The following is a 57,671-nucleotide window of genomic DNA, read 5'->3' on the forward strand; positions in this document are numbered from 1 at the left end:
TCGATAACGTAGGGAATGTAGTGCTCGCCCTTCTCCTGATCGAAGTATTCCAGGCTCTTGCCGGAGGCCTCCTGATGGCGGCCCAGGTCGTAGTTGGTGCGGTCGGCAATGCCCCACAGCTCGCCCCAGCCGGAGCCGAAGGGGAACTGGTATTCGATGTCGGTGGTGGCACGGGAATAGAAGGCCAGCTCGGCAGGCTCATGATCCCGCAGCCGCAGGGACTCTTCCTTGATGCCCAGGGAGGTCAGCCAGTTCTTGCAGAAGTCCTTCCAGTAGGCGAACCACTCCAGATCCGTGCCGGGCTTGCAGAAGAACTCGCACTCCATCTGTTCAAACTCCCGGGTACGGAAGGTGAAATTTCCCGGTGTGATCTCGTTCCGGAAGGATTTTCCGATCTGACAGATTCCAAACGGGATCTTCTTTCTGGAGGTTCTCTGCACATTTTTAAAGTTGACAAAAATGCCCTGTGCGGTTTCCGGCCTTAAATAAACCACATTCTTAGCGTCCTCCGTCACTCCCTGGAAGGTCTTGAACATCAGGTTAAATTCCCGGATCTCCGTAAAATTATGGCTTTTACAGGATGGACAGGGAATCTTATGCTCCGCGATATAAGCCTCCATCTGCTCGTGGCTCCATCCGTCAATGCTCTCCCCGATATCCAGCCCCGCTTCCTTTGCGTAGTCTTCGATCATCTTGTCGGCACGAAAACGCTCATGGCACTCCTTGCAGTCCATCAGAGGATCACTGAACCCGCCCAGATGTCCGCTGGCAACCCAGGTCTGCGGATTCATTAGAATGGCACAATCCACTCCCACGTTGTAGGGAGATTCCTGGACAAATTTCTGCCACCAGGCTTTTTTCACGTTATTTTTCAATTCTACACCCAGATTTCCATAATCCCATGTATTGGCAAGACCTCCGTAGATCTCTGATCCCGGATATACAAATCCTCTGGATTTTGCCAACGCTACAATTTTTTCCATCGTCTTTTCTGCCATACTTCTACCTCTCTTCCTTGTCCCTGTGTTCTTCGTTTATGTTTTATCATTATAGCCTGTCCCCCGTGCTTTTTCAAGGATTCCTTTCCTTCTCCGCGGCTTCCCCGGCTTTTCAGACTTCCGTCTTTCCTCTTTTTTCAGATCCCTGCTTTCACGGCAGAGAGTTCTCTTTTTGATCTGTCACTCTCCTGCGATCTGCTTTAGGATCTCCAATGTCTGAAACGTTTTGTCGATGTGGATCCTGCTATAATCTTTCCATAATGTTTCCAACTCTTCCTGAACCTGCCGGCTGACTACAAACTGATATAGCTGTTCCACCGGAGCGCTCAGGATATACTGCAGTGTGTAAACGGTAGAAGGGTGCAGCTTCCTCCCTTCCTCCTGACACTTTCCGCAGACCAGTCCTCCCCGTCTCATGCTAAATCGTTCCAGTCCTTCCTTTTTGCCGCAGAATACACAGCTAAATGCCTGCGGTCCTTCTCCGTTGATGGCAATGGCTTTCCATTCAAAAATCACCTGTACCAGAGAATCGGGAATGCTTTTTGCCGTCAAAGCCCGCAGTGACTGATACAAAAGCTTTAAAAGAAGGGTCTCATCCGTTCCTTCCCGCGCATAATAATCTGCCATTTCCAGGAAATACAGCCCGCGGCAGACCCATTTCGTATCGCCTCTCAGCTCCGAAAAATAATTGATGACTTCTGCCTGGACCAGCGTGTAGGAGCTTTTTCCTTCATATACTGTAAATTTTCCAAAGGTAAAGGCTCCTGTTGCCCCCAAAAGAGAACTCCCCTGCCTTCTTGCTCCTCTGGCAAATCCGGATATCTTTCCTCTTTCCTTCGTCAGCAGAACTACTCTTCTGTCATATTCTCCCACAGGCGTACTGGAAAGGATCATGCCGGTTACTTTGATTTGATTTACCACCTGTTTTCCCGCCTATCTTTCGTCTTTGTGATAGCCGAAATTCTTCATGAGAAATTCACTGTCACGCCATCCTTTTTTTACCTTGACCCACAGTTTCAGATTGACCTTTTCGCCCAAAAGCCTTTCTATTTCAAACCGGGCCGTGCTTCCGATCTTTTTCAGCATGGCTCCCTGCTTCCCTATGATGATCCCCTTGTGGGACTCTCTTTCACAGATAATGGCAGCGTCAATGTGCACGACCTTTTTCTGCTTCTGCATCCTTTCTATCACAACCGCTATTCCGTGGGGAATCTCCTCCTGCAGTGCATGGAGGGCCTTCTCCCGGATCAGTTCTGCCACGATCTGCCGTTCCGGCTGATCCGTGATGGTATCCTCCTCATAAAACCTGGGACCTTCCGGAAGGCAGCCAAAGGTTACCTTTAACAATTCTTTTGTGTTTTCTCCGTTTCTGGCTGAGACCGGAACGATGGCCGTGAAGTCGCACAGCTCCTTATAGGCATTGATGCAGGGAAACACCTCTTCTTTTTTGACGCTGTCGATCTTGTTGATCACCAGAATGACCGGTGTCCTCACTTCTCTTAATCGGGATGCGATCTGCCTTTCTCCTTCCCCGATAAAGGTAGACGGCTCCACCAGCCACAGGATCACGTCCACTTCTCCCAGTGTCTGCTTTGCGGTCTGTACCATATATTCTCCCAGCCTGTTTTTTGCCTTGTGGATCCCTGGGGTATCTACAAATACGATCTGCCCGGCTTCTGTTGTCAATACCGTCTGGATACGATTTCTCGTAGTCTGCGGTTTGTTAGAGGTGATCGCGATCTTTTGTCCGATCAGATAATTCATCAGCGTGGACTTCCCCACATTGGGACGTCCGATCAGGGTCACAAACCCTGACTTATATCCTGTCTCCATCTTCTTCTCCTTCTTTTCCTTTATCGAAAGAATCTCTCCTAAAATCCTGTGATCACATCAAACAGCTCTCTGTCTTCCCGGAGCTTTTCTTCACTTCCCACTACGCAGATCTGACCGGCTTCCAGCACCGCTTCCACAATATCCGCCAGCTTCCGGATATCCTCCTGACCAGCCTCCAGTATCTGCCTTCTTTCCTCACGGATCCGATCCAGCGTCAGTCCGCACATATGCAGGTTCATGGATCGATCCCCTGCTGCCGCCGGCGTCATAGGCTGATCCAGATTGCTGATGGTCCCAATGATGTATTTGGTCATGTCTCGTTCCGTCACCTGAAAAGTGCGGAGATACTCCACCACTCCCCGATATACTTCCAGGGTTTTTCTGAGATTGGGATCCCGGTAGGAGGCAAAATACCCCTCCCCTGTTCGACTGAATCCGCTCATACAGCCATAGGCTCCGCCCTTTACCCTTACATTCTGCCACAGATAGTCGTAGCTTAAAATCACCCGCAAGATCTGCAGGGTTCCCACATAGTCAAATCCTTTCTCCCGAAAATTTCCTGCCTGCACCACATACTGTACCTTGGACGCCGTTTGAAATCCTTCTTTTTCTTTTTTACAGGACACCGGACGGATCTTTGTCTGCGCCTGTCCCTTCCACAGCTTCTGTTCCAGGGTTTTGATACAGCTTTCTATCTCTGACAGCCGTTTCTTTGGCGCTGTGTAGCTGATACACAGATTTTCCCGGCAAAACAGTCTTTTCGCCAGCTCCCGCAACTGCCTCTTCAGTCCTTCCTTTTCTTCTTCAAAGTGTTCTTCCAGTCGTTTTACCACCTCATAGAAGGCAATGCCGCCGGTCAGCTCCTTGACCCTGGATGCCGGAGATGCATAGGACGCTGCCCGCCGGATCGCTGTGGCATGCCCTGCCGACTGGAATTTCATCAGCAGCCTGGATTTCACCATGGACAGGATCTCTTTCAGTCGTTTTTCATCCTCCAGTTTGGAACGAAGCAGCATTTCTTCTGTCATGCGAAATGCCACCGGAAGCTTGGGGAACAAAGCCTTTGCTTTCACTTCAAAGGTGCACTGGTACTCTTTCCCGGAAGAGTCGCCCAGATCCGGATACAGCTCCAAGGATGTTTCGATCCCTCCTGTATGTACGTTGATCTCGTCAAAAAATTCTCCGTACTCAAAATTCTCCGTATCAATGATTCCGAGAACCGCCTGCAAAATCCCCACATATGGCAGCAACTCTTCTTCTATTCCGGTAAAATAAAACAGAAAATCCACATATCCGATGCCGTTGGTCTCAATGTCATGGAGGATCACCGGCGTCTCGGAAACCATGATCTTTTCATTGTATACCGGCTCTACCTCCCGGGAAATATCCGTCCGCTTCAGCACCGGAATCTTTTGGATGTCTTCTTCTCTTTCTTCGGAGGACTGGTATTCCAGAAGTCTCTGTGTCTGCCGTACCAGGGCTTCCCTCTCTTCTTGGGCCAGGCTCTCTTTGTAGGTCTGCAGCTTCTCTTCCAGTTCCTTATCCAGCCTGAGCGTCCTTCCTTTTTCCGGCAGGACCGTCACCACCGCTCCATGTGGATTTTCCAGCAGATAGGTTCGGATCAGGTCTTCATAATATCCTGTGCCCACCCTTTCCCGCAGCAGCGGAAACAACGCCTCTGCTTCCAGGTGGAGAAACGGACTATTATCATCATACAGCCAGCTGTCCATCATCTGAAGTCCGTACATCAGCCCTTTGGGATAGTTCCCAAAATCCGCCTCCTTGCTCCGGAATTCATGATAGTTGATCCCTGCCTCCAGCGCTCTTTTGTCGATCCCCTTTTCCACCAGGTGGCGCAGGGTGTCCTCCACCGTCTGCACAAAAGCTTCCTTTTCCTCCGGATTGGCATTCTTTGCCACTACGGAAAAGACAGGCTGGTAGGTGCTGTTATCATAGGATCCCATAATATCTTTCCCGATCTGTTGTTCCAGCAGTGCTTTCTTCAAAACGGCTCCCGGCGCAGAAAGAAGGACATAATCCAGGATCTGAAATGCCAGATACAGCTCCCGATCCAGATTGGTTCCGATCACCTTATTGTAGGACAGGTAGGTGTTGTCTTCCTCCCCTTCTTCGTTGGTAATAGAATAAAAGATCTCTTTTTCTTTCATTTCTGAAAACGGTTTTTGGAGAGAAATAGCAGAATCCACCTCCAGCTTCTGAAAATGCTGCAGGTATTCCGCATCCAGCCATCTCAGTTTTTCTTCCATGTCCATCTTCCCGTACAGATAAATGTAGCTGTTGGAGGGATGATAGTAGGTTCGGTGAAATTCCAGAAATTCCTCATAGGTCAGATCCGGGATACACTCCGGATCCCCTCCCGATTCGTTGGCGTAAGAAGTATCCGGAAACAGCGTATTCAGCACCACCCGGTCCAGCACTCCCTCCGGCGAGGAAAACGCTCCTTTCATCTCATTGTAGACCACTCCGTTGTATTCCAGCTTTCCCTCTATATCCTCCAGCTTGTAGCTCCAGCCCTCCTGCAGGAAGATCTCCTTTTTCTGGTAGATATTAGGATAAAATACTGCGTCCATATATACATGCATCAGATTCTGAAAATCCTTGTCGTTGCAGCTTGCCACCGGATAAACCGTCTTGTCCGGATAGGTCATGGCATTCAAAAAGGTGTTCAAAGAGCCCTTCACCAGCTCCACAAAGGGATCCTTTACCGGAAAATTCCGGGATCCGCACAGCACAGAATGCTCCATGATATGGGGAACGCCTGTACTGTCTTTTACCGGCGTCCGAAACCCGATCTGAAACACCTTGTTTTTGTCTTCGTTCTCCAGCAGAACCACTCTGGCTCCCGTCTTTTTATGCTCCAGAAGGGTAGCTTTGGCGGAAATTCCCTCCAACACACTCTCTCCTTTGACTCTGTATGCATCCACTCTTTCTATACTCATGAACAGATAAATCTCCTCTCTTTTTTCTGTAAAATATCTCTTTAAGTATAGCATCCCCCCCTCAAAGGTGCAATAACGGAGCCTTCCCTTTTTCATGTCAAAAAGCGGCAAATCTTCCGATCTGCCGCTTTCCATGCTTCTGTATTTTTTATTTCCTAAGCCTCTTTTTCCTTCGAGATTTTCCGAATCACCAGCAGAGTTCCCAGCATTAAAAGGATTCCTACCGGAAGTCCGATGTAAGGATTCTGAACGAAGCCTACGATCACATAATTAACGAAGGATACTCCTGCCACCGTCAGTGCATACGGCAGCTGAGTGGTTACATGGTTGACATGGTTGCACTGTGCCCCTGCCGACGCCATGATGGTCGTATCGGAAATGGGAGAACAGTGATCCCCACATACGGCTCCCGCCATACATGCTGAAATGGAGATGATCATCATAGTCTCATTGGTTCCTGAGAATACTGCCACTACAATAGGGATCAGGATCCCAAAGGTCCCCCAGGAGGTTCCTGTCGCAAAGGCCAGGAAGCATCCTACCAGGAAGATAATGGCCGGAAGCAGATTGATCAGACCGCCTGCTGCCGAATCCATGACGCCTGCCACATATTTTGCTGCGCCCAGGCTGTCTGTCATGGCTTTCAAGGTCCAGGCAAAGGTCAGGATCAAAATCGCAGGTACCATCGCCTTAAAGCCTTCCGGAACACATTCCATGGATTCTTTAAACTTCAAGACCTTACGAGCCGCATAGAACACAATGGTGATCACCAGTGCAAAAAAGCTTCCCAGCACCAGCCCTACAGATGCGTCACTGCCCGAAAAGGCTTCTACAAAACTTGCGCCGGAGAAAAATCCACCGGTGTAGATCATACCGATCACACAGCACACAATCAGCATCAGGATAGGCAGGATCAGGTCGATCACGCCGCCCTTGCTTTCATCCACTTCCACCTCTGCATTGGCATAAGGTCTGTCCGGTGTCGTGTAGATATCCCCGTTGATGGCGTTCTTTTCGTGTACCCGCATCGTACCGTAATCCATCTTGAGATAAACGATGGCCAGCATCATCACAATGGTAAGAATAGCGTAATAGTTATAGGGGATGGCACGGATAAAGATGGAAAATCCATCCTCTCCCTTTACAAACCCCGTAACGGCCGCCGCCCAGGAGGAGATAGGTGCGATAATGCAGACCGGAGCCGCCGTAGCGTCGATCAGATAGGACAGCTTCGCTCTGGAAACGTTGTGCTTGTCCGTAACCGGACGCATGACGCTTCCTACCGTCAGGCAGTTAAAATAATCGTCTATAAAGATCAGTACGCCCAGAATGATGGTTGCCAGCTGTGCGCCTGTTCTGGTCTTGATCCGCTTGCCGGCCCAGCGTCCAAAGGCTGCAGAGCCGCCTGCCCGGTTCATCATAGATACCATAACTCCCAGGATCACCAGGAATACTAAAATTCCCACATTGTAGCTGTCAGACAGCACACCTATGATCCCGTCCTGGAATACATGGGTAACTGTTTTTTCAAAGGTAAATCCCGAGTAAAACAAACCTCCCATTAAGATCCCCACAAAGAGGGAGCTATAAACCTCCTTTGTGATCAACGCCAGCGCGATCGCCACCACCGGCGGGATCAGCGCCCAAAAGCTTGCATACATTTTAGGGACGTACTCCGCCTTTTCTGCTGCAAACGTTGTCATACAGCTACATACCAGAAGCATTGTCAGCGCAAATGCTCCCCCTAACCATCTTCTCTTGTTCCTCATCGTAAAAACTTCCTTTCTGTATCATGATAATTCCGGGAATTTTCCACGAATCGTAAAATGCCATGAGCGCACGCGCAGGCACACTCATGGCATAAACTTCTCTTACTTGAAATCTTATACTCTGATAGCGCTCCACGATTAGTGACAGTCCACGATATCTTCTACCGTAAACCAGAGAAAGGATGCGGGTCATCCCATCTCTTCGGCGATCTCCCCTTTCTCCAAAAAGCAGCTTCCCACGCTGTGGCTTTCCGGTTACTGATGAATCTCGCGCCTCTACCAAATTCCCTTTTAATACTTATAGCACAAAGAGGCCATAAAGTCACGCTTTATTTTTCTTTGGCTATAAGTTTTTTACTTTTTTACTTTTGTCTTGGTTCCGTCTTTTTTGCTTACTCTGCATCCGGCTTGTAAAGCTCTACCAGTTTCTTCAGATGTGTGTACTGGCTCTTAGCTTCTGCCTCGTTCTTTGCAAAGAGTCTTGCAGCCTTTTCCGGATTTGCTCTCTTCAGTGCATTGTAACGAACTTCTCCGTCCAAGAATGCCTGGTAGTCACCCTTAGGCTCCTTGCTGTCCAGAGAGAACTTGCCGCCTTCTGCTGCCGGATTGAACCGGAAGTTATACCAGTATCCGCACTCTACCGCCAGCTGCTCTTCTGTCTGCGCCTTGCCCATACCGGCCTTGATTCCATGGTTGATACAAGGAGCGTATGCAATGATGATAGATGGTCCCGGATAAGCCTCTGCCTCGGCGATCGCTTTTACCGTCTGGTTAAAGTCTGCTCCCATCGCGATCTGTGCCACGTATACATATCCGTAGCTCATTGCGATAGCTGCCAGATCTTTCTTCTTCGTCTCTTTTCCGCCTGCTGCAAACTGAGCGGTAGCACCTGTCTTGGTTGCCTTGGAGGACTGTCCTCCGGTGTTGGAATATACTTCCGTATCAAATACCATGATATTGATATCTTCTCCGCTGGCGATCACATGATCCAGACCACCGAATCCGATGTCGTAAGCCCATCCGTCTCCACCGAAGATCCACTGGGATTTCTTTGCCAGGAAGTCTTTGTTCTTTACCACTTCCTTGCATACGTCACAGTCAATGCCTTCCAGTGCTGCTACCAGTTTATCTGCTGCATCGCCGTTGGTCACGCCGCTGGCGAAGGTATCCAAATATTCCTGACAAGCTGCCTTTACTGCTTCCGATGCCTGATCGGATGCCAGGATGGTTTCCACATTTTCTTTTAGTCTCTTACGGATGGCTTTCTGTGCCAGCAGCATACCGTAACCGAACTCTGCATTGTCCTCAAACAGAGAGTTGGACCATGCCGGTCCCTTTCCTTCCGGAGTCACTGTGTAAGGAGTGGACGGTGAGGAATTTCCCCAGATAGAGGAGCATCCGGTTGCATTTGCAATGTACATCCTGTCTCCAAACAGCTGGGTGATCAGCTTGGCATACGGTGTTTCTCCGCAGCCTGCACAAGCGCCTGAGAACTCAAGCAGCGGCTGTTTGAACTGACTTCCCTTTACTGTTTCCGGTTTGAATTTGGCAACGATCTCCGGCTTTACAGGAATCTCTCTTCCGAAATCAAAGATCTTCTGTGCCTCGTCTGCGTTTGCTTCCATATTTTCAAGCACCAGTGCCTTTTCGCCCTTCTTTCCGGGACAAACGTTTGCACAAGAGCCACATCCGGTACAGTCATATCCGGAAACGCTGATCACAAACTTCATTCCCGGCATACCGATCATGTCGATAGCTTTTGTGCCTTCCGGTGCATTTGCAAACTCTTCTTCTGTCAGAGCCACCGGGCGGATTACCGCATGCGGACATACATAAGCGCAGCGGTTACACTGGATACAGTTTTCTTCTTTCCAGCACGGGATATCCACAGCGATTCCACGCTTCTCATAAGCTGCTGTTCCGGACGGCGTAGATCCGTCTGCGTATTCTGTAAAGGCAGATACCGGAAGATTGTTTCCTTCCTGTGCATTTACCTTTGCCTGCACATTCTTTACGAAGTTTACAACATCATCTGCTCCGCCTTTGATGCTGGGAGAGTGAAGGCCTTCGTCTTCGCAGTTCTTCCAGGAATCCGGAACGGTGATCTCCACTACCTGCTTTGCTCCCGCATCGATAGCGTCGTAGTTCATCTGAACGATCTTGTCGCCCTTTCTTCCGTAGGTTGCTTTTGCAGCCTTTTTCATCAGATCAATAGCTTCTTCTTCCGGAATGATGGACGCCAGCTTGAAGAAGGCAGACTGCAGCACGGTATTGATACGTCCTCCCAGTCCGATCTCTTTTCCGATCTTGATTCCGTCGATGGTGTACAGCTTGATGCCGTGGTTTGCGATAAATGCCTTCACCTGTCCCGGAAGGTGCTTCTCCAGTCCTTCCATATCCCATGGACAGTTCAAAAGGAAGGTACCTCCGTCTACCAACTCCTGTACCATGTTATACTTATCTACATAGGACGGGTTGTGGCAGGCCACAAAGTTTGCCTTGCGGATCAGGTAGGTGGACTTGATGGGTTCTTTTCCAAAACGCAGGTGAGACATGGTCACACCACCGGATTTTTTGGAATCGTAATCAAAGTATGCCTGTGCATACATATCTGTGTTGTCACCAATGATCTTGATGGAGTTTTTATTTGCTCCTACCGTACCGTCGGCACCCAGTCCCCAGAACTTACAGTTGATGGTTCCCTTCGGTGTGGTAACCAGATGTCCTGCCGTCTCCAGAGACAGGTTGGTCACATCATCCACGATACCGATAGTAAATCTTTCTTTTGCTTCGTTGTTAAACACAGCTACGATCTGAGCCGGAGTCGTATCCTTGGATCCCAGACCATAACGTCCGCAGTTGATCTTTACCTGATCGAATTTAGTTCCCTTCAGTGCAGAAACCACATCCAGGTACAGAGGCTCTCCCTGTGCTCCCGGCTCTTTGGTCCTGTCCAGAACGTTGATCACTTTAACGGTCTCCGGAATCACATCCAGCAGTGCCGGTGTGTAGAACGGTCTGTACAGACGCACTTTTACAACACCCACTTTTTCTCCTGCTTCCATCAGGTAATCAATCGTCTCCTCTATCGTATCACAGACAGATCCCATGGCGATGATCACCTTTTCTGCATCCGGCGCCCCGTAGTAGTTAAAGAGCTTGTAGTCTGTTCCGATCTTAGCATTTACCTTGTCCATATACTCTGTTACGATCGCCGGCATAGCATCGTAGTAGGAGTTGCTTGCTTCTCTTGCCTGGAAGAAAATGTCAGGATTCTGAGCAGATCCTCTGTGGCACGGATGATTCGGGTTCAGTGCGTGATTTCTGAAAGCATCGATGGCATCCAGATCTACCAGGTCCTTCAGATCCTCGTAATCCCATGTTTCAATCTTCTGGATCTCGTGAGAAGTACGGAATCCGTCAAAGAAATTGATAAAAGGAAGCTTTCCCTTCAGAGCTGCACAGTGTGCTACCGGAGTCAGGTCCATTACTTCCTGTACGCTGGATGCGCAAAGCATGGCAGCACCTGTCTGACGACAAGCATATACGTCGGAATGGTCCCCAAAAATAGACAGTGCATGGCTTGCAATCGCTCTTGCAGATACGTTGAACACTCCCGGAAGCTGTTCTCCTGCCACTTTATAAATATTGGGAATCATAAGCAGCAGCCCCTGTGACGCTGTAAAGGTAGTGGTCAAAGCTCCCGCTGCCAGCGAGCCGTGTACCGCTCCTGCCGCGCCTGCCTCTGACTGCATCTCTGTTACCTGGACTGTCTGTCCGAAAATGTTCTGTCTCCCTTCCGTTGCCCACTCATCGATGTGCTCAGGCATAACTGAGGATGGAGTGATCGGATAGATCGCCGCAACTTCGGTATACGCATAGGATACGTGAGCCGCAGCCTGATTACCGTCCATAGTCTTCATTTTTCTTGCCATTTCTATTGTTCCTCCTTATAAAATATGATACTTATAGTACAACATACCGTATGGATTCATTATATCCTTAAGATTGACAAAAGTCTAGCTATTATTCCGATTCCTTTTGTTCATTTTCCCATACAAAAAGGTTTCTTTCCACCTTTTTTGCCGCCCGCTCTGCCAAGAAGAAAGGACCTCCCGATCCGCCGTAAAACGGTTTGGGGGAGATCCCTTTTTCTTTCTGTCAGCCTCTTTCTCTTCTGCTGTGGCAGAAGTGTCGTATCTTATCCTTCTGTCGGAACGTCCATGTAATCGAAACCGGCGAACACAGATGCTCTGTCTGCCTTTCCGCTACACCTCTACTCCCTCCTGTGTCAGTCTCTCTGTCACAAATTCCCGGGATTCCCTGATCTCTTCCATGATGAAGGCAATGTCTTCCTCGCTGGCTTTGGTCATCTGGTAATGCTTTACACAATTGTGGATATAAGAAGTTTTTGCCCGTTTCAGGTCATAGGGCCTTGCCTTGATCATTCCCGGATGCTCCGGAAATACCAGACTTTTCCCTGCTACCTCTTCCTCCGGATCCCCAAACTGTACCTGGATGCCGTTTTTCTTCGCAAAGGTCAACTGGGGAAGGGTATGTTTCCCTGCTCCGGTGTACTCTGTTTCCTGCACGATAATGATCTCGTCCTGATCCATCTCCTGTGCCAGCGCAAAGGCTGCCGTCAGGGAAGTATTTCCTGCCGGGCCTCTCTCGTATCCTTCCAGGACTGCCAGAGCCTGCGTCATGTAAAATACTTCTCCCTGCTTCACCAGCACATTCTCATCCATGTATCGAAGCGTTCTGGCCGCATTTCTCGGACAATCCGACCGGTCCGGCCAGGTAATGAAAGGAATGGCAAAGCCTGTATGCCCGGTAGTGCAGGATTTTTTATTGAAATCGTCGTTGGAGGCCATGTGCAGTCCTTTCAGGTCGATGCTTGCCCCTACGATCTTTGTTTTCTCTGCGCCCGCCTTCTTCAATCCTCTTGCCGTGCCTGTCAGATTGCCGCCTCCTGCATTGGTGCAAACCACCACGTCCGGATCTTTTCCATAGCGTTCCCGGCATTGCATAGCCAGTTCGTATCCCAGCGTCTCCACTCCGGCGATTCCAAAAGGCGTATACAAGGAAGCGTTAAAATATCCGGTATCCTCCAGAAGTCCCAGGAAGGTGGTAAACAACTCCGGCCCCACCGTCAGCTGCACCACTTCCGCTCCCAGCGCTTCACAGATCCTCTGTTTTTCCAGGATTTCCGGCTGTCCCACCTTGTTGTCATCGTAGCATTCCTGCACCACGATACACTTCAGACCATAAAGCGCAGCCTGTGCCGCTACTGCCGCCCCGTAATTTCCGCTGGTTGCCGCGATCACCCCTTTGTATCCCAGTTTTTTTGCATGGTAAACCGAAATGGCAGCTCGGCGCGCCTTAAAGCTTCCGGAAATGTTGCACGCCTCGTCCTTTACCAGGATCCTGGCTCCCTTCCCCGGTTTTGCACAGCTTCTGGCAAGCGCCGTCAGGTTCCGCATTTCCAGCAAGGGCGTATTCCCCACTCCATGCTCCAGCTGGATCTTGCGCATCTCCTCCATAGAGTAGCCTGCTTCCTGCATCATCTTCTCGTAGTCAAATCCGATCCCCTCATATTCGAATTCCGCGTATTGAATCTGCATTGCCTGATGCATGATCTGGCTTTTTCTGCTGTTTAACGCCTGATAAGACATATCTTTACTCATGTGACACACCTCCCAGTATCTCTTTTACCTGTCTTTCGATCCGGATCAGCTCCGGCTGGAACTCTCCGTAATCATGATGGTACCCCGGATTGAGAGATACCAGCTTTCCCCTGACTCTTCTTCCTGTATTTGTCAGGATTTCTATCTCCTCCCCTTCTTTTTTGTCTTCACATGCTTCTCCCTTTACCCACATTTTCAGGCTGCATTTCATGGTGTCCTCCGGCACCTGGGGAGCTCTTTCATAGGCAGGCAGAACGATTGTCTCAATCTCCACCCAGTCTCCTTTTTTTACTTCAAACATCCTCTTCACCTCTTTCATCATCTGCGGTTATTCTGCCGCTTCTTCCTGAACGCTTTCCTTTCCGGTCATCTGCCTGTTCTTCCTTCCGTCATTTCTTCCGATCCCCAGGATCATGGTCACCAGCATAACCAGCAGCATTCCGTAGCAATAGAAGACGCAGGGCATTACCGCCGTTGCGTTTAGCGGAGCCGTGCTGTCCGCTGCAAATCCCAAGGTATAGATGATCGCCGGTGTCCAGGGCAGGGTATATACCAGCGTATTAGACTGTGCATCCATCAGGTTGGCGATACGGTAGGGGCTGATTCCCTGTTTTTCTCCCATGGGTTTTGCAAAGGACGCCCCCACTGCCAGGATCGCCGGAGCGTTCAGCCCCATCAGTCCCGACAGTACAATGATCATAAGAGAAATGGTCAGCTCTGTACTGAAGGGTGTTTTTGCAATCTTTCCCAGAGATTTCAAAAGCATCACGTCTCCCTCGCCCTGGCGCATGATATTGATGGAACCAAACAACAGCAGGGCCAGGATGCACACCTGGATCATACTGTTTAGTCCCGTATACAAAATACCGTCCACCGTCCGATCCAGTCCTTCTCCATGAACAGCGATCACCGCCGGTACCTGGGGATCCACCGCGTCGATCTGGATAAAATCAAACAGTCCGGCGCCTACTCCTACTGCAATCCCCACTACGGTTCCTATGGTAGTGGCAATGATGATATCTCCCGTTTTCACTGCGATCACAATGGTGACGATCACCGGAATGAACATCAAAAGCGTCTTGGGATCATAATCATAATGGGCCACTGCGCCCCCTTCTCCTCCGGTAAAAGCACCGTACACAAAGATGCAGATAATGGTGATCAGCCCCGCCGGAATGGCATATTTCAGACGGCTTCGCACCACGCCCGGCACGTCCACTCCCTGAGAAGTCGCAGAGCAGATGGTGGTGTCCGACACCGGAGCCAGATTGTCTCCAAACGCCGCTCCTGAAATGATAGCTCCTGCCAGCAGTGCAGGGTTTGCTCCCAGCGCCACGCCTGCCGGGTACAGGACTCCCATCCCTGCCGCGATGGTTCCAAATCCGGTTCCCGATGCGGTTGCCAGAAGCGCCGAAGCCAAAAACGTGATCACTGCAAACAGCGTACTGCCCACTCCTACGCTGGCCGCGATTCCCGCCACTCCGTCTGCCAGTCCCGACATTCTCAGTACCCGGGAAAATACACCCGCAAAAATCCAGCACACAATGGGGATGACCGCCTCTTTGCTGGCAATCCCCTCAATAATGGTGGACGCATAATGATATTTGTCCTTTGCCAGGAAAAACGGGATCAGCAACGCCGCAAATGCCGGCACCCATAGCGCTCCGTCTGAAATGGATCCCCATACAAAGGTCGTCGTGACGATCAGTATCAGGAACACGATAAACGGCAGAAATGATACCCAGGTTCCCCCATAAAATTCCAATTTTCTTTTTTTTGTTTCCATAAGTCCTCCTTTTCCTCTTGATAAACTGATTTTTATACTTATAGAATAAGCAAAATCTGTGCCAACTGATCCTTCCCCGGATTTTCCGCCAATTTTTTTCTTTCTTTTCTTTTTCCCACGCGGCAAGCCCTGCATTTTCAGGAGGTTTAAAGGATACCGCTGCTCCTCTTTTTTTCCGCTCACTTCTGCTTTGCCGTAGCAGCCGCCTTCCTTTTTCTTTTTTCTGTCCGCAAAAACGGGAAATAAATTTCCAGCCTGGTAATTTATTTCCCGCTTTATGTCTATTCGATCTCCCTTTTGTGCATTTTATTTCCATCTGTGTTTACAGCTTTGTTCCGGCTTTTATGTCCCTGGTTGCTCCGATGCTTCTGCCGGATCCTTTTTCGGGTTATTCTTCTTTTTTCCCCCTTGTGTCCTGCTTTTCCGTCACGATTCCGTACTCCGTGATCTTGTTGAACAACTGCCTTCTGCTAAGACCAATGGCTTTTGCGGTATCTGATATATGATTCCTGTGCTCTGACAGCGCATGCTGCAGATATTCCTTCTCAAACTCCTGCCTTGCCTGCCGATACGGCTTTACGCTTTGCCGCTTTCCCGGTTCCTGTCCTGCTCCCCGGCCTCCAAGCCTCAGGATCCCGTCTTTGGACAGGATCACCATGCGCTCGATCATGTTTTTCAGTTCCCGGATGTTCCCCGGGTATTCGTAATGATATAGATATTCCTGTGTCTCTCGGTCTATTTCTCTGATCGTTTTTCCGGTTTCCTTCTCGTACCTGGAAAGAAAGAACGGAATCAGATCCTCCAGATCCTCCCTTCTTTCCCGAAGGGGCGGTACCCTGATCTCGATGGTGTTGATCCGGTAAAAAAAGTCCTCCCGGAACCGCCCGGCCGCCACTTCTTTTTGCAGGTCACGGTTCGTTGCGCTCACCAGGCGGAAATCTACCGAGATCGCCTGGTTGGAACCGAGTCTGGTGATCTGCCGGCTTTCCAACGCCCGCAAAAGCATGATCTGCGTAGGAAGTCCCATCTCTCCGATCTCATCCAGAAACAAGGTGCCTCCTCCCGCTTCTTCAATCTTTCCGATCCGTCTGGCCGACGCTCCTGTGAAGGCTCCTTTTTCGTATCCAAACAGTTCTGACTCGATGAGATTGTCCGGGTAATTCTGACAGTTCACCGGAAGGAACAGTCCGTCTCTTCGCCGGCTCAGACTGTGGATCTTATTTGCCACGATCTCTTTTCCCACTCCTGTTTCCCCTGTGATCAATACATTGGCATTGGTATCCGCCACATCCTTCACCCATTCCCAGACCTCCTTCATCCTGGCATTTCTGCTGAAAACAAATGAATTTGTTTCTTTTTCTCCATCGTGCTGCGCCTTTCCCGCCTTCAGCTCCACCAGCTGCCCTGCCTTTTTGATCTCCAGCAGAAGCTCCTCCGGATGATTCCCTTTGATGTAATAGCCAAAGGCTCCCAGCTTCATGGTCTGTACGGCCGTTTCCACCGTTCCGTAACCTGTCACCATGATCACTTCTACCGTCTGCCGATAGGTTTCCTTGATCTGCCGCAAAAAGGCGATCCCGTCCGTCTTCGGCATCATAATATCCGTGACTACCAAAGGAAAGTATTCTTTTTCCAGCTCCTCCAGGGCCTGCCCGGCAGAATCCGCCGTTTTCACCAGGTATCCCTGACTTTCCAGAAGCAGTGCCAGGCTTTCCCTGGCCGAAGCCTCGTCATCTACAACCAGTATCTTACATCTCTCCTTCACGATCTTCCTCCTGTTGTACTTCTTCTTTTTGCGGGAAGGACAGCGTGAACTTGGATCCTTTTCCCGGCTCGCTCTCCACCTGGATCCTGCCTCCCATTTTTTCCACCTCATTGTACACAATGTACAGGCCCAGTCCCGTTCCTTTTCCGGTTTCTTTTGTGGTGTAAAAAGGGTGGAACAGACTTTCCATGGCCTCCTTCGGAATGCCGCAGCCCCAGTCCTGACAGGTTAAGACCACCTCTTTGCCCTCCCGTTTAGCTGACAGCCGGATCCGTCCCTCCTCTTCTATGGCATCAATGGCATTGGACAGCAGATTCATCAAAATATGCGTCAGCCCCTCTTCATTTCCCCGCATATACAGTCCTTCCCGGCAGTCTGTCTGAATCTCCAGAGATTTTCCTTTTGCCTTGTTGGACTCCAGCAGGATCACCGTATCCAGGATCTTTTTCACATCCAGCATACTGTCGTTGTCTCCGGATACTCTCCAGAAATTCAATACATTATCAATGATGGAGCCTGCTCTTTGCACACTTTCATCAATATAGCCGATGGACACCTTCTCACTGTCTCCCAGATTTTGACTGGACTTCAGCATAAAAGCGTGCATCCGTATGATGGATAATGGATTCCGGATCTGATGCGCCATCCCCGCTGCCAGCTGTCCGATAGCAATCATCTTGGAGGACTGCAGCAACTGTTTCTTATGGATCTCGTCCAGCGTAATATTTCGCAGGGTGATCATAACCTGCCCATTCTCTTTTTCCTTTCCTTTTACCCGATAGGCACGAAGCTCATAGATTTCTCCTTGGATTTCCAGTCGGATGCCTTCCTCCTCTTTCAGAGCCTCTATTCTCTCAGCCAGCTTTTTTTCCTCGATTCCGATCTCCTGAAAAAACTGTTCCAGAGACTGTCCCTGGACGCTTTCCCTTCGACCTCCCGCCTTTTTTACCAGCTCCCTGTTGGCGTTTTTAATGTTGCCCTTTTCGTCTACCATCAGGATGTATTCCGGAATGTTGTCAAAGATCAGCTGCAGTTCATTCCGGCTGCTTAACAGCTCTTTCGTCCGGTGTCTGACCTTCTCCTTCAGTGTATGGTTATTCCAGACGATCACCGCCAGAATCCCCACGCCTGCTGCGATTCCCAGAACGATCCACCGGAGATACTCCGTGACGGAATATACCTTTTTCAACGGGGTAGAGATTCCAAACCACTTCTGCTGGATCTGCTCCAGCTGTCCTTTTTTGTTGATCTCATGGATCGCATGGTTGACCACCGGCACCAGATCCTCGTGAGATTTCGGCATGGCAAGAACCACCGGCTCTTCATAAAGAACCTCTACCTCTCTGCGAAACTGCTGCCCACCCCCTTGCAGATGGTACAGTACGATCGGTTCGTCTCCCACTACTCCATCCACCTGGCCGTCTGCAAGAGCCTCCATCCCCTCTTCTACATCCTTGACATAGACCAGCTCTGCCTGCGGATAATTTTTTTCCAGATAGTTATTGGCAAAATCCCCCTTTTCCGTAGCCACTTTCATCCGGCCAAGATCCGACTTATTCAGGGAATCCTCCCGCCGGGTAACCAGCACCACCCGCAGATGATAAATAGGATCAGAAAACACGTATTGCTGCTTTCTCTCTTCGTTAATGAACATATCGCAAAAATCTGTTTTATCTTCTCTTAGATTTTGAAGCGCCTTCTCCCATTTATACGGCTCTGTCCGTATCTTTATTCCTAGTTCCAGAGACAACTGGGACATATAATCCACTACGACCCCTTTGTATATGCCATCTTTGTCCACATATCTAAGGGGAGGCGCATTGTCGTGGGCTCCGTAGATCAGGCTGCCGTCTTCTCTTACATACTTCTGCAAAATCTCCTGCTTCTTCTGTTCTCTTTGGCTCTGCTCTTTTTTTACCCCTGCCCATATGCCTGCCGCCAGCAGAAAAAGGATTCCCAGTCCCCACAGAATCTTTTGATGCCTTTTTCTCTGTTTCATTTTCCCTCTCCCTCTATTCCCTTCGATCTGCCCTTCCCGGGATTCCCATCTCCTGTCTATACTTTGCTATCGTTCTTCTTTTCACAAAGATGCCCTCTTCCCTTAATTGACTCTCCATCCTTTCATCACTGAGAGGATCCTGTTTATTTTCTCTCTCTGTCAACTGCCGGATCCTGGCTTTTATATCGTCTCCGCTTTGGATCCTGCTGCCGGGTTTTCCCTTATCCACTTCCGGTCCGGCTTCCCCGTTTTTGGGAAGTACCACTCCTTTTCCCTGAAAGAAAGACGCAAAGGGCACCACATCTCCTTTGGGCAACCGGACGTATTTGCCCTTTACAGCTCGGTGAACTGTTGAAATCCCTATTCCCATCTGTTCCGCCAGTTCCGTCATGGTCAGCCGTTTTTTCTCTCCTTCTCCCAGAAGGTATTTCTTTTGAACGTCGGCTGCCAGTTCTGCCAGTTGAAGCAGCGTATCCCTTCTCCGTTTGGTATGCTCCAGCAGCTTCCGGTACTTTCTCACAGAATTTTGAAAATACGCTACCAATTCTTTCTCATTGCTTTCTTCCATCATCCGGATGTAATTGGCATTCAGGCAATAAGACTGCATCCATCTTTCATTCAGACAGACTTTCAATGCCTGCTGTTCTTCCGTGATAGTGATGTCTTCCTCCACATAGATCGTCTCCCCCTCTTTTTGCGGTGTCAGAGGACTCATCTGGAATTTTTTCAACGCCTCTATTTTTTTTCTGATCTCTGCTGTAGACAGGGAAAATTTTCTGGACAATCTGCTGATGTGCCCCTTTGCCACCTCCTCCAGATCCTCCTCTACCATCTGCAGCAGGATCTCATCCACCTTTTCTTCTGCCCGGATCTGTCGGATCAGGAAGCTTCGCACATCCGAAGAAAAGATTCCAAGAGGCTCCAGCTTCATCAGAATGTCCAGGCAGGCCTCCACTTCCTCTGTTTCGCAGTGGACCGAGCTTGCGATCGCCTCCGGCGCCAGGCGAAAAAATCCATCCTCATCCAGCACTTCCACCAGATACCGAAACAGGTATTCTTCTTTTCCGGAATACTGACGGAAATCAATCTGTTCCAGGATCTCCTTCCTCCACCCGCTCTCTTCTGCCTGTTGCTCCCTGTGAAAGGACTCTTCCCTCCAGCTTTGGCTCCCCGTTTCCTTATAATCTACCATGGGATTTTCCAGGTATTCCTGATAAAACCGTTCTTTCAACTCTTCTACGGAAAGCTCCAGTATCCCCAAAGACTGGAGCTGCTTTTGGTTTAAGATCTGAGACTGGCACCTTTCCTGTCCTGCAGATAATTTCATGTTCTAATCCTCTCTATATTTTTTTCATTTCATAATCTTTGTACTGAGACCCTAAGATCCATGTTGGTCGCACATGCATTTTCATCAATGTATAGACACTCAAATTGGCCAACCATATAATTTCAAAAACTGGATAACATATCAATCCGTATTTCCTTATGCTATTTCAGATAGAACTACCCCGTTCTTATTGCAAAATGTTACACTTGCACAAGTCCATAAATCATATATAATACCTGTTATTTTACTACAGATAAAGACGATTTTCAAACAAAAGCAAGCGTCTGGTATGCCATATCGCCACAAAAAAATCAGCAGCCAAGAAAATCTCCCGACTGCTGATACTCCTATAATCTATCTCTGTTTTTTTCTTCTACCGAACAAGAATAACACTGCTCCCAGAGAAACCACGGCTATACTTCCGTAAAGAAGGAAATTACTGCTATCTCCTGTCTTTGGTGTACGTGTTGACTTGTTTGGCTTTTTCGGTACATCTTTGGTATTCGTGATCACGAAACCACTCTTGGCGTCCCCCGCCATCGTCATCGTGTATCCGGAAATTCTTTCTTCCTCCACCGTATAGATGATTTCTTTTCCATCTTTGTACTGATCAAGGTCTTTAAAGGTATACTGCCAGTGATTCTCTTTAGACAGTTTCTGCGTATCTACCTTCCTACCATCTGCATAAAGATGTACGGTAATATTGTCCGCTGCATCACCCACCCATTTCTTCGTAACCGGCACGGATACTCTGCCTGTAATCGTATTGGTAATTGTAAACCCTTCTTCGGCTGTTCCTGAAATACCCGTCGTATATCCATCCACTTTTACTTCATCGACAGTATACACAATTTCATGCCCATCTGTCTCATCATACTTCGGGAGATTTTTAAATGTATGCTGCCAGCTATCCTCTGCCGTTAAAACGGCGCTCTCTTTCTCCTGGCCATCTGCAAGAAGCTTAACTTCCACCGCATCGGTCGCCTTGCCTATCCATTGTTTGGTTACCGGAACAGATAGTTTTTCTGTATTGGTATTTTTTACCACATATCCGGATGTAGCATCCCCTGTAATCTCAGACTTGTAATTTTCTATCACATCTTCCTTGATGCTATACTTGATTTCTTCTCCATCCTTATACTTTTCGAGATTGGTAAACGTATGCTGCCAGCCGTTTGCCTTCGTTAATACGACAGAATCCATCTCCGTTTCACCTGCATACAAGCGAATCTTTACCGAATCTCTTTCCTTTCCTATCCATGTCTTGGTCACCGGCACTGAAACTTTTCCGGTTATGGTATTGGTAATTGTAAATCCGGTATCTGCCGTCCCCGTCATTCCTATATTGTAACCATCTATTTTCACTTCTTCCAACGTATAAACGATTTCATGACCGTCTGTTTCGTCATATTTGGGAAGATTCTTGAAAACATGTTTCCAATCATCTGCCGCCGTTAAAGTGACTGTTTCCTTCTCCGCGTTATCCGCAAGCAGCTTGATTGTTACAGAATCCTTTGCCTTCCCGACCCATCGCTTCGTCACCGAAACTTCTCTCTTCTCCGTGTTAACGTTTTTTACCGTAAATCCAGTTGCCACATCTCCTGTTATTTCAGACTTATAATGTTCTATTGCATCTTCCTTGATACTGTACTGGATTTCTTCTCCCGTTGTATTATACTGACGCAAATTGTCGAACGTACCTTTCCAGTTGCTTAGGGCATTCAGAGTCACCGTTTTGCCTGTATCTTTTCCATCTGCATAAAGATGTATGACAACCGAATTACCCGCTGGACCGATCCACTTCTTCTCTACTGCCACTGTTATTTTCTTAGGCTCATCTTTAATTGTTTTTAAAGCTCCTCCGTCCGGTGTAACCTCGAGAGTATACTCCTCCTCATTCAGCAGGTACCCCTTAGGCGCTGTTTTTTCTTTTACTTTGTACGTACCTTGTTTTAATATTCCCGAAGTCACAGTTCCATCCGTACCTGTTGTCAGCTCAAATTTATTCCCATCCGGTCCCGTAACTTCAAACACCGCGTTCGCCAATACGACGGAATTGTCCTCTGCATCCACTTTGGTCAGCTTGATTTTGCTGGCAAGATTTCCTCCCGCCGTTCCGCCTGCGTTCGAATCCTTAAAGGTTGATGTGTATTCCTTACTCTCGCCATCGAACACTAATTTCAACTTATTTGTCAACTCTGTCTTAGGTGTATAGGTTGTCTCATAGCTTAATCTGTACTGCTTGGTTCCAGCATCTCCAAGATTCAGCGCAAAAGACTTGTTTCCGGATCCAAAAGTAAGTTTTCCGGCAATATCTACGACGCTGATCGTCTTGACTGTTCCACCCTCATCATTATACTCTACCTCAGAAAGCTTGAAGGAATCGGTAATATAGGTTTCCTCTCCACTTATTTCATCGCTTATCACACAGTTTTTTAAATCCGACTTTCGGTAATTGATCGTTGCATACCACTTGACTCTATTGACCGTCTGACCACCTTCCGTTACCCGTTCTCCCCATTTGGAAAGAACATGATCGCTTGGAAGCCCTATTTTTGTGACTTTTAATTCTGTGGATGTCGTCTTTCCGTTAACCGAGACCTCAAACGTATTTATTTCATTATCTTTCGTTTTCTGTTTGTTGAACAGAGCGCCTAAATAAATCGTCCCCTTGACATTATATTTGTTGTTGATCTTATCATTAAATGTTACACGAATCGTCCCTCCCGCCGAATCATTCGCACCCGGAGTAACATGCGCACGTGCTATCACTTCTCCATTTGCATCGGTCAGATCAAAATCCGACTGAGAAAAAGATGGCGGAAAACGCATATTATCAGGAAGTTGAATATCGAAATAATCTCCCTCCTTCAGGACAGCATTCTCGTCCTGTACCTTCCAATCCATTGCAATATAAAAGGAATCGTTTTTATTGATCTCTGTGGCTTCCGTTCCTTTTGGTTTTTCAATTCTAAAATCTGTGATCACCGTGTCCACAACCTTGGCTGCTTCTTCCGCAAACACTGTCGTGCCAAATCCCTGGAATAACACACTGAATACCACCATTAGGGATAATGGTATCCCAAACCATCTTTTTTTCTTCATCCTTCTCATTTCCTTTCATTTTCATTTGATTTTTGGACTATAGTCAGGAATTTTGTCCTCTGCTTGCCCTTCTTTAAAAGAACTAATGTTTTCAAGTTTCCAAGATTCAAAATGTACCTCAAATTCCAGTTCACTTTCCTGCACAACTGTTGCCAAAAGGATTTTTACAACAATTTTTAGCAGATTTTGAGTATGCAAACCTTCAACACAAAGCATGTTTCGATTTCCAGAAATGGAACTTAACAGAACTGTTATTAAATGCAGACTTTTCCGACCGGTTTATGCTACAATACAAAAAATAAATTTTTTCTTATATTTAGGCAGATGCTCACAGCATAATTGGCTGTAAATAAAAGTCTACCTAAAATTCCACTTTTTTTCATGCACAGAAAACTTGGCATTTGATATTGACAAGCAAACTTGGCAGTGATATTATAATGACACCAAGTAAACTTGGCAAAGAAAAATGGAGGTGTTTATCATGAAGAAAGAAGAAATTTTGGAAAAGAGCCGTCTGGAAAATGATATTTCTGACGAACGAACAAAGTACATTGGATTAAAAGGAGCCAATTTTTCCATTGGTGTTCTGGTGTTTTTGTGGATCGCGCTTTCAAAGCTTGTCGAACTGGATGATTCCACCCGGTATATTATGGGGTTGTTGGTTCATACTACCTGTTTCTCCAACTTTGCATATCAGCTTACCCAAAACAGAACGAAAACAACCATTTTCTTTACGGTCATGTTTTGTGCTACTATGCTTTTCTATCTGGTGCTGTTTTTAAGATTTTATTTCAAAATTTTTTAAAGGTATGAAAAGATTATGGATGAAAAACTGACATTAAAAAATCGTTTGAAAGAAGCAAGATCAGAGCGCAAGCTGTCTCAAACACAACTTGCCGAAATGGTAGGTGTATCCCGCAATACTATTAGCTCGATTGAAACGGGACAGTTTAACCCTACGGCCAAACTCGCACTCATCTTATGTATTGCTCTTGATAAAAAGTTTGAGGATTTATTTTATTTTTAAAGCGAAACCATTTTGGGCTTATAGGACAAAACGTGTTGGGCTATAACTCTTGAAATATAACTCGCAAAATGCCATTTTGACTGCAAGCAAAAAGCGAAAGCGTTTTTCCTTGAGCAGTTCTCTTCGTTCTGCCTGGAAAAACGCTTTCGCTTTTTATTCTTAAAATCCATCAGCCGTCTTTTCCCTGTCCTTTCCCTCACAGAAAACGACGCCCTGACGGCACTTTCTTTCTTCTTTTTCTACAGCACAAAATACTTCAGCACAAACAAAACGGCCAGTACATACATCAGAATGCTGATCTTCTTTCCTTTCGCCTTACCTGTCAACAGGTTCAGAGCCACATAGGAGATCACTCCCATTGCAATTCCTTCAGAAATGCTGTAAAACAGCGGCATCGCCACGATACAGATATAGCATGGGATCGCTTCGGAAATATCGGTGAAGTCGATCTCCACAATATTGGTCAGCATATAGAATCCCACGATCACCAGCGCCGGCGCCGTTGCGAATGCAGGGATTGCCAGGAAAATAGGAGCCAGAAGCAAAGACAGACCAAACAGGATCGCTGTTGTGACTGCCGTAAGTCCGGTCCTTCCGCCTTCTGATACACCTGCCGCGCTTTCCACGAAAGTCGTAGTCGTAGAAGTTCCAAGAACTGCTCCCGCCGTGGTAGCAATGGCATCCGCCAACAGGGCTCCTTTGATCTTCGGAAGCTTTCCGTCTTCATCCAGCATCCCCGCTTTGGAAGAAACTCCGATCAGAGTTCCCAGTGTGTCAAACATATCCACAAACAAAAACGCAAAAATAACCACTACAAAACTTGGGCTCAGCAGATTTTTAAAGCTTAACTTTCCAAAGATAGGCGCTATGCTGGGTACGACCACACCACCTGAAAAATCAGGAAGAAGAGAAAAGAATCCCAGCTCCGGATTCGGAACATACACACCCGTCACCTGGCAGATGATCCCCAGGATCCACGTCGCCAGAATTCCCCATAAAATATTTCCCTTTACATTTAAGATCACCAGGATCGCTGTGATAAAGATCCCCAGGATCGCCAGGATCACTGTGATCCCTACATCGTGAAAGCTTGCTTCCACTCCGTTTACCGCATTGTAATTTTCAAGAGAGAACAACTGTACCAGTGTCGCTCCTCCGATCACGATCTTTGCATTCTGCAGTCCGATAAACGCAATAAACAGGCCGATCCCCACACTGACTGCCGCCTTGAGATTTTTGGGGATCGCATTAAAAATAGCTTCGCGGACGTTGGTCAAAGAAAGCAGGATAAAAATGATTCCCTCTACAAATACTGCCGCCAGCGCCATCTGCCAGGAATATCCCATTCCCAGAACTACCGTATAGGCAAAGTAGGCATTCAGTCCCATCCCCGGCGCCAGTGCAAACGGATAGTTAGCCAGTACCGCCATCATCAACGTTCCCAGCAAGGAAGCGATCGCCGTCGCTGTAAACACCGCTCCTCTGTCCATGCCCGTCGCTGACAACACATTGGGATTGACGGCCAGAATATAAGCCATCGTCATAAATGTCGTCACCCCTGCTACAAGCTCAGTCCTGACATCCGTGCCATTTTTACTCAGCTTAAACATTTTTTCTAACATACTGTTCCTCCTCTTCCTCTCTTCCTTCACTTCTTCATAACATAGTTATTCTAGCAAACCGGATTCTCAATGTAAACCAATCTACTCTGATGATTTTTTAATAGAATTTATAACCTCTCCTTATTAATTCAGCTTTTCTCCCTATCTTCCTTCATAACTTTTAGCTTATAGGACAAAACGTGTTGGTCCATAACCTCAAAAGAAAGTCCCTGTTGACCTAAGGTAGGAAAGTCCGTAGAGGCATACAAAAACAGGGACAGAAGCCTAAGCTTCCACCCCTGCTGTTTTTCTTTTTATCTTTCGACAGTCCATCCACCGTCCTTCTAGGCACTCTCGTCCGTTTTTTCGCCGGACGTTCCGATTGCCCCGGCCTTCTAAAGACTTTCCCTGACTTTTTTTCTCAGCGGAAGTACCATAGAGGGCGCCACCGAAAGTTCATCGATCTTCATATCCAGGAAAACCTCTGTCAGGCTCAGATCCGCCGCCAGCTCTCCACAGATGCCGATCCACTTTCCTTCCGCATGTGCGCTTTCTGCTGCCATCCGGATCATTCCCAGTACTGCCGGATGATGCGCATCATAAAAATCGTCCAGTTTCTGGTTCTGTCTGTCGATAGCCAGGGTATACTGTGTCAGATCATTGGTTCCCACACTGAAAAAATCCACCTCTTTTGCCAGGTCACGGCTGACCATCACAGCCGCCGGTGTCTCGATCATAATACCCAGCTCCAGATCCTCCCGGAAAGCAAACCCCTCTTCCCGCAGCTCCTCCTTGACTTCACGGACGATATCCTTGATCCTTCTTACTTCCTCCACCGAAATGATCATAGGGAACATAATGGCGATCTGCCCATATGCGGAAGCACGGTACAGTGCTCTCAGCTGCGTCTTAAAGATCTCCGGCTGCTTCAGGCAGATACGGATCGCCCGATAACCAAGCGCCGGGTTCTCTTCCTGGGCCAGGCCAAAATAGCCCACCTGCTTATCTGCTCCGATATCCAGGGTACGGATGATCACCCGTTTACCCGCCATATTTTCCGCAACTGTCTTGTACACGGAAAATTGCTGTTCTTCCGTCGGAAACGTTTCACTCTCCAGATATAAAAATTCACTGCGGAACAGACCGATCCCTCCGGCATCGTTTTTCAGAACAGACCCCACGTCCCCCAGATTGCCGATATTGGCATAAATATGGATCTTCTGTCCGCTTTTCGTCACATTTTCTTTGCCCTTTAATTCTTCCAAAAGTGCTTTTTTTGCCAGCTCTTCCGCTTGTTTGCTCCGCATTTTTGCCAGAGTCGCAGCATCCGGATCAATGTAAACGACACCCTCCAGTCCGTCTACCACAGCCTGCCTGCCGTCATACTCCGGCTTCAGAGCTTCTCCCAGGCCGATGACCGCGGGGATATTCATGGTCCTTGCCAGGATAGCTGTATGGGAGTTGGCAGAACCGAACATGGTGATAAAAGACAGAACGTTATCCTTGTCCAGCTGCACTGTTTCACTGGGCACCAGATCGTCTGCCGCAATGATCGCCGGTTCGGTCAGCTTCATCCCCTCTCCGCCGTTGTCAGAAAGGATCTGAAGCAGTCTTTCCGACACATCCTTTACGTCTGCTGCCCTTCCCTGCATATAGGCATCGTCCATAGCTGCAAACATGGCTGCAAAGTTGTCCGCCGTCGTCCCGATGGCATATTCCGCATTGACCCCCTGGGTGGTGATAATGTTTACCACAGATTCCTGATAGTCCAGATCTTCCAGCATCATCTGATGGATCTCAAAGATCATGGCGTTGGACTCTCCCACATCCTCCAAAGCTTTTTCATAAAGTGCCTTCAGCTGAGAAACCGCCTGATCTCTGGCGTCCGTAAAGCGCCGGATCTCCTGTTCTGTATCCTCGATCCGGTTCCTTTTAATGGTGATCTCATTTCTCTTGTAAAACACAAGAGGCCCGATAGCGATCCCGCCAAACACACTTTTTCCCGTCAATGTAATCATGGTCTTCATCCTTTCCTAAAAAGGGGCCGTTTTTCCTTTGCGCCCGTCACGAAGCGTCCGTCCTACAGATTTTCTTTCAAAAAGGCTTCCAGCACTTCCGCTGCATTCTCTTCGTCAGCGCCTTCCACTCTTATAAAAATTTCGTCTCCGTTTTTTACTCCCAGACCCATCACGCCGAAAATCCTTTTGGCATCCGCACTCTTTTCCCCTTTTCCGATCACAACGGAAGATGCAAACTCACTTGCCTTCTTCACAAACAGTCCTGCCGGTCTTGCATGGATCCCCTGCGGATCTGCAATCACATACGTAAATTCTTTCATCTGTCTTCCTCCTTTGGCTTTTGCCCTTTGCTGGTTTTTGATAATTGCTTCCTTGTCTGTGCGCTCCCTGTCTATTGGATCTCCCGGATCTTCTTTCGCAGCGCCAGTACTTCATTGGGCGCTACAGACAGCTCGTCAATTCCGATCTGCAGGAAATATTCTGTCAGCTCCAGATCGGCTGCCAGATCTCCGCAGATACTGATATGTTTTCCTTCCAGATGGATATTGTTGGCTATGATCCGGATCATTTTCAAAAGCGCCGGATGGTGCTGATGATAAAACTTCTCCATCTTCTCATTCTGACGGTCTACTCCCAGCGTCAGCTGTGTCAGATCGTTGGTCCCGATGCTGAAAAAATCCGCATTGCGCGCCAGTTCTCCGCTGATCATAACGGCGGCCGGCGTCTCGATCATCACCCCCACCGGTATGTCCTGACGGAAGGGGATCTTACTCTCCTTCAGTTCTTTCTTCGCCTTGTCCAGAATCAGCTTGGCGCGAGTCACCTCTTCCACGGAAGTCACCATCGGGAACATCACCGCCAGATTTCCAAAAGCGGATGCCCGCAGGATCGCCCGCAGCTGGGTTTTAAACATTTCATCCTTTTCCAGGGAAACCCGGATGCCCCGGTAGCCTAAAGCCGGATTCGCCTCTTCCCCGATCCCGAGATATTCCAGTCTCTTGTCTCCTCCCAGGTCCGCCGTCCGGATGACCACCCGCTTATCTCCCATTGCTTCCGCCGCCAGCTTGTATACCTGGAACTGCTGCTCTTCTGTCGGCGGTTTGGTTCCCTGTCCCAAAAACAGAAATTCACTGCGGAACAGTCCGATTCCCCCGGCATCACTTCGGATTACATTTTCTATATCTTCTCTCGTCCCGATATTGGCACAGATGTCGATCTTCTGTCCACTCTGGGTGATATTTTCCTTTCCTTTCAAACGCTCCAGATTCTTATGCTTTTCCTTCGTGGTATCCTGCTTCTGGCGCATCTTCGTGATGGTGCCATAGTCCGGTTCAATGTAAACCTTTCCTTCAAATCCATCCACAATGATCATCTTGCCGTCATATTCATTTTTCAGCGCTTCTCCCAGTCCTATGACAGACGGGATCCCCTTGGTCCGTGCCAGGACCGCCGTATGGGAATTGATGGTTCCGTATCTGGTCACAAATCCCAGCACCTTGGATTTGTCCAGTTCGATCGCCTCGCTGGGAAACAACTCTCCCGCCCCCAAAACAAACGGCTCATCCATCAGCATACGATCCTTCCAGCTCCTGGACAGGATCCGGAGCACTCTTCCTGAAACATCCTTGATATCTGCCTCATGTCCCTGCACGTAGTTTTTATTGGCCGCAATGGCGCTGGTCAAAAAGCCTCCCGCCACCTCCTGCACGGCATACTCAGCATTTAATTTGTCCTCTACAATAATGGCTGTGACCTGCCTGATGAAATCATCATCCTCCAAAACGGTCTGCTGCATCTCAAAAATAGCCGCATTGGCCTCCCCTACCTCCTGAGATGCCGTATCATAAAGAAGTCTCAGCTCCTGAACCGCCTTTTTTCTGGCTCTTTCAAAACGCTGCACTTCTTTTTCTACTTCCTTTACATAGATACGTCTGATCTCCTTATTGTCTCTCTTATAGAAGGAAAGCCTCCCAATGGCGATCCCTTCCGATATTTTCTTTCCGGTCAGTGTAATCATAGTCTTTCGTTTCTTTCTCCTCAAGATTTCCGGCGGTACTGGTACCTTCCGTCTTTTTATTACTTTACACGTTTCAAAGTTCTTCGTCAAGCAAATGTCTGCCCAAAACCCGAATCCCTTTTGGTTATTTTCTAAAAAATTTTTCTTTTATTCGTTGACTTTTTTATAAATATGTGCTAATGTGACATGGTATTGGTTGATTTTGTACGCCAATGCAGTTTCTAATTTATCTATTTATTTTTACGGAGGTAACACAATGAAAGGTACAGTTAAGTGGTTCAACAATCAAAAAGGTTATGGTTTCATCTCTGATGAGTCCGGAAACGACGTATTCGTTCACTATTCAGGACTGAACATGGACGGATTCAAGTCTCTTGAAGAAGGACAGGAAGTAGAGTATGACGTAACAGAAGGCTCCAAAGGTCCTCAGGCTGTAAACGTAGTTAAGCTTTAATTCTTTTTTTAATCAAAATTTAGATGTACCTTTTATCTAGATAAACACTTGGCTTTAGATATTTAAAAGTTATACACAAATGAGATTAGGCAGAAGAAAACAGCCGTCCTGAATGGTATTCCCGTTCAGGACGGCTGTTTTTTGTGTCTCGTTGAGATTTACAGATCATCCACCAATGCACTGCTCTTTGCGTAGGCGGTACTTCTTGCTTCAAAAAAGTCGGTCTTGATCATGTTGGCGTTGGAAAACTGGCTGACCCAGGACATGCTGTCCGGCTCTTTGTCGTATCCCTCATAAATAGGATCGAATCCCAGATTTGTACAGCGAAGATTTCCCAGATAACGGATATAATCCGTCACCATCTGTCTGTTCAGTCCCTGAATCTCATCGCCGATCACATAATGCCCCCAGCTGATCTCCTGCTCACAGCCTTCCCGGATCATATCCCGGTACAACTGCACCTTTTCCTCGGTAAACAGCTGCGGCATTTCTTTTTTCAGCTCCAGCAGGATGCTGCGGAACAGCCAAAGATGGGTGTTTTCATCCCGGTTGATGTAACGGATCTCCTGAACAGATCCCGGCATCCTGTTATTTCTCCCCAGATTGTAAAAAAACATGAACCCACTGTAAAAATAGACGCCCTCCAGAATATAATTTGCTACCAGGGTCTTTACCAGCACCTCCGCGCTCTTTTCCTCCTGGAATTCATTGTACAGATTTCCGATAAATTCATTTCTTGCCAAAAGGTGCTGATCATCCTTCCATTGATACAGTACCTCATTTCTTTCCTGCGGCTCGCAGATCGTATCCAGCATGTAGCTGTAGCTCTGACTGTGTACCGCCTCCTGGAAGGTCTGGATAGCAAGGCACAGATTGACCTCATTGGCTGTAATATAAGCGCCCACATGAGGAAGATTGGCCGTTTGGATGCTGTCCAAAAAGATCAGAAAGGACAGGATCTTGTCATAGGCCCTCCGTTCCGGCGCCGGAAGCTTCCGATAGTCCTTGATGTCCACTCCCATATTGATCTCTTCCGGGATCCAGAAGTTGTTCATCGCCTGCCGGTACCAGTCGCTGACCCACTCATACTTCATGTTGTTGAAATCGTTCAGATTGGTGGTATTTCCTCCCATCATCTTTCTTTTTAAGACCTCCGTGTCTCCCGACGGATTAAACAGAGGCTTTCTGGATAATGTCTCCATTTCTTTTCTCCCTTCCCTTCTTCTATGAGGAACAAACTTCACATTCTTCTACTTCCAGACTCTTGGAACGGATATAGTAAAGGGTCTTCACCCCACATTCCCAGGCCAGGATATACAGCTCCAGCACTCTGCGGAACGTATAATCATTGGTAATATAAAGATTCATACTCTGGGCCTGATCTATGTGCCTTTGCCGTACCCCGCAGGCACGCACCGACCAGGATTGCTGAATATAATGTGCATTTTTGTAGTACCAGAAGGTGTCCTCTGAAAGCTCCGGCGCCACTCTTGGCATCAGTCCGTTCTTTTTCTCTTCCAGAAAATACCGATTCATAATAGGATCCAGTCCTGCCGTCGTCCCGGCGATGATGCTGGTGCTGCTGGTAGGCGCAACGGCAAGGAGATAGCCGTTTCTTAAGCCCTGCTCCTTCACTTCCTTCTGCAGGTTTTCCCAGCGCCCTTCCGTCAGACCCCGCTGTGTGAAATACTCGCCCGTCTGCCAGTCGCTGCCCTCGAAATAGCCGTAGCTTCCTTTCTCCGCTGCGATCCGGCTGCTTGCCTGTATCGCTGCATAATGGATGTTTTCAAATACTTTTTCCACGTACTGCAGATGCTCTTCGCTTTCCCACATGATACCTTTTTTCGCCAGCATATGGTGATATCCGCTGACTCCCAAACCAATGGGGCGGTACTTTTCATTGTTGACCTTTGCATAAGGTACCGGGAAGAAATTCAGATCGATCACATTGTCCAGCGCTCTGACTGCACTTTCTGTGACAAACTCCACCTCTTTTTCATCTTCCATATCCAGATTGCCCAAAGACAGACTTGCCAGGTTGCACACCACAAATTCTCCCGGTCTGGTGACAGTCACCACCACCGTTTCTCCGTTCACCGTTTCGATCCTTTGCTCCGTCTGCTGTATGGCGCTCATATTTTGTGCGATCTCCGTGCAGAGGTTGCTGCAGTAGATCATCCCCTTGTGCCGGTTGGGATTGGTCCTGTTTACGATATCCCGGTTAAAGGTAAACGGCGTTCCTGTCTCCACGGCGCTTTTAATGATCAGACGGATGATTTCCTTGATGGGGATGACCCTTTTGGAAATCCGGCTGTCCTGAATGCAGTCCCGGTATTTTTCTTCCCACTCGTTTCCGTAGCAGTCTTCCAGACAATATCCTTTTATCGTCAGTACTTCATGGGGGCACAGCAAATACCAGTCGCCTTCTATATTGTCCCTCGCCTGCTGCCAGAAATAATCCGGATAGCAGACTGCGGGAAATACATCGTGCGCCTTCATACGGTCATCTCCGTTGTTGGTACGGAGATTCAGGAATTCGGGGAGATCCTTGTGCCAGGCATCCAGATACACTGCCACTGCCCCCTGACGCATCCCCAGCTGGTCTACCGCCACTGCCGTATCATTGGCCAGGCGGATCCAGCGGATCACGCCGCCTGCCGCCCCTTCAAATCCCCGAATGGCGCTGCCGCTGGCACGGACTTTTCCAAAATACATGCCCATGCCTCCGCCGAATTTGCTTACTTTGGCAAAATTGTCAATGCTCCTGTAGATCCCATCCAGACTGTCCGGCACGGTATCTATAAAGCAGGAGGACAACTGGTGATACGGTTTTCTTGCATTGGAAAGCGTCGGAGTGGCCATCGTCACCTGCAGCAGACTGAGCATATCATAAAACCGTCTGACCCAGCTGCTTCTTTGCTTTTCTTCTTTCATGGCAAGATGCATGGCGATTCCCATAAACATTTCCTGCGGAGATTCCATGGGAACTCCCTTTCCGGTACGGATCACATAACGGGAAAGCAGAAGCTCCAGTCCGGAATAATTCATTTTCTGATTCCGGGAATCCTCCAGCCAGGCTTCAAACTCCTGAATCTCCTCTCTGCTGTAGGCTTTCAGGATATAATCTCCATAAAGCCCTTCTTCCGTCAGATAGAGGATTTTTTCGTAGAAATTCTGAATATGGTATTTTTTCATCGTCCTTTCCAGTCCATGATGGAACTCTACCAGCCGAAGCCTTGCCGCTATCATCTCCCACCTGGGAGCCTCCTGGGTCGTCAGCTCCACCGCAGCCTTGATCAGCATGGTCAGCTTTTCCTCTTCGGAGGTGTCCGGCTTGCTGAAGGTATAAAACTTTCCATGCAAATGTTCCAGATCATACTCTTCTTCCACAAAATCCTTCTGGATCCGGGACAAGGCTTTCACCAGATCCGGACGATTCGGAAACTGCACCTCAAACTTCTGCCTTGTCTTCCGTTTCTTTGTCCTTTCCTCCCGGTAAAGGATATAGCTTTTCATCTCCTTGTAGTAATTCCCCTCCATCAGGGTCTGCTCTACATAATCCTGTATTTCTTCTACGGACACATACTCTCCTGCGCCCGCTTTTTCTCTGATCTTTCTCTCCACTCCCTGAAGCAGCTGTTCTCCCTCTTCTGCAGACAAAACCCCGCCCACACTGTGAAAAGCCAGGGCCATGGCGCGCTTGATCTTGGCGGCACAATACTCCTCCTGGTTTCCGTTTCTCTTCCCGATGATCATAATTTCCTCCACCCATATCTACTATTTATTGTTTTGCCTGTACATGATAGCACAATATATGGTTTGTTTCAACTGATTTTCATATTGGTTCCTATTCTTAAAATTCTTCTCATATCAGTCACCATCAGGCGTTTTACGAATCGGCTTTTTGTAAAAATCATTGTAGGCTTACTGGCGCAAATAGTGAATATTTCTTTCTTATCTTTGGGAGCACTGGTCGCAAAGAAATTTCTCATTCAAAAGAGTCTGTTTTCCTTCTATTTACATTAACCATTTCAAAATCGTATCTAATGCTAGTTTCGTATTTCCACATTGGCAGTGGTCTGATGCTTCTTCTTTCTCAGTAAACAATCGCAAACTTATGGATTTTGCATGAACCAGATTGTCAATTTCATCTTTATACAGATGCCAATCAATAAAGTGATCCCTCATTCCATGAAGAATTAAGATATCCTGATCGATCCGATCTGCGATATTAGTTATTTGGAAATCGTTTAGTTTGTTTATGTAGTCATAAGGACTTTTTGCACCATAGGCATACATCCCATGTTCAAATACCCATCTATAAAAAACATCCTTTTTCATTCTTTTACTTATCGCATAGTTTATTAAATGTTTCCCCTTGATCTTTAGAAGAAACTTAAAAAATATTTTCAGGCTCCTGTTCAAATCATATAAGGCTACATCCAAAAAATTCGGAAAAATAGACCATGCCACAATTTTCTTTATTCTTTTCTCAAATGCAGCGGCACGCGGTGCCAACATCCCACCTAAGGATACTCCCACTATTATCACATCTTCCAATCCGAAATAATCTAACAAAGCACCTACCGGCAACTCCCACCTATAAGTAAATTTAATACCCTGTTCTCTTAACACTCCGCCCTGTCCCGGCCCTTCAAACAAATACACATCGTATCCATATTTGGAAAAATATAGCATCGGAAAAAACAATTCTTCAAGATAACTATCATTTCCCCCGTGGAATATTATCGTACCTTTTTTCTCATTTTCACTTTTTGCATAAAGAACCGGAAGTTTCATATTTTCAAACGGAACATATTTTCTTACTACGTTTCCACCTTTAAAAAATTCATCGTAATATCCATAGAATAAGTCTTTCGCTTTTTTATAATACCTCAGTTTATCCGCATCGCTATCTGCCATAAAAAATTCACTCATACGATAATAAGCTATGGCATTTTTAATTCTTTCCTCTTTTAATGCTTTGTCGGCTAATTTAATTAATTCATTTTTCCAATCCAGGTTTGTCTTTATCTTTTCTGATATGCTTTTTATCTCATATAAATCTCCTCCATCCCAATTAATAAGTCTGTTTAGCTGAAAATTATAATTCACATTATCATTTAATTGATATAAACCTACATTAAATTTCAAAAAACCACCTCCTAAAATAATTATAGAACATGGTTTTCAAAGTAACTTCTATTAAAGCGCTATTTCTTGCGCTTTCAGAAATTCGGATAACGATATACCGAAAGCCTTCAAACAAGCATCCGCAAAATGGGATGAACTTGAAAATCCTGTCTCTATAGCGGCTTCTGTGATTCCTTTCTTCTTGCTTATGACATTCTCACAAACCTTCTCTAATTTCTTAATAAACAAATAGCTCTTCAAATCTATTCCCATCTCTTCCTTAAACAAGTGTAGAAACCTACTCTTACTTAAATACACTTTTTTCGCCATTCTCTCGTATATATCTTTTTCTATGACTTTGGAACTTTCTATAAAATCCAATGCAAAAACAATTCTTTCATCGTATGATTTATGTGTTATTTTTTCATATCCCAGTCTTTTCATTAGATAGTCATCTATTAAAGCGAGCTTTCCTTTATCTAGGATATACTCAATAAGATCCTGCTCCAGATCAGTATCTAATTTAGTAAATGATTTTTTTCTCAAGCAAGTATTGTCTATCAGCTTTGCCAGATCAGAAGTATCATCAATTAAAAAAACCAACATAACAGCATCCATGTCTCTTATTATGGAGTGCTTCACATTAGATTGGATAATAAGAGATTTCGAAATCACTATTTCCCCATTTAATGTGCACTTCATCTCCTCTGTGGAAATTATTATGTGTTTTGCAAGGTGTCTATGTTCTTTTGGATTCTTATACTTAGGACATATTACTGTTCTGTCATTTCTATACAAAATATTCTCCATCAATGATTGCCTCCTATCTCTTTCAATCACAGCTTTAATCGCGATATATAAATCCATTCCCTCAAAATCATACTTTTTTGATCCTTTATGGACCCCAAACTATCGTAGCATAAATCTTTTCTGTTTTTAAATATTCTGTAGTTATCCTTACTTTCTTCATGGCTTTCATTTTTTATCTGACTCCACTTTATTCTTTGTGAAAGGCGCTGTCAACGACAAAAGGACCTAAACACGGATGTTTAAGTCCTCTTTGAAGTCTTTTGATTTACCGGTTTCATTTCGGCTTCAGATTTGATGTGTATACAGAAACCTTCTCCCGGCCGCCTTGAAACTCCTACTGATTTGCCTTGTAGGCTTCCCCTGCCTGATAGACGGTAAATCCTCCCTCCTGCAGCACAGACACCGCTTTCTGCGGGTGGTCACTCTTCATCACAGCCGCCGCATCTCCGCCATTTGCGAAAGCATACATGTATTCAATATTGATCTGATTGTCCACCAGTCTGTGAATCGCCTTTGCCAGAGAGCCTGTCGCATGAGGTACACGAAGCGCCACCACTTCTGTAAGCATGGAGGTGATCCCTGCTTCTTTCAGCGCCTTTTTCCCTGTCTCCGGATCCGATACAATCATGCGGAGCATCCCGTAATCCTCCGTATCCGCCAGACTGAGCGCCACTATATTGACCTGGTGCTTTGCCAGGATATCCAGTACCTCTTCCAGTCTTCCCTCTCTGTTTTCCAGGAACACCGACAACTGCTTTACCAAACTGTTTTCCATCCTCTGCCTCCTTCCTGTCACTTCTGCATGACATTCCTTTGGGCACCGCCCCTTAAAGATTTCGGTTGTCAATGACTCTTTTCGCTTTTCCCTCGCTTCTCTGGATCGTTCTGGGCTCTACCAGTCTGACACGGACAGATACGCCCAGCGCCTGCTTCAGCACGGCTCCCACCTTTTGTTTCAGCGCATCCAGCTTCCGGATCTCATCTGAAAAATAGGCTTCATCCACTTCCACCATAACCGTCAGCACGTCCAGATTGTTTTCCCGGTCTACGATCATCAGATAGTGGGGCGCCACTCCGCTTCCAATGGACAAAAGCGCCGTTTCCACCTGGGTCGGGAAGACATTGACTCCCCGGATCACTTTCATATCGTCTGTTCTTCCGGTAAATTTCTGGATCCTGGGAAGGGTTCTTCCGCACTCGCAGGCCTCCCGATGAATACTGGTCAGATCCTTTGTCCGATAACGAAGAAGCGGCATTCCCTCCTTCGCCAGCGTTGTAAATACCAGCTCCCCTGTTTCTTTGTCTCTACAGGGAGTATGATCGACAGGGTTTAGCACCTCCGGATAGAAGTAGTCTTCATAGACATGAAGTCCCTTATGATGGATACAGTCCATTGCCACGCCCGGTCCGGTGATCTCGCATAATCCGTAAATATCAAAACAGTTGACTCCCAGCATTTCTTCGATGGTATGGCGCATTTCCTCCGTCCAGGGTTCTGCGCCGTTGATCCCTACTTTCAGCTTCAGCCGATCCTGCAGACCTGCCTCCCGGATGGCCTCTGCCAGATACAGCGCGTAAGAAGGCGTACAGGCAAACGCTGTTGCTCCAAAATCTTCCATGCACATCATCTGCCTCTGGGTGTTGCCCGAAGACATGGGAATTGCCATGGCGCCCAGCGCCCTCGCTCCCATATCCAGACCGATCCCTCCCGTAAACAACCCGTATCCATAGCAGATATGGATACGATCCTCCCGGGTCAGCCCTGCCATGGTCAAAGCTCTTGCCACACATTCTCCCCAGACATCCACGTCCTTTTGTGTATAAGAGGCCAGGGTCAGCTTGCCTGTCGTACCGGAAGTTCCCTGCACCCGGACGATCTCGTTTTGCGGAACCGCCAGAAGTCCGAAGGGATACTGATCTCTTAGATCCTCCTTGGTAGTAAACGGCAGCTTGCCAATATCTTCGATTCCCTTGATATCCCCCGGCTCTACTCCCATATCCTGCATCTTTTTGCGGTAGAACGCCACATTCTTATAGACTCTTTCTACCTGATTGATGAGCCTTTCGCTTTGCAACTTTCTCATCTGTTCCGGATCCATGCACTCGATCTCAGGTGTACGGATCCGCTCTGTCCACTGTTCCAAACTTACCTTCGCCATGCCTTACTCCTGTTCTATGATGTGAATTCCTTTTTCCTTCAAAATTTTCTCCGCTCTGTCATGCTCATCGGTATGGAACACCATGACCGGCGTCTTTCCATCCCGGATCACAAAGGAATAGATATAATTCAGGTTGATCTCATTCTCTGCCAAAAAAGACAGCATCTCATTCAGATTGCCCTGCCTGTCCACAAGCTCCACTCCGATCACCCGATGGATCCGCACTACAAATCCCTTCTGGGTCAGATAGGCCTTCGCCTCCTCCGGATGATCCACCACCAGCCTGAGGATGCCAAACTCCGGCGTGTCAAAGCTTGCAACCGCACGAATGTTCACTCCTGCTTCTTTTAACCGGGACGTAACATCCTTCAGACTTCCCGGCTTGTTTTCCACAAATACCGACAATTGCTTCATCATATCGGCGCTCTCCTTTCCCTTCTACCTTCCGTATCCGGCTTCAAATGCCTGTTTATTCAGTTCTACCGTTTTAGGCGGAACCGTCTTTTCAATAATATGATACCACTGCTCTTTGGTAAACTCCATCTGTCTTGCCGCCATTCCCAGTACGATCAGATTAAACACCTTGGGGTTTCCCAGTTTTTTTGCTTCCTCCGTGGCATTGATCCGATACACCCGGTGCTGCTTTTCCAGTTCCTCTATGATATTTTCCGGGTAGGTCTCTGCTCCGATCAATACCGGCATGGGGTCAATCCGCCAGTCATTTACGATCAGCGCCCCGTCTTTTTTCAGGAAATGGGAATACCGGAGAGCCTCCATCCGTTCAAAGGCAATGATCACATCTGTCTGTCCTTCCTCTACGATGGGTTCTGCTACTTCTTCCCCATACCGGACAAAGGTTACCACGCTCCCGCCTCTTTGTGCCATTCCATGCACTTCCGAAAGCTTTACATCATATCCGGCCTCTATGGCAAGTCCTCCCAGGATCCGGCTGGTTAAAAGCGTGCCCTGACCTCCTACTCCCACGATCATAATATTTGCTGCCATTATCTTCCCCCCTCTTCCGTCAGACGGATCGCCCCAAATTTGCACAGTTTTTCACAGAGGCTGCATCCGGTACACAGTGTATCGTCGATCTTTACGATTCCTTCTTCATCCTTCGTCATGGCAGGACAGCCCGGTTTCAGGCACATTCCGCATTTTTTACATTTTTCCCGCTCCACTTCATACAGTGGCTTTTTCCCTTTGATCAGAAGGACGCAGGGGGTTTTGGTAATGATCACGGACACCTCTTCCCGTTCCACCTCTTCTTTCAGCACCTGCTCCAGACGGTCAATGTCCAGCGCATTGACTTCCGTCACATGACGGACTCCGACCGCCTTGCAAAGCTGTTTCAGATCTACCGCTTCCGTTTCCTCTCCCTGCAGGGTCTTTCCTGTAGCCGCATGATCCTGATGGCCTGTCATTCCCGTGGTAGAATTGTCCATGATCAGCACCGTTCCGGTCGCTTTATTGTATACCATGTTCATCAGGGAATTGATGCCTGTGTGAAGGAAGGTGGAATCCCCGATGGCGGCAACCCAGTGTTTTACGTAGTCTTTTCCCCTCGCCTTTTCCATTCCGTGCAGGCTGGAAATGCTGGCTCCCATACAAATAGTAGTATCCACCACGCTTAAGGGCGCCACCGCCCCCAGTGTATAGCATCCAATGTCTCCCGCCACATGCAGCTTTAGTTTTTTCACCACATGGTACACACTTCTGTGGGGACATCCCGGACATAGGATAGGCGGACGCATGGACACTACAGCCGCCTTCTTTTCCTCCCGGGTTTCCTTCAGGATCGCTTTTCTCAGCAGATTGGCGCTGTATTCGCCCTCCACGGTAAAGATCTCTTTTCCTACTGCCGGGATTCCCCAGGCTCTTATCTGCGTTTCCATCACCGGATCCAATTCTTCCACGATATAAAGTGTTTCTACCTTGGAAGCAAACTCCCGGATCAGTTTTTCCGGAAGAGGATTTACCATTCCCAGCTTCAGGACAGAAGCCTGAGGCAGCGCTTCCCGCACATACTGGTAGGGAATTCCGCTGGTAATGACTCCGATCCTCCTGTCCCGAAGCTCCATCCGGTTAATGGGCAGTGTATTCGCCGCTTCTGCCAGTTCTGCCATGCTTTTTTCGATTTCCGTATGGCGAAGCTTGGCATTGCCCGGCATCATCACTGTTTTTCGGATATTTTTCTCATAGGCCTTCCTGGCGGCTTCTTGGGGTTCTTCCAGCTCTACGATCCCCTGGGAATGGGCCAGCCTGGTAGTGATCCGGAAAACAAAGGGTCTGTCAAACTGCTCACTTAGCGCAAAAGCCTCCTTCATAAATTCCTTGGCCTCCCTGCTGTCGGAGGGCTCCAGCACCGGAAGCTTTGCCGCCCGTGCCACCATACGAGTATCCTGCTCATTCTGGGAGCTGTAAAGTCCCGGATCATCCGCCACCACAAAAACCAGACCTCCATTGACTCCCATATAGGACACCGTGTAAGCCGGATCTGCCGCCACATTAAATCCCACATGTTTCATACAGGCCATGGCTCTGGCTCCCACTACAGACGCCCCGATGGCTACCTCTGCCGCCACCTTCTCGTTGGGCGACCATTCGCAGTACAGGCTGTCTTTATATTGTACCAGGTATTCACTGATCTCCGTACTGGGAGTTCCCGGGTACGCCGCCGACACTCCCACTCCTGCTTCATAGGCGCCTCTTGCGATCGCCTCGTTTCCCAACATGATCACCTTCGTATTCTCCGCCATTTTATAACCCATCCTTTCGTAAATCCGTGACTCTCTTTGCCTTGCCCTCAAATCTCTGCAGGGAGTAGGGCGCCACCAGCTTGATCTGTGTTGCCAGTCCCAACTGGGCCTTCAGTCCTTTTTTGATCCTCTGTTCCAGCTCGCTTAACTTTCCGTAGCTGTCCAAAAGCCTGTCATCCACCAGTTCCACCCGTATGCTCATCACATCCAGGCGGTTCTTTCTTTCCACCACGATCTCGTAGTGTGGGCCGATCTCCGGAATCTGGAACAGTACCTCTTCTATCTGGGTGGGGAAGACATTGACTCCCCGGATCACCAGCATATCGTCTGCACGTCCGGACAGATTTTCCATCCTGACGGTCGTTCTTCCACATTTACACGGCTCATAAAACAGCCGGGTCAGATCTCCTGTGCGGTACCGGATCAGCGGAAGCGCCTCTTTTCCCAGACAGGTCACCACCAGCTCTCCTTCTTCTCCCGGAGGCAGGACCTCTCCCGTTTTCGGATCGATGATCTCCGGAATAAACCAGTCCTCGTTGATATGCATTCCGCAAAGCTCCTCACATTCTCCGGCCACTCCCGGTCCGCAAAGCTCGCTCATTCCATAATTCTGTGTGCAAAGAAAGCTCTCTCCCCACACCTTGTGCATCTCGTCTCGCATGGGTTCCGTCATTCCTTCGCCTCCAAAAAGCCCGATGCGTACCTTTAAGTCTTTCTCCGGATCCATCCCGTTCGCCCGAATTTCTTCTCCCAGATGCAGCGCATAGGAGGGAGTCGCCACCAGAAGCGTCGTCCCCATATCCTGCATAAACATGATCTGTTTTTTCGTATTCCCGGAAGACATGGGGATCACCGTCGCCCCTATGGTCTCCAGCCCTCCATGCAGTCCCAGCGCCCCGGTAAAAGTCCCGTAACCAAAGGCGATCTGTGCCACATCCTCCGAGGTCGCTCCTCCCATGCATGCGATCCTGGCCACGTTGTTCAGCCAAATGTCCAGATCCTTCTTCGTGTATCCCACCACCGTAGGCTTTCCTGTCGTTCCTGAGCTTGCATGAAATCGCACCATTTCTTTCGGCGTAACGGCAAACAGTCCCAGGGGGTAGTGTTCTCTGAAATCCGCTTTATAAGTAAAGGGCAGCCGGCTGAGATCCTTCAGACTTTTGATGTCTTCCGGGCTGACGCCTGCCTCCTGCATTTTTTTCCGGTAAGGCTGTACTTTCTCATAAATATATGCCACCGTTTCCTTCAGTCGCTGTTCCTGGATCGCTTCCAGTTCGTTTCTTGGCATACACTCTTCTTTCGCCCAAATCATAGCCTTTTCCTCCCTTTATCTTTTTTGTTCTTTCAGATGTTTCTGTTGATGCCTACTAGTATAGCACAATACTTTTTCGGTTTAAAGCATTAATTTGCGAAATACTGCATGAATTTTTCCCTCAAATTTCCCCTGAAAAAAATAAAATGTTACAAGAAGTAAACAGGAGGAAGTGAATCCACTTCCTCCCGCCTGACAATCCGGCTGCATCTGCTTTTCTCCCGAAGAAAAAAGCGCTTTCCGGACAGCTCTATGTATTGATTTAGTTGTGTGTATTGATTTAGCTCTATGTATTGATTTAGCTGTATGTATTGACTTTTCCGTACTTTTTGATACTTTCTGCTCCTCTATCTGACCGCTTCAAAGGCAGCTTCCAGCGCAGCAAGCAGATCTTCCACCCGTTCGATCCCGATGGAAAGACGGATCGTCGTAGGCTTGATGCCCTGTTCCTCCAACTCCTCTGCCGTACACTGGCTGTGGGTCGTCGTAGTGGGATGGATCACCAGGGACTTCACATCCGCCACATTCGCCAGCAGGGAAAAGATGGCAAGATTGTCTATAAAATTCTTGGCCGTTTCTTCATCCCCCTTGATCTCAAAGGTAAAAATAGAACCGCCGCCGTTTGGCAGATACTTTTTATAAAGCGCATGGCTTGGCTCCCTTTCCAGAGACGGATGATGCACCGCCTCTACCTGCGGATGCTGCTCCAGATACTCTACGATCTTCAGTGCGTTGCTGACGTGGCGCTCCACTCTGAGAGATAAGGTTTCTAATCCCTGCAAAAACAAAAATGCATGGAAGGGAGAAAGGGTAGCGCCTGTGTCTCTCAGGATCACTGCACGAATGTATGTGACAAAAGCCGCCGCTCCCGCTGCATCGGTAAAGGACACGCCATGATAGCTGGGATTGGGTTCTGTGATCCAGGGATACGCTCCTGCTTCTTTCCAGTTGAACCTGCCTCCGTCCACGATCACGCCGCCAATGGCCGTTCCGTGCCCTCCGATAAACTTGGTCGCCGAATGCACCACAATGTCTGCTCCATGTTCGATCGGACGGATCAGATAGGGCGTGGCAAAGGTAGAATCCACTACCAGCGGAAGCTGATGCCTGTGGGCGATCTCTGCCAGTTCTTCCAGGTCCACCAGATTGGAGTGCGGGTTTCCCAGGGATTCCACAAAGATCGCCTTGGTGTTTTCCCGGATGGCCGCCTCAAAAGCGCCTTCCTCTTCCGGATCCACAAATGTAGTGGTAATCCCGTTGTTCAGTGGCAGCGTATGTGCCAGCAGGTTGTATGTGCCTCCGTAGATCGTCTTGGAAGCCACAATATGTTCTCCCGCCTTTGCCAGCGCCTGAAAGGTGTAGGCGATAGCTGCCGCTCCGGAAGCAACTGCCAGCGCCGCCACTCCTCCCTCCAGGGAAGCGATCCTCTCCTCAAATACTCCCTGTGTAGGGTTTGTCAGCCTTCCGTAGATATTGCCTGCGTCCTTCAGGGCAAACCGGTCTGCCGCATGCTGTGCATCATGGAACACGTAAGAGGTGCTCGCATAGATGGGCACTGCCCTTGCATCCGTTGTCGGATCTGCCTGTTCCTGTCCTATGTGTAACTGTCTCGTCTCAAATCCCCAGTTTTTTGAATCTCTGATATCTGCCATGTCGTCTTCCTCCATTTTCTTTGTTTGAATGCTTACAGGCATACTAGCACGATAGGGTTTTATCTGTCCAATACACAAAAAACATATCTGGTTATAAGAAAAAATTATAGCCAGCCTCCTATCTCTTTCACAGCATTTCACGTTTTGGCAGTCGGCTGCCGGTGAAATTCCCGTCAGATCTCGAACAAATCTCTGTCAGATCCCGGTCAGATCCCGGACAACTTCTCCCGCCAGAATCAGCCCTGCCACCGAAGGCACGAAGCCTACGCTTCCCGGAATATCCCTTCTGGCAGTGCACTTGTGAACTGCCCCCGGCGGGCAGATACAGCCTGTCCGACAGCTGGCAGACAGATCCTCCAGAGGGCGTCTGGGTTTTTCTTCCGAATATACCACCTTCAGCTTCTTTACCCCTCTTTTTTTCAGCTCTCTGCGCATGACTTTTGCCAGCGGGCACATCCTGGTCTTATACAGATCCGCAACCTGAAATCCGGACGCATCCAGCTTGTTTCCTGCTCCCATGCTGCTGATGACCGGAACCTGCTTCTTCTGCGCCTGCAGCACGATTTCGATCTTCGCCGTAACGGTATCTACCGCATCGATCACATAATCGTATTCTTCAAAGGGAAATTCCTCCGCCGTTTCCGGAAGAAAAAAACAGCGGTGGGTGTTGACCTTCGCATCCGGATTGATCTCCAGGATCCGCTCTTTCATGACTTCTACCTTGTATCTTCCTACCGTGTTTCTTGTGGCGATGATCTGGCGGTTCAGGTTCGTCAGGCAGACCTTATCATCATCGATCAGGTCGAAGGTTCCTATTCCGCTGCGTACCAGGGCTTCGCAGGCAAATCCGCCCACTCCTCCTATTCCGAATATTGCGACTCTGGCACGCTTCAGCCGCTCCATGGCCTCTTCTCCCAGTAATAGCCGCGTTCTTGAAAATTGATCTAACATTATCTGTTCCACTCTTTCTGTTTATTTGTTTTTTCCATCATACTACACTCTTCCTCCCGTGCCAACGGTGGATTTTTCCTGCTGCAAGGGTAATTTCTTCTTCCCTGTAAGAGTAGCTTTTTCCTGCTGTCATAGCGGACTTTTCCCGGCGCAGCACAGGTTTTTCTTCTGCCGCGGCGTGAGATACTGCCTCATCTTTTTCTATGATTCTTTTTGTTTTTCTGTGAATTATATGTCATACTTTATTAATCTGTTTACACGGTTATATTGATTTTTTTAAAAACTCCCAGTATAATGTAGCCACAGCAACCACATATGTGACTGGAGGTGACCCGATGATTTCAACAAAAGCCAGATATGCACTGCGCGTTATGATCGACCTTGCTTTGCACGAAGGACAGGGGTATATCCCTCTGAAGGACATTGCTCTTCGCCAAAGTATTTCAGAAAAATATCTGGAAAGCATCTTAAAAAAACTGGTGGCTGCCGATATGCTGAAAGGTCTCCGCGGGCGGGGCGGCGGCTATACCCTGGTCCGTCCGCCAAAGGAATACAAAATAGGAGAGATCATTGAACTGACGGAGGGATCCTTTGCCCCTGTGGCATGTCTGATGCCCGGTGCGGAAGAATGTCCCCGAAGCGAAAGCTGCATCACTTTGCCCCTGTGGAAAAAATTCAACGTCATGACTCATGACTTTTTTTATCAGATTTCTCTGGAAGATCTGATCGCCGGAAATTTTTAAAGGAAGGGTCTATCATATCAAAAGCCGAAAGACTGCGCTTTGAAGGAGTTCCGCCGCCAAAACGGATTATTTTGGCGACAGATCCTCTTTTCAGAGGCTGGATTCTTTCGGCTTTTCTTCTACTGTTTTTTGTTCCCTTTTTGGGATGTTTCCCTGTTGCTTTCCCTTTCTCTGCCGGCTTTTACCCAGCTCCTTTTGCCACCTTCCCTGCCTCTTTGTCACTGCCGGTTTCTGCCATGTTTCCGTATCAGATCTTCTCTGTCAGCGGATAAGCTTCCTCCAGTCGCTTCAGAAGCGCCAGGTAGGATTCCCGAACCTCTTTGTTTTTTTCTTCTTTCTCATAGGCTCTACATGCCTGATCCACTTCTTCCAGCACTTCCCCGGGAAGCTGACGCTGGGCAAATGTAAAAACCACCTGATTTTCTTTGTCGATATGTCCCGTCAGCAGATTCACATATGCCATCGCTCCCGCCAAAATGTCCAGCTTATGGTCCGCCGTCGGCTCCTTTTCATAATCTGTCAGAGCCGTCTCCAGTGCCAGCACATGTCCCCGCCCCAGGTCATGCTCCACCAGCATTCCGTGAGTGATCAGCTTCTGTGCCGGTCCTCCCAGATGTACCGTCATCTCAGGAAACAAAAATTTTTCTTCCTTTCCATGGTGATGGCGATCCGCATAATTACGAATGAAAGAGATCCCCTCCCGAAAATCTTCTGTGACCACTTCTCCCCCTTCCAGGATCCTCCTGCACATGGTCCGTAGTACCTGCAGCATACGGGTAATATTTTCATGCTCCTCTATCAAAATCTCAATGCTGTAGCCTTTCGTTGTCTCATTTCCGCTCATGTTTCTTTCTCCTTTTTCAGATGATCCTTTTTTCTATTTTCCCTGTTTCCTGATCTCATAGATTTTTCCGTCTCCGGATACCTGATAGCCTGTCTCCCACAAGATCCCTGCCATGATCTGCTGTCTCAGTCGGCGATAGATCTGAGGATCCGCCTCTTCCCGGATCCAGTATTCTTTGTGCAGATCTTTGGTTTCTTCCCACACGATACACTCTTCTTCCTTTTTCACCAACCGGTTCACTCTGTCGCAGGGCATCCCGTTCAACAAACAGTTTTCAAACTGCCTGTAAGCCTCCTCGGCCGTCGCTTCCCCGGAAAGGGCATGTTTTTTCCCAAAAGCAAACGCGATTTCTTCTAATTTCCGGATCCGATCCGGTTCTTCTTTCAACAGCTCTCCTGCCAGCTTTGCATACCGCGTTTCTGAATCCCGGATCCTTTCTTGCAGCCATCCGTGGATATTGCCCGGATCAATCAGCTCTTCCAGCGGTTTTTCCTCTTCCGCTCCTAAGACTGTCTCGCCGGAGGCTTCCAGCCATCCCGCCTGCTCTGCTTCTTTTTTTATGGCAGACAGCAGTTCTTCCTGCCATTGAATTTTTTCGTATAACCAATAATGGATGGGTCCTAATACTGCGCTCATTATGTTTTCTCCTTTTTCATCTTCTTTGCCGGGAAAACGTCTCTTTCCCGACCGCACAATGCTTTCTCTTTCGATCCGGCAGGGCTTCCTCTTTTCGGACAAATAAATTCCTCCCAGAAGGATGCCGGTCGCCCGGCTGCAGCGCTCTGCTGCAGCCTGCCGCTTTAGCATACCTTACAGGAGGAGTTTATTCCGTTGTTTTTACAACATTTATAGGTTTTCAAGCGAATCTTTGCCAAAACAGCAACCCTGAGCAGCGGTTTGCTGCTTCGTGAGCTTCCGGATATTACTCGTCTTCACTCCCGTCCTCTGCCCAGGCCAAAGCACAGGCGACTGCCCGCCTCCAGCCTTTTAGCTTCTCGCTGCGTGTCTCTTCTTCCATGTTGGGAGAAAATTTTCTGGAAACGGCAAAATTGGCGCATACCTCTTCCCTGTCCTTCCAGACCCCCACGGCGATCCCTGCCAGATAGGCAGCGCCCAAAGCTGTCGTTTCCACACACTCCGGTCTTTGTACTTCCACGCCTAAAATATCCGACTGAAACTGGATCAGGAAATTATTTCTGCTGGCTCCTCCGTCTACCTTGAGGCTACGGATGGGCGCCTGGGACTCCTGCTCCATCACTTTTAAGATGTCGTTAGTCTGATAGGCCATAGCCTCCAGCGTTGCACGGATGAAATGCTCTTTTTTGCATCCCCTGGTAAGGCCTACGACCATCCCTCTTGCCCGCTGGCTCCAGTAAGGCGCCCCCATGCCGGTAAATGCCGGAACCACATAGACGCCGTTGGTATCCTCCACCGATTCCGCATATTCCTCCGACTGCTGGGCGTTTTTCAGCATCCGCATCTCATCCCGCAGCCATTGGATCCCCGCTCCTGCCACAAACACACTTCCTTCCAGAGCGTACTGCACCTGTCCATCTGCACTGGCTGCTATCGTCGTCAAAAGTCCGTTTTCCGACGCCACCGCCTTTTCTCCCGTATTCATCAAAAGAAAACAGCCTGTCCCATAAGTATTCTTCACTTCTCCCGCCGTAAAGCAACACTGGCCAAACAGGGCTGCCTGCTGGTCTCCCGCCGCTCCTGTGATGGGAACGCTTCCGCCAAACACACTGGCTTCCGTATATCCATAGAGATGGCTGGAGGGCCGTACTTTGGGAAGCATAGATGCCGGGATCCCAAAATAATCCAACAGCTTCTGATCCCAGCAAAGACGATGAATGTCATACATCATGGTTCGGGAAGCATTGGTGTAATCCGTTACATGGACAGTGCCTTTAGTAAGGTTCCAGATCAGCCAGGTGTCGATGGTCCCAAACATCAGATTGCCTGCTTCTGCCTCTTCTCTGGCTCCCTCCACGTGATCCAGGATCCACGCCACTTTTGACGCGCTGAAATACGCATCCGGTATCAGTCCGGTAGTCTTGTGGACATAATCCGCCAGCCCATCTCTCTTTAGCTGTTCGATCCTGTCGGAAGTCCTTCTGCACTGCCATACAATAGCATTGTGCACCGGCACTCCCGTGTGGCGGTTCCAGACGACCGTCGTCTCCCTCTGGTTTGTGATCCCGATGGCGGCGATCTCTTCTGCCCCGGCTCCGATCTTGCTGATAGCTTCCACCACTACCGCCAGCTGTGAAGCCCAGATCTCCATGGGATCATGTTCTACCCATCCTGCCCTGGGATAAATCTGTTCAAATTCCTTCTGTGCCATACTGCAGATAGTCCCCTGCCTGTCAAATAAAATACATCTGGAACTGGTCGTCCCCTGATCCAACGCCATCACATATTTTTTCATGAATCCTTTCCCCTTTCACGCCCGTTTATCCACACGCCGTCGCCACCACAGGCACTCCCGTTCCTGCCGCGTCTTCCAGCACTGTTTCTCCGATATGCACCGGCCCTTTGACTTCCAGCGCTTTCAGCTCCTTTACGATCTCCATCATCTTCCCTTTGGGAATCTCTCCCCTGGTCTTGACCGGAACGACTCCGCCCCCTTTCAGGCGCACGGTAGTGGTGACAGTCCGCACAGGATTGGTGACTTCTTTCTCTCCATAGACAGCTCCGCGTCTGCAGCGGTTTCCTGCAACTTCCACACCGCCGTCCTTTTGCCGTACCTGCAGACTGCAGCCCATGGGGCAGCAAATACATGTCAGTTGTCTGATTTCCATCAAAACTCTCCCGTCCCTTCTGCTGTTTCCAGGGTAATTCTTATTTTACCAACATTTCCCTGTTCTTCCAACTGTTTCTTTCCAATTTGTACCTCTTCCATTTCTCCCGGCGTCATGATCTGTCTTTTTCTGCGGGAAATACAGGTTTCATCAAAGTAGATGCCGATACTGCAGTCCCGGTACACTCCGTCTACACGAAACCGTATCTTGACACGTTCTCCCATACGCTGTGGATCCAGGGTAGACGGCACGGTATAGCGAACGCCGTTTTCTCCCTCGATTTCAATGGAACCTCCTTCTTCCGCCCGGTTTCCCAACAGATAGGCTGCCGCACTTTCTCCTGCCTGCCTTGCCTCCTCCGACACAAAGTCCACCAGATCATGTACATGTAATACATTCCCGCAGGCAAACACGCCTTCTACGTTACTTTCCAGGCTTTCATCCACCACCGGCCCGTTGGTCACGGGGTTGATCTTCACTCCCATCTGGAGGCTCAGTTCATTTTCCGGGATCAGGCCGCAGGAAAGAAGGAGCGTATCACAGGCATATTCTTCCTGCGTCCCTTCTATGACGGTCCCTTCTGCGTCTACCTGCGCAATGGTCACGCTCTCCAGCCGTTCCTTCCCTTTGACGTTGACCACGGTGTGGCTAAGCTTCAAGGGAATGTCGAAGTCGTCCAGACACTGGACAATATTTCTCTTTAGTCCGCCGGAATAGGGCATCAGCTCTGCCACCACCTTTACTTTCGCCCCTTCCAGAGTCATCCGCCTGGCCATGATCAGCCCGATATCTCCGGATCCCAGAATCACCACTTCCCTACCGGGAAGATATCCGTCTATATTTACCAGCTTCTGGGCTGTCCCCGCCGAGTAGATTCCCTGCGGACGATACCCCGGAATGTTTAGGGCTCCCCTTGGCCGTTCCCGGCATCCCATAGCCAGTATGACCGCCCTTGCCTGAATCGTCCGGATCCCCTGGCGGTTCAGGAAGGTGATTTGCTTTTCCGGCGTCACCGCAAGAACCATGGTTTCTGTCAAAAACGGGATCTTCGCTTCTTTTAGCTGCTGCACAAACCGATGGGCATACTCCGGCCCCGTCAGTTCTTCCTGAAAGGTGTGCAGCCCGAACCCATTGTGAATACATTGATTCAGAATCCCTCCCAGCTTTTCCTCTCGCTCCAGAAGAAGAATGTCCTGTATCCCTTTTTCTCTGGCTGCGACCGCCGCCGCCAGCCCCGCCGGTCCGCCGCCTATAATCACCAGATCATATTGCTTCATGCCGCTTTCTCCTTCCGCTCTTTCTTACCTCTTTCAGTTCTATCTGTAATTCTCTGGCTAACAGCTCCATCAGCTTTGGCGTGCAAAAGCCTGCCTGGCACCGCCCCATCTCCGCCCTGGTCCGCCGCTTGATCCCATCCAGAGTCCTTGCTCCCAAAGGTCTTCGGATGGCGTCCAGAACCTCTCCTTCCGTCACCTGCTCGCACCGGCATACCATGGTTCCATAGGCCGGCTCCTTCTGCATGACGGCATGTTTCTCTTCCTCTGACAACTCCATAAAACGCAGGATATCTTTTCTGGTCTCGATAAACTGTTGCTTTGGTTCCGGCAGCAGCTTCTTTACCAGCAGATCTTTTACGTAAACTCCAATGGCCGGCGCGGAGGAAAGTCCCGGAGATTCAATCCCCGCCACGTCAATAAAGCCTTCTGCATCCGGGACTTCCCCGATCACAAATTCTCCCCCATCCTCATGCGCCCGCAGCCCTGCAAAAGATGTGATGATCTTTCTTTTTGGCACCGATCTTACCGATCTTCCGCTTTTTTCCAAGACTTCCTTCAGCCCCTCGGCTGTCGTAAAGGTCCCCTCTTTTTCCTCAATATCCACCGCAGTGGGACCTACTAGCAGATTCCCGTGTACCGTCGGCGTTACCAGCACCCCTTTCCCCTTTTCTGTGGGAAGCTGGAAAATGGTGTGATCTACCAGACCGCCCACCTCTTTGTCCATGAGGCAGTATTCTCCTTTTCTGGGCGTGATGTGGATCTTCTGTGCGCTGACCATATTGTGGAACACGTCGGCATATACCCCTGCCGCATTGACCACACATCTGGTTTCCAGATCTTTCTGATCTGTCTGTATGAGATACCCTGTTTCCAGCGGTCGGATGGCCAGCACTTCTGTTTCCAGTAGAAATTCCACCCCGTTTTCCGCCGCATTTTCCGCGTAGGCAATGTTCATTCCAAAGGGGCAGACGATTCCTCCCGTGGGGATATGCAGGGCGGCATAGATCTCGCCCGACAGATTCGGTTCCAGCTTTAACGCCTCTTCTCTTCCCAGAAGCCGCATCCCTTCCACACGATTGGCTTTGCCCTGCTCCAGCAGGTTTTTCAGCGCGCCTACCTCTTCCTCCCGATGACAGATCACCAGGGAACCGTTTCTCCGAAAGGGAAAATCCAGTTTTTTGGCCATTTCCTCCATCATCCGGTTGCCTTCCACGTTGAGCTTTGCCTTCAAAGAGCCCGGCTTTGCATCGAACCCGCCGTGTACGATCCCACTGTTGGCTTTGCTGGTTCCCTCTCCCACGTCGCTTTCTTTTTCTATCACACAGACAGACAGCTCATACCTTGACAGCTCTCTCGCTATGGCGCAGCCCGATACTCCGGCTCCTATAATAATTACGTCCTTCATGTCTTTCCTCTTTCTGTGAGCTTCTCCCACTTCTGTTTCCTTGACTTCCGTCTCTTCCCTGTCTCTGTCTCTTACTCAGAGGGTCCATACTTCCTGATTGGTGGAGGAGATTGCCACCGCCCCCGCCGAAATCGCTCCCATAATGTCCTCTTTGTCTGCAATCAGCCCTCCGCAGATCACCGGAATCTCCGTCTCCTCCACGATCCTCTTTGTGATCTTCGGCATGACGCCGGGCAGGATCTCGATACAGTCCGGTCGGATGTGGTCGATCTGCTTTTGAATGTTTGTAAATGCCATCGAATCCAGAATAAATGCCCGCAGCACCGTAAACAGTCCCAGTTCCTTTGCACGCTTCAAAAGGGCGGGACGGGTGGAAATGATCCCCTCCGCCTCTGTCTGCTCCCTCATAAAATCCACTGCGATCTCCTTATTTCCGATCCCTCCCAGAAGATCCAGGTGGACAATGGGGATTTTCCCTGCTGCTTTGACCTCTCCTACGATCTCCGGTATGGTACAGATATCTCCAAACAGGATAAACACCAGGCCTGATTCTGTTTCCAGACACGTTTTCAACCCTTCCCTGTTTTTCACAGCCGTGATGATCGGATTTGTTCCGATCACTTCCAATATTTGTTCTGGTCTCATGGACATTCTCTCCTTCTGCTCCCAGCGGTTTCCCACTGACACAAAAAGAGCAAAGGGACATATAGGATCCGTAGATCCTATATAATCACTTCGCTCCTGGTCTCCTAGTAATTATCTGAGATAAGTTTAGCACATTTTAAAAAAATTATCAAGCTTGTCGGATTCTTTTGATAGCTTCCACCGTGTTTTCATAGCTTCCAAAGGCCGTCAGCCGGAAATACCCTTCTCCGCTGGGCCCAAATCCGGAACCGGGCGTTCCCACCACATTCGCCTTCTCCAACAGGAAGTCAAAAAACTCCCAGGAAGTCATTCCCTGCGGCGTCTTCAGCCAGATGTAAGGCGCATTCACTCCTCCTGATACCTGATAGCCTGCCTCTCTTAGGCCTGTCTCGATCACAGATGCATTGTTCATATAGTAGGCCACCTGCTTTTTCAGCTGTTCTTTCCCCTCCGGAGAATACACGGCCTCCCCTGCTCTCTGCACGATATAGGGGGCTCCGTTGTACTTGGTGCCGTGTCTGCGCGCCCAAAGAGAATGCAGGGTGGTATCTCCGCATTTCAGCTCCTTCGGAATGACGGTGGCTCCCAGACGCACTCCCGTAAATCCCGCATTCTTGGAGAAGCTTCTCAGCTCGATCGCACAGGTTCTGGCTCCCTGGCACTCATAGATGGTATGGGGAACCCCTTCTTCCGAAATATACGCCTCGTAGGCCGCGTCATAGATGATGACGGATCCGTTTCGGTTGGCATAGTCCACCCACTCCTGCAGCGCTTCTCTGGAAATAGTCGCCCCTGTCGGATTATTGGGGAAGCAAAGATAAATGATATCCGGCACCTGATCGGGAAGGGACGGTGCAAATCCGTTTTCCTCCGTGCAGGGCATGTAGATCACGTCGCTCCAGGTCTGGCTGTCCGGGTCATAGATCCCCGTTCTTCCTGCCATCACGTTGGTGTCCACATACACCGGATAAACCGGGTCGCACACGGCAATCCTATTGTTCTTTGCAAAAATCTCCTGAATATTCCCGGAGTCGCATTTGGCTCCGTCGGAAATAAAGATCTCATCTGCCCGGATTTCACAGCCTCTAGACTGATAGTCTTCTTTTGCCATGACGCTTCTTAAAAATTCATAGCCAAGATCCGGCGCATACCCGTGAAAGGTCTCGGCATGCCCCATCTCGTCCACCGACCGGTGGAGGCTTTCGATGATAGCCGGTGCCAGCGGCTGTGTCACATCCCCGATTCCCAGGCGGATGATCTGTTTCTTGGGATTCTGTTCCTGAAAGGCCGCCACTTTTTTTGCGATATTGGAAAACAGATAGCTGCCCGGAAGCTTTAAATAGTCTTCATTGATTTTAAACATACTGCCACTCCTTATTCTGCCAGAGACTTCACGATCTGATCTACCACCTGATTAAGTTCCTCTTCCCTTTGTCTGGGAAGCACCGATTTCAGCGAAAGCATTTCACCCAGTACGGTCATTTCTTTCATTTCCTCCAGTTCTTTCGCCATACCTTTTCCCGCAGACAGCGCCCAGCTTCCGTTCTCGATCAGAACCACCTTCCGGTTCTTGACCGCCAGTGCTTTCATATCCGTCAGGAGGTTCTCCATTGGCGGGAACATGCCTGCGTTGTAGGTTGCGCTGGCTAATACTACGTGGCTGCAGCGGAAGATCTCTGAGATCAGTTCTGACACATGTGTGGAGGATACGTCGTATACTGCCAGGTTGGAGACTCCCGCGTCCGCCAGTCTGACTGCCAGAGCATCCACAGCCCTTTCCGTATTGCCATACACAGATCCGTAGATCAGGACCACTCCTTTTTCCTCCGGCCGGTAACTGCTCCATGCCTGATATTTCTCTATGAACCAGTCCAGATTGCTCCTCCAGATGGGGCCGTGCAGAGGACAGATCTTCTCCACTTCCAGTAGCGCCACTTTTTTCAGCACATTCTGCACCTGTATTCCATATTTTCCCACAATGTTTGCATAATATCTTCTCGCATCATCCAGCCAGTCCCGTTCAAACCGTATCTCATCGTTAAAGATGGAGCCGCTGAATGCACCGAACGCGCCAAAAGCATCCGCAGAAAACAGCGTCTTGTCCGTTACGTCGTAGGTCATCATCACTTCCGGCCAATGTACCATGGGCGCCATGTAAAACCGCAGTGTATGTTTTCCCAGAGACAGCTCTTCTCCTTCTTTCACCGCAACGGCCCTTTCCGTCATATCCGCTTCATAGAACTGTCCGATGATCTGAATGGCTTTCGCTGTTCCCACCACCTTCATATCCGGAAAACGGGACAGAAACTCGACGATCCCGGCACAATGATCCGGCTCCACATGATTGACCACCAGATAATCCAGCTGTCTTCCATCCAACAGGTAATCTACATTTTCGTAAAGCTGCCTTGCCACCGACTCGTCCACCGTGTCCATCAGCACCGTCTTTTCATCCTCAATAAAATACGCATTGTACGCGATCCCCCGGGGAATCGGAAATAAATTTTCAAATCTTTCAAGTCTGCGATCACTGCTTCCTACCCATACAATATCTTCCGTTATCTTTCTGGTACTTTGCATTTCTTCACACTCCTATAATCACTTTTCTTCCGGTTACATGGGACTTCCCATAAAGCACACTCATTATAGCACAGTTCACAGGAAGTTGCACTTCCAAAAATTCCCCGAAAAAGCGCCGTTTCTTCATCCTTTTTCACAAGCTTCGGCCTGATTATTTGTTCTTTGGAAATGTGATCCGGATCCGGGTTCCTGTCCCCTCCCGGCTCTGCAGACAGATCCTCCCCTCGTGTACCAAAGCTCCGTGCTTCACAATGGACAGACCAAGTCCTGTCCCTCCGCTTTCCTTGGATCTGCTTTTATCCACCCGGTAAAACCGTTCAAAGACTCTTTCCTGATCTTCTTCCCGTATTCCGATTCCTGTATCCTTTACCTGTAGAAACAGTTCCTCCTCACTGCTGCCTGTCAGGACGGTCACCCTGCCTCCTTCCCGGTTGTATTTGATGGCATTTTCACAGAGATTAAACAGCATTTCTTCCAGCACCATCCGAATCCCTGTAAAGGCTGCCGTCTCCCCCAGGACTTCCAGCGTGATCCCCTTCCTGTCTGCCAGAGGCTTCAGTCTCTCTGCCGTCTCCTTTGCGATCTCCATAAGATCCACCGGTTCTTTTTCCATCTCCGAGCCGCCTTCATCCAGATGTGACAGCTTCATCATGTCGTGGATCAGAGTGATCAGCCGTCTTGCCTCGTGATAGATCCGGCCCGAAAACCGCTCCACGTCTTCCTTTTTTACCATCCCTCTCTCCATCAGCTCTGCGTAGCCGGAAATAGAGGTAAGGGGCGTTTTCAGTTCGTGGGACACATTCGCCGAAAATTCTCTGCGGATCTTCTCTGCTTCTTCCTTTTCTTTGTTCCTTCGATCCAGACTTTCCAGAAGCGGCACCAGTTCCTCATAGATCTGATTTTCCAACGGATGCTCCAGATCCATGTGATTGATGGGCCGGATCAGTTTTTTCACCTGCCACTGGGACAGAGCTGCCGCCACCAAAAACATCAAGGCCCCTACCGCTCCCATGGCCGGAAGGATCTTCAAGGAGGTCTGCAGGACCGTGTCCATATTTTTGGAAACCCGCAGGATCTGCCCGTTTTCCAGGAGAACGGCGTAGTACATCATCTCGTTCCCCAGCGATCTGGACCGTCTTACATCCGTTCCCTCTCCGTGTGCCTTCGCTTCCACCACCTCTTTGCGGCCTGCATGGTTTTCCTTTACCCTGCTTTTCTGCGAATCATACTGCACCGTTCCGTCTGAATCGATCAATGTCACCCGGGTCCTTCTCTCCACCCGGTCCATCTGCTGCAGATGCTCTGTTCCAAACAGCTCCACCGTCCGTCTGATATAGGCCGCCTCCTGTGCCATATCTTTTCGTATGACATCCATTGTCTGGCGGTACATGACCCAGGTAGTGCAGCCGCAGGTGATGATAAGGGTGACAAACACGATCAGTATCATGCTTTTGCGCAGCCTTTTCTTCATGCTTTTGTCCTCTTTTCTTCTTCCCTAGCTCTCCGTCTGCTTCCGACTGTTGATACGATATCCCACTCCCCGTACTGTTTCTATCATACCTCCTGCTCCCAGAAGCTTCTGTCGCAATGTCCGGATATGTACGTCCAGTGTCCTGGTCTCCCCTGAAAACCCGTAGCCCCAGACGGATTCCAGAAGCTGTTCCCTGGTGTGAACCGTATCCGGCTGTCTCATCAGATGTACCAGAAGCTGATACTCTTTCAGCGTCAGGGTAATTTCCTCTCCTTCCAGCCTTACTTCATGTTTTTTCCGATCCACTTCCAGATTTCCGATCCGCAGGAGTTCTTCCTTTTCTGCTCTTCTTGTTAGCCGCCGCAGGACTGCCCTGATCCTGGAGATCAGTTCCATCATCCCGAAGGGCTTCGTGATATAATCGTCCGCCCCTGCATCCAGACCGACCACCTTATCGTACTCCTCTCCCTTTGCCGTTACCATGATCACCGGAATATCCCTCCACCTCTCGTCTGTTTTCAGCCATCTCAAAACGGAATATCCGTCCTCTCCCGGCAGCATCACATCAAGCAAAACAAGCTCTGGCAGTTCCTTTGCCAAAGCTTTTCTGAATGTTTTCGCATTTTCAAATCCTGTTGCCTGAAACCCCGTGCTTTCCAGGGTATAGACCAAAAGCTCCCGGATGTTCCTGTCATCCTCCACACAAAAAATCATGCCTTCCTCCTTCTGCTTCACAGGCCATGTCCCCCGCCTTATCCGTTAGGGTTCCGGTGTACGCCG

Annotated in this window: 46 protein-coding genes and 1 riboswitch (1 of these 47 running past the window's edge); of the genes, 4 read left to right on the forward strand and 42 right to left on the reverse strand. The window is 48.7% G+C overall.

The features are described 5' to 3' along the window. From SOW26_RS01980 to SOW26_RS02045, 14 genes are all read right to left on the reverse strand, one after another. Positions 1-998 (reverse strand): glycine--tRNA ligase (locus SOW26_RS01980; protein ID WP_320651799.1); only part of this gene is annotated, 998 nt, incomplete at its 3' end. Between the two features lie 180 nt (positions 999-1,178). Further along, positions 1,179-1,919: a DNA repair protein RecO gene (gene recO, locus SOW26_RS01985; protein WP_320651800.1), complete on the reverse strand. Its 741-nt coding sequence runs from the start codon at positions 1,917-1,919 to the stop codon at positions 1,179-1,181. A 12-nt stretch (positions 1,920-1,931) separates the two neighbouring features. After that, positions 1,932-2,831: a GTPase Era gene (gene era / locus SOW26_RS01990; RefSeq protein WP_320651801.1), complete on the reverse strand. Its 900-nt coding sequence runs from the start codon at positions 2,829-2,831 to the stop codon at positions 1,932-1,934. A gap of 38 nt (positions 2,832-2,869) precedes the next feature. Beyond that, the gene (locus SOW26_RS01995) at positions 2,870-5,791 is read right to left on the reverse strand and encodes an insulinase family protein (RefSeq protein ID WP_320651802.1); all 2,922 of its coding nucleotides are present in this window, start codon (positions 5,789-5,791) and stop codon (positions 2,870-2,872) included. Between the two features lie 155 nt (positions 5,792-5,946). Then, a complete protein-coding gene (locus SOW26_RS02000) occupies positions 5,947-7,560 on the reverse strand; it encodes a Na+/H+ antiporter NhaC family protein (RefSeq protein ID WP_320651803.1) in 1,614 nt (537 codons plus the stop codon). Between the two features lie 117 nt (positions 7,561-7,677). Further along, a riboswitch (Lysine riboswitch) is annotated at positions 7,678-7,847 on the reverse strand. 105 nt (positions 7,848-7,952) lie between these two features. Next, positions 7,953-11,495: a pyruvate:ferredoxin (flavodoxin) oxidoreductase gene (gene nifJ, locus SOW26_RS02005; RefSeq protein ID WP_320651804.1), complete on the reverse strand. Its 3,543-nt coding sequence runs from the start codon at positions 11,493-11,495 to the stop codon at positions 7,953-7,955. 333 nt (positions 11,496-11,828) lie between these two features. Then, positions 11,829-13,247, reverse strand: a complete 1,419-nt coding sequence (gene ortB, locus SOW26_RS02010) for a 2-amino-4-oxopentanoate thiolase subunit OrtB (RefSeq protein ID WP_276959903.1) — start codon at positions 13,245-13,247, stop codon at positions 11,829-11,831. Beyond that, positions 13,240-13,548: a 2-amino-4-oxopentanoate thiolase subunit OrtA gene (ortA, locus tag SOW26_RS02015; RefSeq protein ID WP_320651805.1), complete on the reverse strand. Its 309-nt coding sequence runs from the start codon at positions 13,546-13,548 to the stop codon at positions 13,240-13,242. Before ortA ends, ortB begins: the two co-directional genes overlap by 8 nt. Positions 13,549-13,575: 27 nt before the next feature. Further along, on the reverse strand, positions 13,576-15,033 hold the full coding sequence (locus SOW26_RS02020) for a Na+/H+ antiporter NhaC family protein (RefSeq protein WP_276959901.1): 1,458 nt from the start codon (positions 15,031-15,033) through the stop codon (positions 13,576-13,578). A gap of 388 nt (positions 15,034-15,421) precedes the next feature. Continuing rightward, a complete protein-coding gene (locus SOW26_RS02025; RefSeq protein ID WP_320651806.1) occupies positions 15,422-16,798 on the reverse strand; it encodes a sigma-54-dependent transcriptional regulator in 1,377 nt (458 codons plus the stop codon). Then, positions 16,782-18,797, reverse strand: a complete 2,016-nt coding sequence (locus SOW26_RS02030; RefSeq protein WP_276960211.1) for an ATP-binding protein — start codon at positions 18,795-18,797, stop codon at positions 16,782-16,784. The genes SOW26_RS02025 and SOW26_RS02030 overlap by 17 nt, the downstream gene beginning before the upstream one ends. A gap of 13 nt (positions 18,798-18,810) precedes the next feature. Beyond that, positions 18,811-20,124 (reverse strand): RNA polymerase factor sigma-54, encoded by a 1,314-nt coding sequence (locus SOW26_RS02035; RefSeq protein ID WP_320651807.1) that lies wholly within the window; start codon positions 20,122-20,124, stop codon positions 18,811-18,813. 354 nt (positions 20,125-20,478) lie between these two features. Then, positions 20,479-23,229, reverse strand: a complete 2,751-nt coding sequence (locus tag SOW26_RS02040; protein ID WP_276960209.1) for a Cna B-type domain-containing protein — start codon at positions 23,227-23,229, stop codon at positions 20,479-20,481. 21 nt (positions 23,230-23,250) lie between these two features. Beyond that, positions 23,251-23,445, reverse strand: a complete 195-nt coding sequence (locus SOW26_RS02045) for a hypothetical protein (protein WP_276959680.1) — start codon at positions 23,443-23,445, stop codon at positions 23,251-23,253. 265 nt (positions 23,446-23,710) lie between these two features. Between SOW26_RS02045 and SOW26_RS02050 the strand changes: the two genes are divergently transcribed. Next, entirely contained in the window at positions 23,711-24,034 is a 324-nt protein-coding gene (locus SOW26_RS02050; RefSeq protein ID WP_320651808.1) for a DUF6442 family protein, read from the forward strand. 15 nt (positions 24,035-24,049) lie between these two features. After that, positions 24,050-24,256: a helix-turn-helix transcriptional regulator gene (locus tag SOW26_RS02055; RefSeq protein WP_320651809.1), complete on the forward strand. Its 207-nt coding sequence runs from the start codon at positions 24,050-24,052 to the stop codon at positions 24,254-24,256. Positions 24,257-24,495: 239 nt separating this feature from the next. Here SOW26_RS02055 and SOW26_RS02060 read toward each other — a convergent pair whose 3' ends face one another. The 4 genes from SOW26_RS02060 to ptsP (SOW26_RS02075) form a co-directional block, all read right to left on the reverse strand. Beyond that, positions 24,496-25,878 carry an NCS2 family permease gene (locus SOW26_RS02060; RefSeq protein WP_154476276.1) on the reverse strand — a complete coding sequence of 461 codons (1,383 nt, stop codon included), beginning with the start codon at positions 25,876-25,878 and terminating at the stop codon, positions 24,496-24,498. A gap of 374 nt (positions 25,879-26,252) precedes the next feature. After that, the gene (ptsP, locus tag SOW26_RS02065; protein WP_276959686.1) at positions 26,253-27,875 is read right to left on the reverse strand and encodes a phosphoenolpyruvate--protein phosphotransferase; all 1,623 of its coding nucleotides are present in this window, start codon (positions 27,873-27,875) and stop codon (positions 26,253-26,255) included. Between the two features lie 62 nt (positions 27,876-27,937). Further along, positions 27,938-28,195 carry an HPr family phosphocarrier protein gene (locus SOW26_RS02070; RefSeq protein WP_154476278.1) on the reverse strand — a complete coding sequence of 86 codons (258 nt, stop codon included), beginning with the start codon at positions 28,193-28,195 and terminating at the stop codon, positions 27,938-27,940. Positions 28,196-28,266: 71 nt separating this feature from the next. Next, positions 28,267-29,892 carry a phosphoenolpyruvate--protein phosphotransferase gene (ptsP, locus tag SOW26_RS02075; RefSeq protein ID WP_154476279.1) on the reverse strand — a complete coding sequence of 542 codons (1,626 nt, stop codon included), beginning with the start codon at positions 29,890-29,892 and terminating at the stop codon, positions 28,267-28,269. Positions 29,893-30,148: 256 nt separating this feature from the next. Between ptsP (SOW26_RS02075) and SOW26_RS02080 the strand changes: the two genes are divergently transcribed. Next, positions 30,149-30,346, forward strand: a complete 198-nt coding sequence (locus SOW26_RS02080) for a cold-shock protein (protein WP_154476280.1) — start codon at positions 30,149-30,151, stop codon at positions 30,344-30,346. Positions 30,347-30,504: 158 nt separating this feature from the next. Here SOW26_RS02080 and SOW26_RS02085 read toward each other — a convergent pair whose 3' ends face one another. From SOW26_RS02085 to SOW26_RS02140, 12 genes are all read right to left on the reverse strand, one after another. Beyond that, positions 30,505-31,548, reverse strand: coding sequence for a ribonucleotide-diphosphate reductase subunit beta (locus SOW26_RS02085; RefSeq protein WP_154476281.1), 1,044 nt, complete (start codon positions 31,546-31,548; stop codon positions 30,505-30,507). 22 nt (positions 31,549-31,570) lie between these two features. Beyond that, entirely contained in the window at positions 31,571-34,102 is a 2,532-nt protein-coding gene (locus tag SOW26_RS02090; RefSeq protein ID WP_276959688.1) for a ribonucleoside-diphosphate reductase subunit alpha, read from the reverse strand. 261 nt (positions 34,103-34,363) lie between these two features. Further along, positions 34,364-35,500: an alpha/beta fold hydrolase gene (locus SOW26_RS02095; protein ID WP_276959690.1), complete on the reverse strand. Its 1,137-nt coding sequence runs from the start codon at positions 35,498-35,500 to the stop codon at positions 34,364-34,366. A gap of 51 nt (positions 35,501-35,551) precedes the next feature. Continuing rightward, positions 35,552-36,289, reverse strand: coding sequence for an AraC family transcriptional regulator (locus SOW26_RS02100; RefSeq protein WP_276959797.1), 738 nt, complete (start codon positions 36,287-36,289; stop codon positions 35,552-35,554). A 334-nt stretch (positions 36,290-36,623) separates the two neighbouring features. Next, a complete protein-coding gene (locus SOW26_RS02105) occupies positions 36,624-37,064 on the reverse strand; it encodes an ACT domain-containing protein (RefSeq protein WP_276959692.1) in 441 nt (146 codons plus the stop codon). A 52-nt stretch (positions 37,065-37,116) separates the two neighbouring features. Continuing rightward, on the reverse strand, positions 37,117-38,448 hold the full coding sequence (locus SOW26_RS02110) for a phenylacetate--CoA ligase family protein (protein WP_154476287.1): 1,332 nt from the start codon (positions 38,446-38,448) through the stop codon (positions 37,117-37,119). 3 nt (positions 38,449-38,451) lie between these two features. Further along, complete coding sequence (locus SOW26_RS02115; RefSeq protein WP_276959695.1) at positions 38,452-38,865, reverse strand: ACT domain-containing protein; 414 nt, start codon at positions 38,863-38,865, stop codon at positions 38,452-38,454. A gap of 21 nt (positions 38,866-38,886) precedes the next feature. Then, complete coding sequence (locus SOW26_RS02120) at positions 38,887-39,453, reverse strand: indolepyruvate oxidoreductase subunit beta (protein WP_330683592.1); 567 nt, start codon at positions 39,451-39,453, stop codon at positions 38,887-38,889. Continuing rightward, a complete protein-coding gene (gene iorA, locus SOW26_RS02125; protein ID WP_276959697.1) occupies positions 39,453-41,207 on the reverse strand; it encodes an indolepyruvate ferredoxin oxidoreductase subunit alpha in 1,755 nt (584 codons plus the stop codon). The genes SOW26_RS02120 and iorA overlap by 1 nt, the downstream gene beginning before the upstream one ends. A gap of 1 nt (position 41,208) precedes the next feature. Then, positions 41,209-42,519, reverse strand: a complete 1,311-nt coding sequence (locus SOW26_RS02130; protein WP_320651810.1) for a phenylacetate--CoA ligase family protein — start codon at positions 42,517-42,519, stop codon at positions 41,209-41,211. Between the two features lie 347 nt (positions 42,520-42,866). Then, the gene (locus tag SOW26_RS02135) at positions 42,867-44,171 is read right to left on the reverse strand and encodes an O-acetylhomoserine aminocarboxypropyltransferase/cysteine synthase family protein (RefSeq protein ID WP_154476297.1); all 1,305 of its coding nucleotides are present in this window, start codon (positions 44,169-44,171) and stop codon (positions 42,867-42,869) included. Between the two features lie 195 nt (positions 44,172-44,366). Further along, positions 44,367-45,122, reverse strand: a complete 756-nt coding sequence (locus SOW26_RS02140) for a tRNA threonylcarbamoyladenosine dehydratase (protein WP_276959701.1) — start codon at positions 45,120-45,122, stop codon at positions 44,367-44,369. Positions 45,123-45,457: 335 nt separating this feature from the next. On the opposite strand from SOW26_RS02140, the gene SOW26_RS02145 reads away from it, so the two are divergent. Then, positions 45,458-45,865 (forward strand): RrF2 family transcriptional regulator, encoded by a 408-nt coding sequence (locus SOW26_RS02145; RefSeq protein WP_320651811.1) that lies wholly within the window; start codon positions 45,458-45,460, stop codon positions 45,863-45,865. A gap of 247 nt (positions 45,866-46,112) precedes the next feature. Here the strand turns inward: SOW26_RS02145 and SOW26_RS02150 are convergent, their stop codons facing one another. From SOW26_RS02150 to phoU, 12 genes are all read right to left on the reverse strand, one after another. Then, complete coding sequence (locus SOW26_RS02150; protein ID WP_154476303.1) at positions 46,113-46,709, reverse strand: hemerythrin domain-containing protein; 597 nt, start codon at positions 46,707-46,709, stop codon at positions 46,113-46,115. A 33-nt stretch (positions 46,710-46,742) separates the two neighbouring features. Continuing rightward, complete coding sequence (locus SOW26_RS02155; protein WP_320651812.1) at positions 46,743-47,345, reverse strand: hypothetical protein; 603 nt, start codon at positions 47,343-47,345, stop codon at positions 46,743-46,745. Between the two features lie 286 nt (positions 47,346-47,631). After that, positions 47,632-49,140: a glycerol kinase GlpK gene (gene glpK / locus SOW26_RS02160; RefSeq protein ID WP_276959709.1), complete on the reverse strand. Its 1,509-nt coding sequence runs from the start codon at positions 49,138-49,140 to the stop codon at positions 47,632-47,634. Between the two features lie 25 nt (positions 49,141-49,165). Next, positions 49,166-49,513: a DUF1667 domain-containing protein gene (locus SOW26_RS02165; protein WP_276959711.1), complete on the reverse strand. Its 348-nt coding sequence runs from the start codon at positions 49,511-49,513 to the stop codon at positions 49,166-49,168. After that, positions 49,513-50,790 carry an NAD(P)/FAD-dependent oxidoreductase gene (locus SOW26_RS02170; RefSeq protein ID WP_320651813.1) on the reverse strand — a complete coding sequence of 426 codons (1,278 nt, stop codon included), beginning with the start codon at positions 50,788-50,790 and terminating at the stop codon, positions 49,513-49,515. Before SOW26_RS02170 ends, SOW26_RS02165 begins: the two co-directional genes overlap by 1 nt. After that, positions 50,777-52,195 carry an NAD(P)/FAD-dependent oxidoreductase gene (locus SOW26_RS02175; protein WP_276959714.1) on the reverse strand — a complete coding sequence of 473 codons (1,419 nt, stop codon included), beginning with the start codon at positions 52,193-52,195 and terminating at the stop codon, positions 50,777-50,779. Before SOW26_RS02175 ends, SOW26_RS02170 begins: the two co-directional genes overlap by 14 nt. Positions 52,196-52,270: 75 nt before the next feature. Then, entirely contained in the window at positions 52,271-52,840 is a 570-nt protein-coding gene (locus SOW26_RS02180) for a glycerol-3-phosphate responsive antiterminator (protein ID WP_276959716.1), read from the reverse strand. A gap of 148 nt (positions 52,841-52,988) precedes the next feature. Continuing rightward, positions 52,989-54,203 (reverse strand): LL-diaminopimelate aminotransferase, encoded by a 1,215-nt coding sequence (locus tag SOW26_RS02185; protein WP_154476329.1) that lies wholly within the window; start codon positions 54,201-54,203, stop codon positions 52,989-52,991. An 11-nt stretch (positions 54,204-54,214) separates the two neighbouring features. Next, complete coding sequence (locus SOW26_RS02190; RefSeq protein WP_154476331.1) at positions 54,215-55,420, reverse strand: FprA family A-type flavoprotein; 1,206 nt, start codon at positions 55,418-55,420, stop codon at positions 54,215-54,217. A 151-nt stretch (positions 55,421-55,571) separates the two neighbouring features. After that, positions 55,572-56,891, reverse strand: coding sequence for a sensor histidine kinase (locus SOW26_RS02195; RefSeq protein WP_320651814.1), 1,320 nt, complete (start codon positions 56,889-56,891; stop codon positions 55,572-55,574). A 24-nt stretch (positions 56,892-56,915) separates the two neighbouring features. Continuing rightward, complete coding sequence (locus SOW26_RS02200) at positions 56,916-57,605, reverse strand: response regulator (protein WP_276959722.1); 690 nt, start codon at positions 57,603-57,605, stop codon at positions 56,916-56,918. A 38-nt stretch (positions 57,606-57,643) separates the two neighbouring features. Then, positions 57,644-57,671, reverse strand: partial view of a phosphate signaling complex protein PhoU gene (gene phoU, locus SOW26_RS02205; RefSeq protein ID WP_154476336.1) — the 3' portion only. It continues 626 nt past the right edge of the window; 28 of the gene's 654 nt are visible here — the last part of the coding sequence; the start codon falls outside the window, past its right edge; its stop codon occupies positions 57,644-57,646.

It is taken from the genome of Suipraeoptans intestinalis (genome assembly GCF_034091795.1).
GTDB classification, from domain to species: Bacteria; Bacillota; Clostridia; order Lachnospirales; family Lachnospiraceae; genus Suipraeoptans; species Suipraeoptans intestinalis.

Excerpts from the sequence above, each read along its gene's own strand:
- era (WP_320651801.1), bottom strand. The coding sequence starts at position 2,831 with ATGGAGACAGGATATAAGTCAGGGTTTGTGACCCTGATCGGACGTCCC.
- SOW26_RS01995 (WP_320651802.1), bottom strand. The coding sequence starts at position 5,791 with ATGAGTATAGAAAGAGTGGATGCATACAGAGTCAAAGGAGAGAGTGTG.
- SOW26_RS02000 (WP_320651803.1), bottom strand. The coding sequence starts at position 7,560 with ATGAGGAACAAGAGAAGATGGTTAGGGGGAGCATTTGCGCTGACAATG.
- nifJ (WP_320651804.1), bottom strand. The coding sequence starts at position 11,495 with ATGGCAAGAAAAATGAAGACTATGGACGGTAATCAGGCTGCGGCTCAC.
- ortB (WP_276959903.1), bottom strand. The coding sequence starts at position 13,247 with ATGAGTAAAGATATGTCTTATCAGGCGTTAAACAGCAGAAAAAGCCAG.
- ortA (WP_320651805.1), bottom strand. The coding sequence starts at position 13,548 with ATGTTTGAAGTAAAAAAAGGAGACTGGGTGGAGATTGAGACAATCGTT.
- SOW26_RS02020 (WP_276959901.1), bottom strand. The coding sequence starts at position 15,033 with ATGGAAACAAAAAAAAGAAAATTGGAATTTTATGGGGGAACCTGGGTA.
- SOW26_RS02030 (WP_276960211.1), bottom strand. The coding sequence starts at position 18,797 with ATGAAACAGAGAAAAAGGCATCAAAAGATTCTGTGGGGACTGGGAATC.
- SOW26_RS02035 (WP_320651807.1), bottom strand. The coding sequence starts at position 20,124 with ATGAAATTATCTGCAGGACAGGAAAGGTGCCAGTCTCAGATCTTAAAC.
- SOW26_RS02040 (WP_276960209.1), bottom strand. The coding sequence starts at position 23,229 with ATGAAGAAAAAAAGATGGTTTGGGATACCATTATCCCTAATGGTGGTA.
- SOW26_RS02045 (WP_276959680.1), bottom strand. The coding sequence starts at position 23,445 with ATGCTTTGTGTTGAAGGTTTGCATACTCAAAATCTGCTAAAAATTGTT.
- SOW26_RS02050 (WP_320651808.1), top strand. The coding sequence starts at position 23,711 with ATGAAGAAAGAAGAAATTTTGGAAAAGAGCCGTCTGGAAAATGATATT.
- SOW26_RS02055 (WP_320651809.1), top strand. The coding sequence starts at position 24,050 with ATGGATGAAAAACTGACATTAAAAAATCGTTTGAAAGAAGCAAGATCA.
- SOW26_RS02060 (WP_154476276.1), bottom strand. The coding sequence starts at position 25,878 with ATGTTAGAAAAAATGTTTAAGCTGAGTAAAAATGGCACGGATGTCAGG.
- ptsP (WP_276959686.1), bottom strand. The coding sequence starts at position 27,875 with ATGATTACATTGACGGGAAAAAGTGTGTTTGGCGGGATCGCTATCGGG.
- SOW26_RS02070 (WP_154476278.1), bottom strand. The coding sequence starts at position 28,195 with ATGAAAGAATTTACGTATGTGATTGCAGATCCGCAGGGGATCCATGCA.
- ptsP (WP_154476279.1), bottom strand. The coding sequence starts at position 29,892 with ATGATTACACTGACCGGAAAGAAAATATCGGAAGGGATCGCCATTGGG.
- SOW26_RS02080 (WP_154476280.1), top strand. The coding sequence starts at position 30,149 with ATGAAAGGTACAGTTAAGTGGTTCAACAATCAAAAAGGTTATGGTTTC.
- SOW26_RS02085 (WP_154476281.1), bottom strand. The coding sequence starts at position 31,548 with ATGGAGACATTATCCAGAAAGCCTCTGTTTAATCCGTCGGGAGACACG.
- SOW26_RS02090 (WP_276959688.1), bottom strand. The coding sequence starts at position 34,102 with ATGATCATCGGGAAGAGAAACGGAAACCAGGAGGAGTATTGTGCCGCC.
- SOW26_RS02100 (WP_276959797.1), bottom strand. The coding sequence starts at position 36,289 with ATGGAGAATATTTTGTATAGAAATGACAGAACAGTAATATGTCCTAAG.
- SOW26_RS02105 (WP_276959692.1), bottom strand. The coding sequence starts at position 37,064 with ATGGAAAACAGTTTGGTAAAGCAGTTGTCGGTGTTCCTGGAAAACAGA.
- SOW26_RS02110 (WP_154476287.1), bottom strand. The coding sequence starts at position 38,448 with ATGGCGAAGGTAAGTTTGGAACAGTGGACAGAGCGGATCCGTACACCT.
- SOW26_RS02115 (WP_276959695.1), bottom strand. The coding sequence starts at position 38,865 with ATGATGAAGCAATTGTCGGTATTTGTGGAAAACAAGCCGGGAAGTCTG.
- SOW26_RS02120 (WP_330683592.1), bottom strand. The coding sequence starts at position 39,453 with ATGGCAGCAAATATTATGATCGTGGGAGTAGGAGGTCAGGGCACGCTT.
- iorA (WP_276959697.1), bottom strand. The coding sequence starts at position 41,207 with ATGGCGGAGAATACGAAGGTGATCATGTTGGGAAACGAGGCGATCGCA.
- SOW26_RS02130 (WP_320651810.1), bottom strand. The coding sequence starts at position 42,519 with ATGATTTGGGCGAAAGAAGAGTGTATGCCAAGAAACGAACTGGAAGCG.
- SOW26_RS02135 (WP_154476297.1), bottom strand. The coding sequence starts at position 44,171 with ATGGCAGATATCAGAGATTCAAAAAACTGGGGATTTGAGACGAGACAG.
- SOW26_RS02140 (WP_276959701.1), bottom strand. The coding sequence starts at position 45,122 with ATGTTAGATCAATTTTCAAGAACGCGGCTATTACTGGGAGAAGAGGCC.
- SOW26_RS02145 (WP_320651811.1), top strand. The coding sequence starts at position 45,458 with ATGATTTCAACAAAAGCCAGATATGCACTGCGCGTTATGATCGACCTT.
- SOW26_RS02150 (WP_154476303.1), bottom strand. The coding sequence starts at position 46,709 with ATGAGCGGAAATGAGACAACGAAAGGCTACAGCATTGAGATTTTGATA.
- SOW26_RS02155 (WP_320651812.1), bottom strand. The coding sequence starts at position 47,345 with ATGAGCGCAGTATTAGGACCCATCCATTATTGGTTATACGAAAAAATT.
- glpK (WP_276959709.1), bottom strand. The coding sequence starts at position 49,140 with ATGAAAAAATATGTGATGGCGTTGGATCAGGGGACGACCAGTTCCAGA.
- SOW26_RS02165 (WP_276959711.1), bottom strand. The coding sequence starts at position 49,513 with ATGGAAATCAGACAACTGACATGTATTTGCTGCCCCATGGGCTGCAGT.
- SOW26_RS02170 (WP_320651813.1), bottom strand. The coding sequence starts at position 50,790 with ATGAAGCAATATGATCTGGTGATTATAGGCGGCGGACCGGCGGGGCTG.
- SOW26_RS02175 (WP_276959714.1), bottom strand. The coding sequence starts at position 52,195 with ATGAAGGACGTAATTATTATAGGAGCCGGAGTATCGGGCTGCGCCATA.
- SOW26_RS02180 (WP_276959716.1), bottom strand. The coding sequence starts at position 52,840 with ATGAGACCAGAACAAATATTGGAAGTGATCGGAACAAATCCGATCATC.
- SOW26_RS02185 (WP_154476329.1), bottom strand. The coding sequence starts at position 54,203 with ATGTTTAAAATCAATGAAGACTATTTAAAGCTTCCGGGCAGCTATCTG.
- SOW26_RS02190 (WP_154476331.1), bottom strand. The coding sequence starts at position 55,420 with ATGCAAAGTACCAGAAAGATAACGGAAGATATTGTATGGGTAGGAAGC.
- SOW26_RS02195 (WP_320651814.1), bottom strand. The coding sequence starts at position 56,891 with ATGAAGAAAAGGCTGCGCAAAAGCATGATACTGATCGTGTTTGTCACC.
- SOW26_RS02200 (WP_276959722.1), bottom strand. The coding sequence starts at position 57,605 with ATGATTTTTTGTGTGGAGGATGACAGGAACATCCGGGAGCTTTTGGTC.